Genomic DNA, 55,957 nt, shown 5'->3' with positions numbered 1-55,957 from the left:
ATCACTCATGTAAGCACTTGTTTCGCTTCCGAACCAAGCACTCACACTCATCGACTGTATTTTGTTAAAGATCGTCTCGCTGTGACATCACTGTGTGGCTGTGTGTGCTGCAGCGAGAGGCCGAAATATACGGGCTGGGGCCGCTTAGGTCAAGCACTGGCGCGCACTTAAGACGAGGTAAGTAGCTAAGTCTTTGTTTTTAAAATGATGAAATATCCAACACTTTCACACCTTGTAGAATAGCCATTTGCCCTCATCTGTATTTGTATTACGAAATGATCATTAAAGGACCCAACATGGCCCATGTTTTAATGTATAGCACTGGGGTCTGCCCTTATTGTGTGATGGCTGAGCGTTTATTAAACAAAAAAGGCGTGACTGAGATCGAGAAGGTGCGGATTGATCTATACCCTGAACGCCGCGATGAGATGATGACCCGCACCAATCGCCGTACTGTGCCGCAAATTTATATTGGCGAGCGTCATATTGGTGGCTTTGATGATTTGGCTGCACTGGATCACGCTGGCGAACTCGATGCTTTATTAGCCCCGTAATACAATCAATCCAAGATAGACGGTAGCAATCTGCCCCTAAATCGTGCGATGATTTCGCCTCACGTTTTACCCCAACTATATAAATAGAAGAGAAGGATTTGCCATGAGCGAACAAAACCAAGAGCTTCAGCCAGTTTTTGCTATCCAAAAACTATATGTAAAAGACATTTCGCTTGAATCCCCAAATTCGCCACAAGCCTTTTTAGAGCAGGCTGAGCCTGAGTTTAATATTCAGTTCCGCAATCAAGCTCGCAGCTTCGACAATGGCTTTTTTGAAGTGTCACTGACCGTGACTGCACAAGCAACGGTTGAAGACCGTACGATTTTCTTGGTTGAAGTAACCCAAAACGGTTTATTTAATATCGAGAACGTGCCTGAAGGCGAAATGGATCCACTATTAGGCATTGGCTGCCCAAGCATTTTGTTCCCATACCTTCGCGAAGCGGTATCTGACTTAACAACACGCGCTGGCTTCCCGCCACTGATGTTACAGCCGATTAATTTTGAAGCAATCTACTTGCAACAACGTCAGCAAGCAGAAGAACAGGCGGCAAATGCACAAACCACTCATTAAGCTGAGTGTCATCGCTGCGTTGGTTTTATCGGCCAACGCGGCTTTTGCGCTCGAGTATCGTTCTGTGGCTCGCCACGGCGCTGTGTTATCTGAAGCCCCAAGTAATGAAGCCAAAAAACTTTTTTTAGTCAGCAAAGGCATGCCACTTGAGCTACTTGCTGAGCAAGGAGAGTGGGCAAGGGTGCGGGATAAAACGGGCGGGTTAGCTTGGCTTAAGAAAAGCGAGCTTTCAACTAAGCATACTGTGCAGGTTTTGCGCGAAGCAAATCTCTATAAAACTGCCGATGCTAAATCACCGCTACTTTATCGTGCAGGTAAAGACCTACTCTTGGATTTACAAGACAACACCCGCACTGGCTGGCTAAAAGTTCGGCATCGCGACGGTGTTATTGGCTTTATTCGTATTGAGGAAGTGTGGGGCGTATGAAATTAGCCGTATTGGGTGCAGGCTCTTGGGGGACTGCACTGGCAATCCGTTTTGCCGATCAACACCAAGTAACACTTTGGTCACGCGATGCGAATCAAGTGACTGAAATGCAAGCATCTAGCGCTAATCCTCGTTATTTAGCAGATGCCGTCTTTCCGTGCACCTTATCGGTAACACACGACTTAGCCAGTGCCGTTAAAAACGCCGAGCTGGTACTGATTGTGACGCCAATGTCTGGCCTGCGCAGCTCACTAAAAGCTTTGCACGATATGGGTTGCAAAGCCGCCGTACTCTGGGCCTGCAAGGGCTTAGAAGCTGGCACGATGCTGTTGCCCCATCAAGTTGCAGCGCAAGAAATGTCAGATGATGTGCCGCGCGGCATGTTATCTGGGCCGAGTTTTGCTCAAGAAGTTGCCCAAGGCTTACCTGCAGCCGTCACAATTGCCTCAAATGATGCGCAATTTGCCCGGCTTACCGTCACCGAACTCAATACCTCAGTATTACGCCTCTATGCCAGCGATGATTTAATTGGTGTAGAAATTGGCGCTGCGGTTAAAAATGTTATTGCGATTGCCGCAGGGGTTTGTGATGGGCTAAAGCTTGGGCTCAATGCCCGTGCGGCCTTACTCACCCGTGGTCTCGCTGAAATGGCCCGTTTTGCCAGTGCACTAGGTGGTAAAACCGAGACCATGATGGGCTTAGCTGGAATTGGTGATTTAATGCTGACCGCCACCGGCGATTTATCCCGTAATCGCCGAGTTGGCTTGCTGCTGGCACAAGGTTTAAACCTTGACGATATTCTCAAGAATTTAGGCCACGTTGCAGAAGGCGTACCTACTGCGCGTGAAGTGCTGCGCCAAGCTACAGAGCTAGGTATCGAAATGCCGATTACCGCCGCGGTCTGCAAGATGCTGTTTGAGCATATGCCGGTGCAAGATATCTTGGCCGATTTAATGGGCAGAAGCCCAAAAATGGAATCGGATATTTAACAGCTATTCGGCCATATCCAAAAATATTTAGTCCACGAAAAGCACGAACGGAGTAAATAATCTTTCGTAAGTTTTGTACTTTTCGTGGACCAAACAGCGCATTTTCTAAGGCTAATTTGCACAAGCTCAGTCTGTGATTGCAATCAACGCATGATTTTTAAAGCATCCGCATCAAAGCGCGCCAAAGTGGGTAAGACCAAATAACGATCTGAGTCTGGTACACCAAACCATTTTGCCAGCGGCCATGCCAACTGCTCGACCGATAGATCTGGGATATAACGCCCCTGCCCCACATCGTCAGCACCGCCAATAATAGGCTCAGGCACTCGCCCATAAATTTTACCGCCCGCTACCGCCCCCCCCATCACAAAATGATGGCTGGCCCAGCCATGGTCGGAGCCATCGCCATTGCCGCTTAAAGTCCGGCCAAATTCTGAGCCCGTAAAGGTGGTGACTTGATCTTGCAGGCCCAGCTCAGTCATTGCACCATCAAAGGCCATTAGCGCATCATTCACCATTTTAAGCTGGATAGGATGCTTGGCCAGCAAGCCATCGTGCATATCAAAACCACCCAGCTGCACCATAAACACTTGACGCTTATTTCCTAATTGAGCACGCGTACTAATCAGCTTTGCCACCATTTTCAAGGAATCTGCCAAGCTATTTCCTGCAGGAAAGGTGGCGTTTAATGCAGGTGCAGATTTGAGTGCTGTATCAAGCTGCACCGAGGTATTTAAACCCCGCTGAGTGACTTTGACATATTCGTTTTCTAGATGATTGTTTTTATTAGTGCTCATCAACGCTTTTAATTCATTGATATAGCTAGGGCTAAATAAATAAGTTGAGCCCCACAATAACTGCGGATTACCCGTAACGCCTACAGTAAAGCTACTCGCCTGTTTACCGCTCAAATATAAGCCCACCCCACCTACAGAAATACAACTCAGCGCAGCATTACTATTGCCCGCAAGAAATAGATCCCCGATTCTCCCTCCCCAGCCTGAGCTTGCCCCTTCTGCCATAGATGACATCCAAAAGCTTTGCTGATCATTATGCGAAAATAACTTTGGAGGCAGTGCAACGCTACGGCTTAGATATTGCGCCTTGGTGGTGGGCTGCATCAGCGGCCCCATATTGGCAACGACGGCCAAGCGGCCTTGCCCAAACAAAGAAGCCAAGCCCGTCAACTGCGGGGCGAGTGCCATTTGCCGGCCATCTGCCAACACCCCAGGTAAGGGCAAGAGCTGATCGCGAGGCGTGGCTAATGTCTGGCGAATCGCGGCATAGGCCTGATAATTTTTTAAATCATAAGGAACCATCGTGTTTTGGTGATCATTACCGCCAGCCAAAAACACACAGACCAGCGCCTTATAATCACCAGGTGCTGTTGCCGCAGCCGCCTCACTCATTAAAGATAAATTAAATGCCATAGGTGCGGCAGCACCAGAGGCAGCCAGCATACCTGCGCGACGCAAAAACTCGCGACGAGAGAGTGTGTTATTCATCGGAGTTCCTTACTTTAAAACCAGATATTCTGGGTTGCTTAGCACCATCAACAACGTGGCGACCACACGATTTTGCTTGAATGATTCTACTTTTGCAGGGTTTGCATCCACGATACTGATTTTGCTAATGCTATTAATAATTGCAGCCTTAACCCCATCACTGAGCTGGCCACAGGCAAATAAAAGATTAAACCGCTCCAACAAGGCAGTAGGCTGATCCGCCAGCTTTTTTTCCTCAGTCAAAAACAGCGATAAGCCCGTTTCCTTCTTATCGTTTAAGTTATTACCATTGGCATCGTTATAGGTACGAAAGGTACTACTTTGTGGGTCCATCAATAAATTGTACCAATAATTAACCTGCACCAACGTCGAGGTTTCAGACACGATTTGCATTTCTGGCGCAACTAAGCCCTGCTTCGCCAACTCAGAGCCTGGGGGTGTGTAACCAGGCCGAAAGAAGTTAAACACACTCGCCGCCCCCAAAGGGCCTTGACCCAAACGCCAGCTAGAGTCATTGGTGTTCCCCAAACGCCAAGCTCCATCTGGGCTACGGTAATCCAAGGTGCGAATCAGTTGCACTAAGCGAATCATTGGCTCCCGATGCTTACCCGCAAACTGCCCAAGTAAATCAGGCGCTTGCCTTGCTTCAGGATCAAGCAATATCCCCTTAATCACCGCTTTTAAATCTCCCCGAACAGACTGGCCGTTATTATTAAAAATACTCGCCACGCGGGAAATATAAGCAGGAGAAGGGTTGCTGCTTACAAAACGCTGAATCAACTGCTTCGCAATAAATGGCCCCACATTCGGGTGATTAAATAAAGTATCTAATGCAATTTTAAGCGAGGCAGGGCCAGCCGTTCCCGCTGGAATAACCGTGCCTAAAAAGTTTTTTTCTAGCAAAGAGTGATTGGCTGCCACATGACTCATCGGCTGATGCGAAACTTCAAGATCGGGATTGACCACATTAAATTGCAAAGATGCAGTCCAGCCCGTAAATACCCGCGCTAGATTGCTAACGGTATCCAAGGTATAAGTTTCGATAGGCTGTCCATTACTATCTTTTTTTAGTGAGCCATCCAGATTTAACTCATAAAGGCCAATAGTAAAAAGCTGCATCACCTCACGCGCATAGTTTTCGTCGGGGCGACGGCCTTTATTGTCTTCTTTTAAATTGCCCAGCGTACCCAGCATCCTGCCCATCGCCACACTCAGCGTCACGTCCTCTAGCAACTGCCTAAAATTGCCAAAAGCGCTTTTTTGTAGCAAGTCCATAAAATGTGCCATCACAAGCGACTTAATCGGGCCCGCTACATCGACACCTGGGTAGCTAATCACAAATATTTCTGATAATGCGAGAGTCATGCGCTGCTGCAATACATCTTTACCGCTAAAAAGACTCTGCCAAAGAATATTTGGCAAGACCTGCCAATTTTGAAATGCAGGGAAGTCATTACTTCTAAGCTGCATGCCATAAGCCCAACGAGAAGGCGGAGGAGCTTCGTTGATTTGTAGAGTCAGCCATCCCTCATAACCCAACGATTTCAACCGCTCAAGGTCATCTTGGTTCCCGCCAAACCCCGCCTGCGCCAAAAACCGTGACGCCTCAATATCGCTTAGCGGTTTTAACACCGGAGTAACAGCAGCAATGCTTGACTCCGACTCAGAACCACCACAAGCGGCCAATGCCAAGCTGGCAGCCAGCACAAACCCTAACTCTCCATTGAGCGGTACTTCTGACGCGTCGACTAAATCTGCTTCCATGATACATCTCACTTCATTAAATATAAGACTTTTCTTATATTACCTCGAGATCAAAAGAATGCGAGATAAATATCCTTAAACGGACATCACACCATCACTTAAATGCTGTTAGATAAGGTTCTTCACCTAAAATTAATAAAGAACAGAGCCAAAAACCAAGCCGAGCTTATAAAAGGCAGACACTTTAATGCCAACAACATGTCATTAGCATGCGTCAAGGTTAATTGCACCTCCTGTAAAAAATCATCCTCCAATCCTTATTAGGACGGAATGACCCTTATAAAGCATCCAGCAAGCCCGCCAACAGCCTGCCTATTTTCAGTTACAATCAAACACTCAATACTTACTCACAAATACTTTAGACAGGAGTTTGCAATATGTCGATGTCTGATCGCGATGGGCTTATCTGGTATGACGGTAAATTAGTTGAATGGCGCGACGCGACTACACACGTTTTGACCCATACCCTGCATTACGGCATGGGCGTATTTGAAGGTGTTCGCGCTTACGAAACCCCAAAGGGCACTGCAATTTTCCGCCTACATGATCACACCGAGCGCTTATTCAATTCGGCCAAAATTTTTCAAATGAACATTCCGTTTAGCTTCGAAGAGCTCTTCGAAGCGCAAAAAACGGTGGTGCGCGAGAACAAACTCGCCTCCTGCTACCTACGTCCACTGGCTTTTGTTGGCTCAGAAAAACTCGGCATTGCCGCAACGGGCAATACCATCAATGTGATTGTGGCAGCTTGGCCTTGGGGCGCTTACCTTGGTACGGAAGGCTTAGAAAAAGGCATTCGTGTTAAGGTATCAAGCTTTACTCGCCACCATGTCAATGTATCCATGGTGCGAGCCAAAGCCAGCGGTTACTACGTGAACTCGATTCTGGCACACCAAGAAGCCGCAGCAGATGGTTACGACGAAGCCATGCTGCTCGACACCGAAGGCTATGTATCTGAAGGGGCTGGCGAAAATTTATTTATCGTCAAAAAAGGCAAACTCTATACACCGGATGTCTCTAGCTGTTTGGACGGCATCACCCGCAGCACGGTGATCACGCTGGCCAAAGAAGAAGGCATTGAGGTCATCGAAAAACGCATCACCCGCGATGAAGTTTATACCGCAGATGAAGCTTTCTTTACCGGTACTGCCGCTGAAGTCACTCCGATTCGTGAGCTAGATAATCGCCCAATTGGCATTGGTAGCCGCGGCCCGATTACTGAACGGCTACAAAAACGCTATTTTGATTGTGTAAAAGGCTTAGATCCTTTGCATGAAGACTGGTTGACACTGGTTTAATATTTATTAGGGGGTGGAGCATCCGCCCCCTTGAACTATGGTGATCGTTATCACCGAGCATGAAAGAGAAAACCCATGGAACTCAAAGAAAACACTCAACGCGAAATCGAAGTACTCGCCAGCGATTTACCTCTGCATTGCCCTATGCCGGATATGCTGAGCTGGAACTCCCATCCGCGTGTCTTTTTGCCTGTAGCCAAAAATGGTGAGGCACTTTGCCCATACTGTGGTACGCATTACCGCCTCAAAGCAGGTGAAGTCGTTAAAGGTCACTAAGCCCTTAAAGCGATATGGACGGGGCTCGTGTATTCGACACCCGTCACCCCCTTCCTAAAGCCTGCTAAGCAAGCCGTAGGCTAAAGCTCGGCCTGCTCGTTTTACCTCCAGAGCATATGAAAAAAATCCTGATTATTGCCCCAGCATGGGTAGGTGACGCCATTATGGCGCAGCCACTTTATCGTCGACTACATCAGCGTTATCCTGGCCTTATTTTAGATGTGCTTGCTCCAGCATGGACGCGCCCCTTGCACGCCCGCATGCCCGAAGTCAGCGAATCCTTTGATACGCCCTTTGGCCACGGTGAGCTCAAGCTGGGTGCGCGATGGGCACTCGCGCGGCAAATGAAAACACGCGGTTACGATCAAGTGATTGTGCTGCCAAACTCACTTAAATCGGCACTGGTGCCCTTATTTAGTGGCATCAAAACCCGTACGGGCTGGGTAGGTGAATCACGTTACGGCTTACTTAATGACACCCGCGTACTTGATCCGCTGGCCTTACCCAAGATGGTTGAGCGCTTTGCTGCCTTAGCAGAAGATGTAAACCAGCCCGTGCAGCGCCCCGTACCCTTCCCTCACCTGGTGGTTAACGAGCAAGAACGCCATGCCAGCAGCGCTAAGCTAGGCTTTAATACCCACAAGCCTATGATCGCGCTGTGCCCAGGTGCTGAATACGGCCCCGCTAAACGCTGGCCTGGTAGCCATATGGCCGCACTTGCAAAAACATTGATTGAGCGTGGTTTTCAGATTTGTATCTTTGGCTCAAACAAAGACCGCGAAATTGCCGATGAAATTTTGGCCGGCGCGCCCGAGGTGATTGATTACTGCGGTAAAACATCGCTAGCTGAAGCCATTGATATGATGTCATTTGCCCAAGTAGTGGTCAGTAATGACTCTGGCCTAATGCATGTGGCTGCGGCGCTAGAGCGGCCGTTGGTCGCTATTTATGGCTCCAGCTCACCCGAATTTACCCCGCCTTTATCCAGAAACGCCACAATTGTGACCTTAGATTTAGAATGCAGCCCTTGTTTTGCTAGAGTTTGCCCACTCAAGCATATGAACTGCCTTAATCAACTAGAATCAAGCAGGGTATTAACAGCAGTGGATTCATTACTGCCCTAAGTGTATGTTGATTGAATTGCTCACTGCGCCATTAGGTACATCATGAATAAATATATTAGCAAGACAGGCATTGCACTGGCTCTACTTATATCCTCCAGCGCTTGGGCTGCCGATGCGGGTGTTTCTGTACAGTTTGGACAAGCTGGGTTTTATGGGCGCTTAGATATTGGCAATTATCCGCAACCCCAACTGATCTACCGTGAGCCCAGAATTATCCAGCAAGTCACCGTAGCTCAACCCCCTTTGTATTTAGTGGTTCCACCTGGGCACGCAAAAAACTGGTCCAAACACTGCGGCAGATATAACGCCTGTGCTCGACCCGTCTATTTTGTACAAGAAAGCTGGTACAACAATGAAGTAGTGCCTCGCTATCGTGATGAGTATCGCGGCAGAGATGATGACGACCACAAAGGTCATAAACAGCATGGCCATGGTAAAGGTAATGGTAATGGGCACGGACGCGGGCACGATCGGGACTAAACCATTTCAATAGAGATCATGTCTGCAGCCGCTGCCGGCATGATCTTCATACTCATTATTTTTGCCGTACATCTGTTCGTATCAGCGTTCTCCCCATAAAATAAGCATGCGCAACCTGCGCCAATACTTTGCCCCTGTCCTGCAACGACCATCCAACCGACCTTCAATACGGAATGCCCCATGGAATACAAAGACCTCGCCCCTATCGCCCGTGTCAACGGCACCGTTGCCCTGCCTGGCTCCAAAAGTATTTCCAACCGTACGCTCTTGCTGGCCGCTCTGGCCAAAGGCACCACCACGGTAAAAGGCTTACTGGCTGCAGATGATATCCACTATATGTTGGAGGCACTGAAGGCCTTAGGGATTAAATGGGAGCAGGAAGGCGATAGTCGTGATTTCATCGTGCAGGGCGCAGCAGGCGTGTTTCCGGTTAAAGCGGCTGAATTATTTTTAGGCAATGCTGGCACTGCTTTTCGCCCGCTCACTGCAGCCCTAGCACTTAGCCAAGGCCACTACACCTTGAGCGGCGTGGCCCGCATGCACGAGCGCCCAATTGGCGATTTAGTCAATGCGCTACGTGAGGCCGGTGCCTTGATTGAATGCACCGCTGTAGAAGGCTACCCGCCACTAGCCATTCAACCCGCCAGCTATAACGGCCAAACAATCAAAGTAAAGGGCAATGTATCTAGCCAATTTTTAACAGCGCTCCTGATGGCTCTGCCCCTCACAGGCGAGGCGGTCACCATTAAAGTCATTGGCGAACTAATCTCTAAGCCCTATATCGACATCACCCTTAAACTAATGGCTAAATTTGGCGTACAGGTTGAGCAAAATGGCTGGAGCAGCTTCACGATTGCTGCTGGGCAAAGCTACCAAAGCCCAGGCGAGATTGATGTAGAAGGCGATGCCTCATCCGCATCTTACTTTTTAGCCGCAGGGGCAATCGGTGGCGGTAAGGTGCGCGTCACCGGCATGGGCGCAGATAGCATTCAAGGCGATAAACGCTTTGCCGAAGCACTGGGCTTAATGGGGGCAGAAATCACTTGGGGCAGCAATTATATTGAGGCAGCACCACCGGCCAGCGGTCAATTGATAGGCATCAATGCAGATATGAACCATATCCCCGATGCCGCCATGACCTTAGCCATTACCGCCCTTTTTGCCAAAGGCCCAACCACCTTAAGCAACATTGCCAGCTGGCGCGTCAAAGAAACCGACCGCCTCAGCGCCATGGCCACCGAGCTGCGTAAAGTGGGTGCAACAGTCATTGAGGGAAAGGATTTTATTACCATCACCCCGCCTGACACACTGATCGCCCATGCTGAGATTGATACTTACGACGATCACCGCATGGCCATGTGTTTCTCGCTGGTAGCAGTCACAGGAGTAGCGGTGCGGATTAATGATCCACAATGCACAGCCAAAACTTTCCCAACTTATTTTACCGAGCTAGCCAAGATATCTGCCTAAAAAATACCCCATGCTTTGTGCAATATGCAAAGCATGGGGAACAGTCAATTTTAGCGATACTTTCCCATGATCTGTGCTAATTCATGGCTACTTTGCAAAAGGGCAATCGCCCGATTCACTTCTGCCACACTGACTTGCCCCACTCTAGAAACCGCGCATTGCCCCTTATAGGCCCTTAATACCGTATAAGGATGTAATGGCGTTTTAAATAGCCCTAAGCGCTGCTGGTATTCCAATTCAAATTGATTAATCACCAAATGCTGAATTCGCCCAGCAGCCAATTTAAGTAGATTATTATGCATCGTTGGCGCGTCATCCCGCAAAAAATACTTACCTAAGATTTGATCCAACTCTAAATAGGCATAACCCAACACGGTACCAATTCGAACGTGGGCAAATTCAGCTAAAGAATCTGGCTTATTCGCTGACTGCGCGCTAATCAGTAATTCCGTATTAGGAATAAACCCCACACTCCAGTCGAAAGCACCAGGCATCCAAGCAGGGATATAGTTACAGATTAAATCAGCACTCCCCTTTTCTAAGGCAAGGGCCAAACGCTTACGCGGTAAGATAGTAAAACTAACTTTTCGTCTCATTTTTTGCGCTAGGGCTACACCCAAATCAGCGTACAAACCTGCATTCAGCTTACCTTTTTCCACCTGCATCCAAGGCATCTGATCGCCATCTAACACCAGCACCCTTAGCTGCGCAGCGAAGATGGCCTGTGGTAAACAACATAAGCTGATAAGAATAATAGAGCGTAGCAAGAAAAGAGGCATAGAGGGCATCAGTAAGAATAGGCGCCTATATTATTATTTTAAACATAGGCTAACGTATAAATTATAGCGGTTATCCTTATTTTTTACTGAAAAGGAATGCAAGCATTTAAACCAATAAAAAATCCTAAGTTGACGTAAAAATGGCAGCGATAACGCTGCCATTTTTTATGCATTTAATTACAGCAGTCATTAGCGCTTTTTATGTGTAGCCACTTTACGCTTGGTCGTGTGTTTTGCGCGAGCGGCCTTATGCCCTTTAGTAGGCGGAGTATGCCGCGAAATGCTCACCACCTTGCCCTTAGTTTTTTTTGTTTGATTGGCATTCACCTTTGCCCCCTTCACCTTATGCTTTTTTGCCCCCGATACCGAGCTTCTTTGTTTGGCTGAAGACGTATGCTTCTTAGCGGCTCGATGCGATTTGGCAGAAATTTTAGTGCTATTTGCCTGCCGTTCTACAGATCTAGTCGCAGGCTTACTCACTGCCGTACGCTGAATCACGGGCGCAGCAGAGGGCACATCAAACGGCAAGGGAGCGTCTTCTGCATAAGCAGTTAAGCTAATCAATAGAGCACAAAGCAGGGCAACAACACGCATGGACATCTCGGCAGCAAGTGAATCAACGCTGCAGTATACCGGATTCAAACCCACTATTAACGCCGCCTCAGGCCGAATTTATTGTGTATACGTACCAAAATTATAAGGCTAGCAATACCACTTATCACCCAATCCACCGAATGCGCATGCCTTCAGCTTGCTAGAACACTCTCCCTCAATAATACTCACCTTTTTATTGCGCTGCAGCGATCCCCCTGCAGCGCAGAGAAACAGCAACTATCTGCAAACACAATGAATTCGCCATTATTGGCATAAAATTGTGTCAAATTAAAGCCCAGCATCAAAATCAACTTTTCTCTAAAAAAATACCAAATGAGATGTCGTAGTCATTGACACCACAGGTACAAATGCTAACATCAGCAAACCTTACAACGACAATTGAAGATACCACTTCAATATAAGCCAGACTGGCGTATAGCCAGCAAACCTTATTAAACCTGAACTTGCACTGAGGTTTAGCCTAAGCCTTAGCGATGCAACTCAGATTTTTATGGATGGAGCGAGACCTAATGAAAACCACGCTACAACTCACGGCCCTACTTGCCGCGATGCTGATCAGCGCATCCGTTATGGCGGCAGACTGGAGCGCCAGCAGTACCTACACCGCAGGCAATACCGCTACTTATAAAGGCCAAACGTGGAAAGCCAAGTGGTGGACTCAAGGCAATATGCCAGGTGCCGAGCAATGGGGGACGTGGGAATTAGTAAGCGGCACTACGCCAGTTCCAACTCAAGTACCAACGCCTGCACCAACACCCGTGCCGACCAAAGTACCAACCCCTGCACCAACAGCAGTTCCAACCCAAGTACCAACACCAACGGCAGCTCCAACACCTGCACCAAGTGGTACAGCATGTAAAGCCAACTGGGTATCTAGCAGCAGCTATGCAGGCGGCAGCATCGTCGGCTATCTAGGGCATAATTACACTGCAAAATGGTGGGTTAATGCCGGTGAAGAGCCAGGTAAAAGCACCACTTGGAACGATAGCGGAGTATGCAGTGGATCATCAAGTGGCGGCGCTACCCCCCCTCCCAATACGGGTAACGGCGGCATTCCAACGCTGGCCCAAGCCCAAGCCTACGAGGCAGTACTGACTAATAATGACTTTTTCCGAAAGGTAAAAGCCTCAGTGCGCACCGCCAGCAATGCCATCGTTGATGCAGTTGCAGCAGGCAAAAGCGACAACCCAATCAATGTAAAACGCGTAGAAGCACTGGTTCCTGAGCAAAAATTTAATTACTATTTCTCAGTGCGCCACCCAAGCTACACCTATCAACGCTTCTTACAGGCCGTAGCTAAATTCCCAGGCATATGTGATGACTACAGCGATGGGCGCAATGCAGACCAAATCTGCCGCCGCTCACTTGCCACCATGTTTGCGCACTTTGCCCAAGAAACTGGCGGCCACAGCGTTACCCAATACGGCATAGATGAATGGCGTCAAGCCCTAGTGCATGTACGTGAAATGGGTTGCACCGAAACCGGCACCGGCTGCGGCTACAACACTGAATGTACCGATCCCGTCTTTAACGGCGTATGGACCTGCGGCAAGAATGCTGACGGCAGCTTTAAAAAGTATTATGGCCGCGGCGCAAAGCAGCTTTCATATAACTACAACTATGGCCCGTTCTCGCAAGCCATGTTTAATGGCGATCAAACTAAGCTGCTGAATGAGCCTGATCAAGTGGCTGAAAGCTGGTTGAATATGGCCTCCGCCACCTTCTTCTTTGCCTACCCACAGCCGCCTAAGCCATCCATGCTGCACGTGATTGACGGCACCTGGGTACCAAACGACTTTGATAAATCGCGTGGCTTGGGTAACGACTTCCCTACCACCATCCAAATTATCAATGCCGAATGCCAAGACGCCACCCTAAAACCAGCAGCCAAAAACCGCATCGACTACTACACCGAGTTTGCGCGTGATTTAGGTTGGGATATTAAACAAGAATCGATGAAGTGCACCGGCATGCAGCGCTTCGAAAAAGGCAGCTCCGCCGCCTACGCCATCTATTGGGAAAAAACCTGGAATGCAGGTCAAGAAAACCAATGCCAGCTGGTAGATTACCAAACCCCATACAACGCACTGATCGAAGGCAATTACGTGAAGTGCGTGGAAAAGAACTGGAATGTGAAGCTGAAGTAAACACTATTTATTTGTTTAACAAACTGCTGCAGATTTCAAATTTAAAAGCCCCTGCCTTTTATTAGCAGGGGCTTTTTATGATCAGGTTTATTAAGGGTGAGCCTTGAGTGGGTTCTAATGAGATCCCCCCCTTCGCTCAACTCAAGGCAAGCGGCTAAAGATTTGATTCCGTTTGCATCGCAACCTCTACCCTGAGAAAACGTAGGCCTGTTCAGTTTCCCCCCCTGAGCAGTACATGCCTACAGCCTGAATTTTGCCGCAGCCTGATGCAGCTCGCGGGCAAGCTCGTCAAGGCTGCGCACCTGCTCATGGGCCGCTTGCACAGAGGCATCCGATTCTTCCACCATCTGAGCAATCCGCTCCACATTGCCAGCAATGCTGTTACTCACCTGGCTTTGTTCCTGAGTTGCATTGGCTACATCCCGTATTTTTTCTAAAGTGGCGCGTGTCACGCTATTGATCTCACGTAAGGCCACAGCCGCTTTTTCTACTAGATCAACACCCAATTCGACCTGTCTTTGCACGCCATCCATTGAGCCTGCAGCAATATCCGTATCTTCCTGCACGGCACGAATCGTGCGGGTAATATCTTGTGTTGCACCGCTTGTACGCTCTGCTAATTTGCGCACCTCATCTGCCACCACAGCAAACCCTCTTCCCTGCTCGCCAGCCCGTGCAGCCTCAATGGCAGCATTTAGGGCTAGCAAATTGGTTTGATCAGCAATTTCTTTAATCACCGCGCTCATGCTGTCAATTTCTCGAGAGCGTTCAACCAAACCACGAATCAGCCCCGCGGCAGTGCCAATATCTCCAGAAATGCGGCGAATCTCGTCTGCAGCATGCTGAGCCATTTTTTCTCCCTCAGTGGCCAGCTCTGCAGCCTGCTGAGAATTGACTTCTGTTTCCCTAGCGCTGGATGAAATATGGCTGATACTTACCGTCATTTCCTCAATTGCCGCGGCAGTGGAAGACGTTGCTTCCGACGTCATCTGACTACCTCGGCTAATTTGCTCCGTCTCTTTATTTAATTGCTGAGACGCATGGGCCAAAGTGGATGACGCCTGATTAAAACGCTGGACCATATCGTGTAAGCCCTGCTGCATAGAGCGCATAGAACCCATTAAACTATTATGGCCTGCTTGCGTTTCAATCTGCCGGGTTAAATCACCATTGGCAATACCTTGCGCAATATCCGCCGCCTCTTGGGGCTCCCCACCCAGTTGCCCTAAAATACTGCGCATTGTAGCCACTGCTAGCGTCCCCACCACTGCAAGGATCACCAAGCCTGCCACCAACATCTTTATTGCACTATTCCAAAACAGGCGATCAATATCATCCAGATAAAACCCAGTACCTGGAATCCAGCCCCAAGGCTCAAACTTAATAACACCGCTTAACTTTGGATATATCGTTTTATCCTCGCTTCCTGGCCGCGCAACATAGGTTAAAGCAAATGCTTTACCGTCTTTACTTTCAGCCAAACCGTCACGAATAACCTGAACTGCCGTTCTACCATCCGGCGATTTTGCCCCCGGATCAGGCTTACCCATACGCTTGGGATCAATATGAAATACAAAAGTATCATCCGTCATGCTGCGAATAAAGAAATAAGTACTACCCGCTCTTTGCGCAGCCAAGGCCTCTTTAGCACGGCTTTGCGCCTCTTCACGGCTCAGCTTGCCGCTGGTTTCTAATTCCTGAAAATGCGTCAATTGTGCTTTCGCCAAATCCAGCAGCTGAATAATTTGCGCTCGACGCTCCTGCATCATACTTTGACGCAGCTGGTATAAACTACCAGCGCCCACAATGATAATGCCCAAAAATGCGGCAATGACAATAATCCGTATCCGTGTTCTAAGTTTCATTTTTCGCACATCCTATCGATGAAAATCATACATGCAAAAAAACAGCTTAAGATCAAATAAAAAAACACAATCAATTATAACAATAGCCAAAATAAGATAGCGTGCTTATCTTTTTTACAAGAAATCCGAGAAAACAGACTCCCTTTATAAAAAACCACCTGATTATGTCTTTTCTTCAATAACGTCTATTTAAATGATTTTTTTAGCACCGCTTCCTATTTTTATTTTGTAGGGCGGGAGAAACCCGCAAGTAATACAGAGCTTCTCCTGCCCTACAATATTTATGATCAGCTTAAGAAAAATACATAATCATGGAATATAATTTATACTTCTTTAAAAATATAAATTATATTAATTTTTAAAAAAATTACTCAACCATTAAAAAATATTTAAATAAAAAAACAACTAACCAATACCCATTAAAATAAACAATTAAATTAGTGTCATTAATTACACACAACAACATAGCCTCTAATCAAGCTCAGCTAAACATCGTAATATGCGCAGAACGGGCAACTAATCAACGCTGCTTGGTAAAAAATCACAGATCCACCACCCTATCTAGCAAAAACACAATTGAAAAACCCTCATCTTGTTACGCTGATCAGATATTGTTTTTGAGCAACAGAAAGCAGTAAAAAACCTGCTATATTGCCCCGCCCCCAAGAACCATAACGCAGTACCGCATCACACCGAACACTATTAATCATTTAGGAAATACCATCATGGCCCCGCAAGAAATTTCTCTCGATGTACTTCTAGAAAAGTATGCCAAAGGCACAGAAGCCAGCATTAGCGATGTACAAGAGCGTGTAGCCACTGCTTTGGCCTTAGTAGAGCAGCCTGATCTACAGGCTTACTACGGAGAGAAATTTTTGTGGGCGCAGCAAAATGGCTTTGTTCCGGCTGGGCGGATTAACTCTGCGGCGGGGATGGATTTACGCGCCACGCTAATTAATTGCTTTGTGCAGCCAGTGGGTGATTCGGTGTCTGGCCATAGCGATGGCAAGCCCAGCATTTACACCGCGCTATCAGATGCAGCAGAAACCATGCGCCGAGGCGGTGGGGTAGGCTACGATTTTTCCACCATTCGGCCTAAAGATTCGCTAGTACGTGGCACACGCTCGCGCGCATCCGGCCCCGTTTCGTTTATGCAGGTGTTTAATGCCTCGTGCTCTACGGTGGAATCCGCCGGTGCGCGGCGTGGTGCGCAAATGGGCGTATTGCGTGGCGATCATCCGGATATTCTGGAATTTATCCGCTCTAAAGACCAAGGCGGCTTAAGCAATTTTAATATCTCGATCGGCGTGACCGATGAGTTTATGCAGGCGGTCAGCAACGATAGCGATTTTTGCTTAGTCCACAAAGCCGAGCCAAGCGAAGAGCGTAAAGCCGCTGGCGCTTATCAGCGTGAAGACGGTATTTGGGTACACGAAACCATCCGTGCCCGCGCGCTGTGGGATGAGGTGATGAAATCCACTTACGATCACGCCGAGCCGGGCATCTTATTTTTATCGCGCATGAATAGCGATAACAACCTGTATTACTGCGAAACCATCGAAGCCACCAATCCTTGCGCCGAACAGCCTTTACCCGATTACGGCTGCTGCTGCCTAGGCTCGATCAATCTCACCCGCTTTGTAAAATCACCTTTTGCTAGCGATGTAAGCTTTGATTTTGAAGCATTCCAAGCGGTTGTTAGCGTGGCGATTCGCATGCTGGATAATGTGCTGGAAGCCACCGCATGGCCATTGCCGCAGCAAAAAGCCGAGGCGATGTCTAAGCGGCGCATTGGTCTGGGCTATCTAGGCCTTGGCAGCATGCTAGTGATGATGGGCCTGCGCTACGATTCGGATGCGGGCCGCGCGCTGGCACAGCAAATCTCAGAAGTGATGCGCGATGCAGCGTATTTGGCCTCGGTAGATTTAGCCAAAGAAAAAGGCGCATTTACCCTATTTGATAGCACGCAATATCTTGCGGGAAACTTTGCTAAACGCCTACCTAAGGCGATTCGTGCGGCGATTGCCAAGCATGGTTTGCGTAACTCCCACCTCTTATCGATTGCGCCTACCGGCACCATTACGCTGGCCTTTGCCGATAACGCCTCCAATGGCATCGAGCCTGCTTTTTCATGGGTTTACAACCGTAAAAAACGCATGAACGATGGCACGACACAAACTTATGAAGTAGCCGATCACGCTTGGCGCTTGTACCGCCAGATGGGCCACGATGTATCGAGCGATAGCAAACTGCCCGCCCCCTTTGTCACCGCGCTGAATATGTCGGCCAGCGATCATATGAAGATGCTACAAATAGTACAGCCCTTTGTGGATTCGGCCATCTCCAAAACAGTCAACGTGCCGGCTGACTACCCTTACGCAGACTTCCAAAATCTCTATATGGACGCATGGCGTGCAGGGCTAAAAGGCCTAGCCACGTATCGCCCGAACAGTGTGCTGGGCAGCGTGCTATCGATCGCCAGCGAAGCTCCTGTTGAAGCCATGGCGCCTGATGATGATTTACTGCGTAAGCAATTTGATCGCCGCCCACTTGGCGATCTAGAATCAGTGACTTCTAAAGTGCAGTACATGACTTATGAAGGCAAAAAAATTGTTTACCTTACCGTTAGTTTTATCCATATCACCGGCATGGTGGGTGGCGAATTGGTCACCATCGAACGCCCATTTGAGTTTTTTATGCCTGCAGGACAAAAGAGCGAAGATCAGCAGTGGATTACCGCCAGCATGCGGTTGTTATCCATGGCGGCGCGCTCCGGTGGCTCCATCGCCAAGGCTTTAGCCGATTTGCGTGAAGTGGTCTGGGATAAAGGCCCAGTACGCTGCGGCATGATTACTAAAGATGACGGCAGCCAAGCACCACTATTTCATGATTCTGAAGTAGCGGCCATTGGTTACTCATTACAGCGCACCCTGATGAAACGCGGCTTTGTAGATGCTGCAGGTAACCAAGTACCAACCCAGATACTGGCCGAGCGCTTTAAGCAAAAGCATCAGGATTACGCCATCGATGATTTGGCCAACAGCGCCGACAGCAGCCCAATCAGCTATATCGCCACGGGCAAAAAATGCCCGGAATGCGGCGCTTATGCCTTACAAAAGGTCGATGGCTGCAGCCGCTGTGTATCTTGCGGCTATGTTGGAGCCTGCGGTTAATTCTTTTTTGTAAGCATAAAACAGCCCGCTATTTTCCAAAAGATTGGAAATAGCGGTTTTTTTTGCTTATCTTTTAGAGCTACTTTAAAAAACACGAGCAGCAGGCCTGCTGCCTATTTTAGGATCAGTGAGCGAGTTAATCAGCGGATTCAAGCGATGCCAGCCATTTGTATTCTCAAGCTTAGTAGCAAAATTGCAGAACATGGGTGCGTGTATTTTTCGCTCAAAAATATTTCACAAAACTTTCAACTAAATAAATTTAATTAAATAGTTACTCAATATACCTCCCTTGTAGCTTACAAAAAATCACAACATTTCAAACTTTAAAGCACAAAAAATCATAAAAAAAGCCTTAGATATATGTCATGAACTTGTCATGTAAACGCGTTAACTTACGCGCAACAGCTACCAGCTCATGCTCAATCAGGCATTTGGCAAGGCTATTTATATGAGCGAAAATTCTAAGGAGTTATAAATTGTTAGATGATATGCAAGCTTCCCGCCGTCAAGCCTTAAAACTACTTTCCAGCATTCCACTACTGCCATTGGGCTCTGTATCTGCTGCATCCATGTTGCTAACCGCCTGTGGTGGGGATAGTGATACACCTGCAGTAACCGCTCCGGCCACGGTTAGCTTTGATTCCGCCAGCTTTAGCAGCATGGCAGCGCCTGGCATTGCAGATCCGTTTGCAATGGGCACGACCAGTGTGGGCTCCACACTAAATGTAAAGCTCAGCGATGGCAGCACACAAAGCTTTAAATTAGCTTACAACCCTTTCTTTATCACCGGTGATTACGTTCCTGATGGTAAAGGTGGTTACAACCTTTCCGGTGGTTATGTTGATATCAACAACAAACCAATTCTAGATACATCCCTGCCAGGGCTTGAAAGACAGTTTTTCTCTGATTGTGCCGACGGCACTTCCTTGATCAACCTAGATAAAGCAACGGTTGCCGGTATCAAAGGCAAGGCAGTGTTTGCGGTTGTTCAGTTTGAATACACCTCAAATAATCAGGCAGGCAAGAGCATGTATGGCCAGCTGCCTTCCCCTATCGCCGTGCTGACATTAGATCAAGATCAAGCCACAGGTAAGCTGACACTGGTTAAATACCACAATGTAGATACCTCGGCGGCACATATGCTATGGATCACCTGTGGTGCCAGCATGTCCCCTTGGAACACACACCTTTCTAGCGAAGAGTACGAGCCAGATGCTTTTACTGCCGCCACAGATGCGCAATTTAAAGCCTTCAGCAAAAATGTATTCGGCGATGAAACCAAAGCCAATCCTTACCACTACGGCCACCTGCCAGAAGTCACAGTAAACCCCGATGGCACGGGCTCAATCAAAAAACATTACTGCATGGGCCGTATCTCGCACGAGCTGATTCAAGTCATGCCAGATAACCGCACCGCTTTAATGGGTGACGATGCCACCAATAGTGGCCTATTTATTTTTGTGGCCGATAAAGAAAAAGATTTGTCTGCTGGCTCGCTTTACGTGGCTAAAGTAGGCGCAGGCTTCTCGCTCGATACCAAAGCAGAAGGCGCAGCACTGACTTGGATTAAGCTCGGCTCGGCCACCAGCGCTGAAATCGAAAAGATGGCAGATACACTAAAGCCAATCGACATCATGACCGTGGCGACTAAAGACCCAGCGGATGCGAGCTTTACTAAGATCAATGCCGGCGGCAGCGTGCAGTGGATCAAGATTAAGCCAGGCATGGAAAAAGCAGCGGCCTTCTTAGAAACACACCGCTACGCAAGCTATGTTGGCGCAAGTATGGCTTTCACTAAAATGGAAGGCACGACAGTTAACGCCAAAGACAAGATCGCCTACTCTGCGCTGCAAAACATTCAGGGCTCAATGATTAAGGGCAATTCTGCTTGGAACGAAGCCTACAATGTAAGCTTAGATCAAGCATTGAAAGCCGGTGGCGTGATGGCACACACCTTAACTGGCGGCCAAAAAGACACTGCTGGCGCAGCCATTAACAGCGAATGGGTGCCCGTAAAAACCAAGGCACTGATCTTGGGTGAAGACATTAAAGCCGATGCCTTAGGCAACACTGCTAATCCAGACAAGATTGCCAACCCAGACAATCTGAAGTTTTCTGAAAAACTGCGCACACTGTTTATTGGTGAAGACAGTGGCCAACACGTGAATAACTTTGTGTGGGCTTACAATGTTGACACTAAAGTGCTCTCACGCCTGATGTCTATGCCTGCAGGTGCAGAGGCCACAGGTCTGGTGGTTGCAGATGATGTGAATGGCTGGACTTACATCATGAGCAACTTCCAACACCCAGGCGAATGGATTAGCTCAATGGATAAAGCGGCAATTGCAGCCGTTAACCCAATTGTTAACAGCAATTACAAAAACAAATTTGCTTGCGCGGTAGGTTACCTGACGGCTGAAGCCACGAGTATCAAGTTATCAAAAGTATAAAACTTAAAAACCTCGCTTCTAACGGGTCTTAATAAAAAAGCAGCAAGCTAAGGGTGTTAAACCCCAAGGCTTGCTGCTTTTTTTCTTTAAAAATCACAGTAAAGCAAACACCGCGCTCATCGCCAAGAGTAATGCATTCAGCGCTTGAGTGGCCTTATCCGTTAGCTCATCCAGTAAGTTGGCCTGCTGGCTAAAATAATCTGACTCCCACTCGGCAGCAATAGCCAGCGATAGATTTAAATAAGGCGATTGATGACGCAGCTTCTGCTGCTTGGCCGCCAATGCAGCCAATCTTTCTAGGCTAAGGGCGATCTCTGGGTAGTTATCTTTCACCGCCCTGATCACAAATACCGTACCGGCAGCGCCTTCACATTTTTCAGCTTTAAGTAACAGCGCCATGCCCACTAGCCGCTGTGCTTTTTCTACGATAGCGGCCAAGCGCAGCATAAAATTTTCTTCATGGTAGCGGTAAATCTCAGGGCGATCGGCGGGGCTTAGCGCTCGGATAAAGTGGCTAGCGATGGCCAAATTGCTTAGATCAAGCTCTAACTCAGCCAGCTTTTCAAACACCTTGGCCGCATAGCTTTGTTGGGCACTGGCATGGAAGCGCTCGCCCTGCTCTGCAACGGCTTTCAACATCGATTGATAGCGGGCAAAGTAAGTAGCAAGGCCGTGCAAGGCGGGATGTTCAATCAGCATGGTCGTTTCACATTCATTTATTTAAGCGCAGGGATTATCCTTGATAAAGCATCACTGCGCTTATAGAGCTGCTGCCGAATATTTTTTAGCCAAGCACAAGCCGCCCATCCCGCTAAAAATAATGACTTCCCTGCCCAAGTAAATGCTGTAGCAAAGGTGAGAATAAATGCCCAGTAATCACCAGCCAAACAAGCACTACCACCAAAGAAACAATCAGTTCAAATTTTTCAGAAAACATGGGGCACCTCTTATCTAGGCTAAAACTTGTGCTTGCCAAGGCTATCCTTGCGCAATACAAGCTGCCTGACTGCTCGCTCAATGAGTTAAAAATTATGCCAATTATTGAGTATTTCAAGCCATATAAATTTATTAACTCGCATTTATTTAGCTATTTTATGCTTGCCCCACGGCAAAATCCTTAATCAAAATCAATATTTTACGAAAGCTTTTGTAAAGTAAAACCCATGGAAAGCGCAATCTTAATGAGCCTGCTCCTGCCTTAACCAGCCAATTTCCCTCGCCGTTTTTTCACCAATAATTGTACGGCTCAAATTATCAGGGATGGTGGCCAAAGCCTCACTAACAGGAACGCGCCCGCCCATCAGCTCAGCAAAAGCTTGTGGATAGAGTGGTGATCGATCCGGCTCGGCAAAGCCATCAGGGTGGATTGGCATATTGCTACTCAAATCATATTTATCCGTGGCATTTAGGGTATGTAACAGCTCATGCCCCACAATCACAAGATTTTGCTTAGCGTAACGCTTATCCCCAAATAGATTAATCCGCCCAATACGGCCTTTATTTAGCGCCGTGGAGTGGCTGAGCTGTGGATGGGTGGCCGGATCGTAATAGAGTAAATACAGGCGAATATCCGGTGGCACGCTCACCTTTTGGCTGTTATTCCAAGCAAAATATCTAAACTTTAGGCTCCAAATAATGATGCTAAAGATATTGCCATCCGCAGGTGGCGCAGGTGGAATCACTTTTACCTCCGCCCCTAGCTGCAACTCAATCGGCCGGTGTATCCCTAGGCGATATTGTTCAGCCTCTTTAGAGTAGTACTGCGCCAGCGGCTCAAAATCATCTTTACTTAAGCTGCTTAGATAAGCGCTCACCTCAGGGCTGTTGTTTACATTCACTGGGTACACAGCCACATACAAGCCCTGCTTCCATTCTGTTGCGCCCTTATCCAGCCAAGTCATCTGGGCTGCTTTAGCCAAAATCAGCAACAAAATAGTAATTCGAATTTTCTTCCACATAGCAGCCTTTAATTTAGGGTGGGCATGTTGCCCATGCGCATGGCAACACATCCTCACAGCGCAGGCAAGATACACCACTTGTGCCTGTGCTAGCTTGTTGCATCATTATTTTTCAGCCAAGCTATTCGCGCCATTTATGCTTTAATAGGCCCCTAGCAAAAATCGACTCCATCATGGAACACTTCTTCAAAACACTACTCCTCTTTGCCGCCACTGCGCTCTGCGAAATCGTCGGCTGCTATCTTCCCTATTTGTGGTTACGCAAAGTGGGATCTGTGCTTCTACTACTACCCGCCGCAATCAGCCTTGCGCTATTTGTTTGGCTACTCACCTTACACCCCGCAGCGACCGGCCGAGTCTATGCCGCCTATGGTGGCGTTTATGTGAGTGTTGCGCTGCTTTGGCTATGGCAAGTTGATGGCATTAAGCCAGATCGTTGGGATATAACAGGCTGCATCATGATGCTGATCGGCATGGCGGTGATTTTGCTGGCACCAAGGGCTGGGAGTTAAAACCAGCAGAGCCACCATAAATAGGGTGGCTTACGGCAAAAAATCTGCAAGAAAACGCTCTAAATCTGCTGACCGTTTAAATTGCAGTAGTTTTATATGCTTATATTTCGGATCTGCAATAAATTGATTAAATTGTGATTTTCTTATTGCATAGCTATTCCAAGCCCATAAAATGATTGAATCTTTACTCAAAAAATTTTTAACCATTGTTTCTGTATTGCCATTCCAAAGCACTTCTTTATTTATGGCCCTAGCAATAGAGCGTTTAATCACCCGCCACATGACTACGGCGCGTGAGTAATCCAAAAAAATAACGGTATCGGCATTGCCCCAAGTTAAATCTTTAACCTGATGATAACCGCCATGTATCACCCAACTAGGGCTAGATTTTATAGCGTGATTAACCTCGCTTCTAAACTTATCCGGCTCTGATGGCGTCCAGTTTGCTTGCCAATATAAGGAATCTAAATCAATGTCTATGATTTTTAATTGCTTAGCCAGTTTTCTAGCCAAAGTGCTTTTACCCGAGCCACTACAGCCAATCACCATGATTTTTGAACCAATAGCTAAATCTCTTTGCATGCCCATCAGCCCTGTAATGAATCTACCTGATTAGCGGCTTAGCTCCGCTTATTGAAGCGTCATCCCACGGATGGCGGGAATCCAGTCACTCTGTACTCAAAATAGCTGGATCCCCGATAAAAACACTCGGGGATGACGGTTTTCACGTATTTAAAATTTGAAATGATTTTTGCTGAGCTATCCCGCTAATCAGGTGAATCTATGCATAAAAAATGGCCGTACCCCTCAATCAGGGTAACGGCCATATTGCTTAAAATGCGGCATTACATCGCCCGCACAAGGTCGCAATCATTATTTTTCTACGAACGCACGCTCAATCACGTAATCGCCGGGCTGGCCAATACGTTTAGAAACTTGGAAGCCACGCGCATCAAGCAAAGCGCAGGTGTCTTTCAACATGGCTGGGCTGCCGCAAAGCATCGCGCGGTCGGTTTCTGGGTTCAGCGGTGGCAAGCCAATATCACGCTCTAACTTACCCGATTCAAACAAATCAGTTAAACGGCCTTGGTTGCGAAATGGCTCACGCGTGACCGTTGGGTAGTAAATCAGCTTTTCACGAACCGCTTCACCAAAGAACTCATTATGCGGCAGCTCTTTTTCAATAAAGTCCGCATAAGCCAGCTCGCTTACGGTACGTACGCCGTGCACCAGAATGATTTTTTCGTACTGCTCGTAAGCATCTGGGTCTTGAATCAAGCTCATAAACGGTGCCAAACCCGTACCTGTTGAAAGATAGTACAGATTTTTAGCCGGTTTTAAATCGCTTAAGACCAGCGTGCCGGTTGGCTTACGGCTAACCAAGAGCGGATCGCCTTCTTTCAAATGCTGCAGACGCGAAGTCAACGGGCCGTCTGGTACTTTAATACTGAAAAACTCGAGTTCTTCAGAGTAATTTGGGCTGGCAATCGAATAAGCACGCATCAGCGGCTTGCCGTTGACTTCCAAACCAATCATCACAAACTGGCCATTTTCAAAACGCAACGAATCATCACGCGTGGTGGTAAAGCTGAACAGCGTATCGTTCCAGTGGCGAACCGATAACACGTGTTCGGTAGCAAAAGCGCTCATATTTTTCTCTTTAATCTTAAATAAGTTCAGTCATAGCTGAAAACCCAAATCTTAAAACACGTAAGACACAGAGAAAACGGAAGATCACGGAGAAAACCTTTCAACACATTGTTTTTCTCCGCCCCCCCCCCCGTGTTTTCCTTAACTCCGTGGTTCAGGGTTTGGGTTTTAATAGTTAATCATTACCCAGCCGCTAGCGCAGCAGTCAGCGCGGGTACGGCTTCAAATAGATCAGCGACTAAACCAAAATCTGCCACTTGGAAAATCGCCGCGTCTGGGTCTAGGTTGATGGCAACAATCACCTTGCTGTCTTTCATCCCTGCCAAGTGCTGGGCAGCACCGGATACGCCAGCAGCAATATACAGCTCAGGCGCAACCACGGTGCCCGTCTGGCCCACTTGCAAATCGTTTGGCGCGTAGCCTGCATCCACCGCAGCGCGGGTAGCGCCAATGGCAGCATTTAACTGAGCAGCCAAGGGATTTAAAATTGCATCAAAGCGGGTTTCCAGCGGGCGGCCACCTGTGATCACCACGCGGGCTGAAGCCAGCTCAGGCCTATCACTAACGGTATGCGTGGCAGAAACAAAGCGCGCTTGGCTGTGTGCTGCTGGCGCTGCGTGATTCACGATGCTGACCGGCGCACCATTGCCCGCTGCCTCAAAGCTAGTGGCACGCACAGTCAAGACTTGCAATGCATCGGTGCTTTCTACGGTGGTTAATACACTACCCGCGTAAGTTGGTCGAATATAAGTAGCAGGAGCCGCAATACTGATGACATCAGCAACCATCGCCACATCCAGCAAAGCCGCTACGCGGGGTAAGGCATTTTTGGCTGCGGCAGAATTAGCCGCCAAAATCACTTGATACTTAGGCGCTAGCGTAAGGAGCAAGGCGGCAACATCTTCGGCCAGCGGATGCAGTAAAGATTCTGCATCCACCAAAATCACTTCACTCACACCGGCAATAGCGGCAGCGTCTTGCGCGACCGCTGCTACGCCATGGCCCAGCACCACTAGGTGAATCGGCGCATTCCACGCTGCCGCTGCGGTAATCGCTTGGCGCGTGGCTTTTTTAATTTGCTTGCCGTCGTGTTCAGCTAAAACTAATACGCTCATTTAGATGGCTCCCACTTCACGCAATTTGCTGACCAGCTCAGCCACGCTCGCTACTTTAATACCGGCTTTACGTTCTGCTGGCTCGGCAGCTTTTAATAATTTCAAGCGCGGGCTGGCGTTAACACCCAAGTCCGTTGCAGCGATGGTCTCAATTGGCTTTTTCTTGGCCATCATTAAGTTTGGTAATTTTACAAAGCGCGGCTCATTCAAGCGTAAATCGGCAGTAATCACCGCGGGCAGCTTCAGTGCTACGGTTTCGGTACCGCCATCCACTTCACGCACCACCAGCGCTTCGCCATCAACAATCGTGATGCTAGAGGCAAACGCGCCTTGGCCTGCATTCATCAGTGCGGCCAGCATTTGGCCGGTTTGGCCTGCGTCATCATCAATCGCTTGCTTGCCTAAAATCACTAGGCTTGGCTGCTCTTTATCCACCACGGCTTTCAGTAATTTCGCTACACCCAGCGGCTGCAGCTCAAGATCGCTCTCCAGCAAAATCACGCGGTCTACGCCCATAGCAAGGGCGTGGCGCAACACATCTTGGCAGGCTGCGCTACCAATGGTTACACCCACAATCTCGGTCACTACACCACGCTCTTTTAGGCGCAATGCTTCTTCTACGGCAATTTCGTCGAAGGGATTGATGCTCATCTTCACGCCAGCAATATCCACATCCGAGCCATCAGCCTTGATGCGTGGCCTGATGTTGTAATCCACTACGCGTTTGATCGCGACAAGAACCTTCATAAAATCCCTCCTTAGTAGCGACGTATTTTAGGACAATGTACAATATCTGGTAAATACTATTCTTTGATAAAGATATTCTATTTAGCAGATATGCAAGCCGTAAAGGCCTGTATTATAAACAAACAAAAAACCTTAGGACACAGAGAACACAGAGAATTACCCCGAGAACATCAAGAAAACTACTTTTAAACGAGCCCATACAAAATGTGGGCACAAATGCGTGCCCACCCTAAATTGAGAGTGCTTTTCTCGGTGTCCTCGTTTGCTCTGCGTTCTCTGTGCCTACAGAACTTTTTGCCTTACCTTTTAACGCTGCCAAACTAAAAACACCATGAACTACACCCTCAGACAACTCGAAGTATTTACCGCCGTAGCCCGCAGTGAAAACGTTTCACGGGCGGCAGAAGCTTTGGGAATGAGCCAATCGGCAACCAGCACCTCGCTGACCGAATTTGAGCGGCAGTTTAAGCTGAAGTTGTTTGATCGGGTAGGCAAAAAGCTACAGTTGAACGAGTTGGGGCATATTATTTTGCCCCGCGCCATTGAGCTACTCGATCGCGCCTCCGAAGTAGAAGCCCTCTTAGAGGGTAAAACTGGCCTCGGCCCCATGCGCATTGGCGCCACGCTAACCATAGGCAATTACCTTGCCACGCTGTTAATCGGCGAATTTATGCAAAACCATCCTGGTTGCCGTATTGATCTGGACGTACATAACACCGCCAATATTGTGAGCAAGGTTGCGCAATTTCAGCTGGATTTTGGCTTGATCGAAGGTGATTGCTCGCACCCTGATTTAATTGCCGCCCCTTGGGTAGGAGATGAGCTGGTGATTTTTGCCGCGCCCGACCATCCGCTCAGCCATAAGGCAGTAGTAACTTTAGATGATTTAATCGCCACGCCATGGATCGCTCGCGAAACCGGATCAGGCACGCGGCAAACCTTTGAGCATGGCATGCGGCATGTGTTATCCCAGCTCGATATTCGCCTAGCGCTTGAGCATACCGAGGCGATTAAACGTGCGGTGGAATCCGGCATGGGCATTGCCTGTATCTCTCGCTTGGCGCTTAAAGAAGCGTTTCGCCGTGGCAGCTTGGTAGAAATCCCCGTGGCTGGCTTAGATTTTAAACGACAATTCCATTTTATCTGGCACCGGCAAAAATTTATCACCCCCGGCATGGCGCTGTTTATCGAGCGCTGCAAGGCTGTGGCGGATGGGGTAACAAGCAGCGATCAGATTGTGTTATCCCCAAGCCGCTAGCAACCTATCGGGCTGAGGCGCTATAAAACAAAAAATTGCATAAACGAGGGCAGAGCTTGCCGAATTTGCCAACTAATTATCATTGCTAGGGCTTGCCAGCAGGCCGAAATCCAAGGTTTCTGAAAGTAGAATCTGCTCCAAAACGGCCAAAGGCACCGGCGGGCTAAAATAATAGCCCTGAATTTGATCACACTGATAACGCAGCAAAAATGCCAGCTGAGCCTCTGTCTCTACCCCTTCGGCAACCACCTCTAGCTTTAAACTGTGGGCCATGCGGATAATAGCCAGCGCAATGGCGGCGTCATCTGGGTTACTGGTTACTTCACGAATAAAGGCTATATCTATTTTCAGCTTATCCACCGGAAAACGGCGTAAATAAGCCAAGCTAGAATAACCCGTACCAAAATCATCAATAGAAATTTGCACGCCACGCTGTTTTAAGCTCTGCAAAGTAGCAATAGTGCGTTCGGTATTGACCATCAGCGAGCCTTCAGTCAGCTCCAGCTCAAGTAAACTAGGCGGGATATCGTGCTCAAGCAGCGCACGAATCACATCCCCTTCCAAGTCCCCTTCCACAAACTGACGGCCAGCTACATTAACGGATATTTGCAAGGGGCCAATGGAAGAGTTTATCCAGCTGGCAATTTGCTTACACGCCGTAGCCACCACCCAGCTCCCCACATTCACAATAAGGCCGGTGTCTTCTAACACCGGAACAAACATCTGTGGCGACACCAGCCCGTAACCCGGCCGCTGCCAGCGCAGCAAGGCTTCCAGCCCAACAATTCGGCCGCTTTTCAGTAGCACCTTAGGCTGGTAATACAGGACAAACTCCTCATTTTCTATGGCCTTATGTAAAGCCATTTCCAAATCATGCCGTGCCAACACCTCAGCATTCATTTGGGCGGTAAAAAAACGGTAGGTATCCCGCCCCGCCTGCTTGGCCCTATACATAGCCGTATCAGCGTACTTAATTAAAACTTCATGCGCGGTGGCATCATCAGGATAAACCGTGATGCCTATGCTGGCGGTGATTGTGACTTGTTGGCCCTGAATATCGAAAGGCTCACGCAATACTTCACGTATTTTTCCAGCTACAAAGGTGGCGTACGGCCGCCCGTCTTCCATCACCAGAATCAGCGCAAACTCGTCACCACCAAGCCGCCCAACCGTATCCCTAATCCGTACGCAGCGGAGCAGACGATGGCCAAACTGGCTGAGCAGCTCATCACCAGCGGTGTGGCCTATGGTGTCGTTTACTTTTTTAAAGAGATCCAAATCGACAAACAGCACCGCCACCAGCCAGTTGCTATCGTCAGACTGGATCAGCGTGTTTTTAAGCGCTTCATAAAATAAAGTGCGATTAGGCAAGCCGGTCAGCACATCGTAATGAGCCAGCTGATGCAAGCGCTGCGCCGATTCTTTACGCTCGGTGATATCCCGCGCCACGCCAACAATAATCCAATCTGAGCCGGATCGCTGAGCCTGCTGATGAACCTCCACCTGCAAATAACTGCCGTTTTTACACCGTATCGTGGTATCAGCCAGCTCATTCACATTCTGCCCAGCAATAATGCCATCATAAATACTTTCAAGATCAGCAATGGATCGTTCACTCACCCGTGCTGGCCCAGCATCAAACAACTCTTGGCGGGTATAACCCAACATGCTGCAGGCGGTGGCATTCACTTCAACAAAGCACATTAAATTACGGCTTATCAAAAAAATAGCATCCGCAGTGGCATCCATTGCCGAGCGAAAACGCTGTAAATCAGCCGTACGCGCCAGCACTTCCTGCTCCAATACTTGGCTGTGATTTTGTAGAAAATCAGCAAACGCCTTTAAGCGCAGCAAATTACGCACTCTGAGCCATAATTCAGCGCGATCAACGGGCTTAGTCAGAAACTCTTCAGCCCCCGCGTTCAGCCCTGCAAGGCGAGCACTGCGATCATTCAGCGCCGTCACCATAATGATCGGAATCCGTGAGGTCAGAGGGCTGGCCTTTAGAATCACCGCCACCTCAAAGCCATCCATGCCGGGCATCATAATATCCAGCAAAATTAAATCTGGCGCATGCTCAGCCACTGCGGCCAGTGCTTCTTCACCGCTGGCGGCGCACTGCGTTAAATAACCTTCGGGCTGCAACAATGCTTCAAGCAGTTTACGATTCTGGCTTTCGTCATCGACGATCAGGATCGTAGCCGCAGAATTAGTCATGATCACGTGCCTGGCTGAGGGTATGCCCTCTGGCGAGTAGCGTATTCATCACTTCGTATAGTTCCTGATGGCGTAAAGGCTTGGCAATATAAGCATCACAACCGGCAATCTGGCTTCGCTCTTCATCAGATTTCATCGCCAGCGCAGTCAGCGCAATCACCGGAATAGCCGCCGTACTAGGGTTTTTTTTAAGTAAAGCCGTGGCGGCTAGGCCATCCATATCGGGCAGCTGAATATCCATTAAAATAAGATCAGGATGTTCAGTACGCGCCAGCATTAATCCCGACTCAGCATCCACCGCACACAGCACGGTATGGTCTGCGTTTCGCAGCAATAAGGCAGTCAGCTTCATATTCGCCGCATTGTCTTCAATGACTAAGACTCTGGCCATCGGGCATCCTCTCTAATGGGGCTGCAGTGCGCGTTTAACCCGAGCAATAAAGCCTGCTCGATCAAATCCTGCCTTTTGAACAATCTGCACCAGTCGCTCCGGCCCATTGTTTAATGCCGCCCGGTCCAGCTGAGTAATCCGCTTGGAAGTCACAATTAAAACCGGAATATCCGCGGTAATAGGGTCAAGCTGTAGCGCATCAGCCACTTCAAAACCGCTCATCCCAGGCATGACCAGATCAAGCAAGATCAAGTCAGGATGCAGCTGTTGTGCCAGCCTCACTCCTTCATTGCCGCTTAATGCCCGCACAACCACATAGGCCGGCTCAGGCAAAAGCCGCGCCAGCGCATCAATTGCTTTTGCATCGTCATCAATCACCAGCACCGTCCAAGGGGATGAGCTCAGATGCAGCGTCGCCAGCGCAAATTTTAATTCCACATGGCTAACCGGCTTTTGCAGCACCGCAGTGGCCCCCCCTACCAGTGCCATTCTGCTGTCGGCAAGCTTAGAAATAATCATCACAGGCACACGTGCAAGGCTGGCATTTTCGCGCAGGCGTAACAAAAAATCCCAGCCCCCTCCCGCGCTGGGTAAATCCCAATCGAGAGTAATCAGCTGAATATTTTGCTGCAGGGTTAAGGACAGAGCCTCCTCGGCGGTGCTGGCATGCAACACGCTAAAGCCTTCTGCCTCAAGCAACAGGGCGATGAGGGCCGCGACCCGCTCATTACTTTCCAGTACTAGAGCGATACGTTTTTCAGGATCAAAGACAGGAGGGCTGCCTACGGCAGAGAATGCAGCGGGCAGCTCCCGCAGCGGCAACCAAGCCGTAAAACAAGCTCCCTCACCCTCGGCACTGGCAACGGCAACCGTGCCGCCATGCAGCTCCGCCAGCTGTTTAACCATGGCCAGCCCCAGCCCCGTTCCTTCAAACTTGCGTGCTAGGCGGCTGTCTATCTGGCTAAAGGCTTGAAACAACTTCGCCATATTGGCTTTAGAAATACCCATGCCGTTATCAGTGACACAAATTTCAATAAACTCCTTGTATTCACTGTCACTCAGCTGAAAACCATGCACCGGCCAGTTGCCAGCGATATGCCCTACACTGCTGCGCAAAACACGGCGGGCCCGTAAAGTAACGCAGCCCCCGCTGGCGGTAAACTTGACCGAATTTGAAAGCAGGTTATACACAATCTGCTTGGTTTTACGCTGATCCAGCTGAGTAAATCCCAGGTCTTCACTGGCCTCCAGCCCTAGGCGAATACGCTGAACCGCCGCTTTTTCCTTAACGATTGACAGGCTGCCTGACAATAAGCTGTGTAAATCAACCGCCTCTAGATCCAGCGTCATCATGCCCGCTTCAACCTTAGATAAATCCAGAATGTCATTAATCAGCAAGAGCAGGTGCTGGCCGCTGGTGAAAATATCGCCGATGTATTCATGCTGAATGTCGCTAGTCGGGCCCATAAAGCCATCTTTTAATGCTTCAGAAAAGCCAATAATGGCGTTAAGCGGCGTGCGCAGCTCGTGCGACATGGTGGCGAGGAATTCTGACTTCATCCGGCTGGCATGTTCCAGCTCAATGTTTTTTTCTTGTAAGGTAAGCTCAAAGCGCTTGCGCTCAGTTACATCCCGCGCTGCGGCAAAGACGCCTTGCACCTTGCGATCCCGGTCATGAAAGGTGGCTGCATTGTAGGACACCACCGTTTCTACGCCGTTTTGCGCTCTGACGGTCAGCTCGTAATCGCTGACCTTGTTTTCTGTAAGCACACGTTTAATGGCGGCATCGGCCCGCACTGGGTCGGTAAAAAAGTTTTTGCAGGGCGCGCCGATCAGCTCATCACGGGTTCGCCCCGTGAGTGCGATCATTTGCTGGTTTACATCGGAAATAATGCCCTGCGGATCGGTGGTCATCAGCGCATCGATATTGGATTCAATTAAAGAGCGGGTATAAAATTGCTGATCCCGCAAGCGCTGATCGAGCACAGTACGGGCTTCTTCAACTTGCTTGCGGGCGGCATTGTCGGTGCCTATCAATAAATAGCCAATGATGGCATCTTGCGCATCGCGTAGCGCCGTGACGGACACCACGGCCGGAAAGCGGCTGCCATCCTTACGAAAGTAAGTCAGCTCATAAATATCTTCTATTCCCCGCGTTGCTTTAAACACCAGCGCCTCAAAGCCGGGCGTGATTGGCGTATCCAGCTCCAGACTGAGCGCTGCAGCGCGGGCAATTAATTCTTGCGGGTCAGAAATATCTGCGGGGGTAATTTTGTTCATGACTTCGGCTGCGGTATAGCCCAGCATGCGCTCGGCCCCCACATTAAAAATCTGAATCACGCCCTTGGCGTCGGTGGCAATGCTGGAGAAATTGGCGCTGTTAAAAATCGCTCTTTGTAGTGCGCCCGCTTTAAGCAGTGCTTCTTCTGCCAGTTTACGAGCCGTGTTGTCGGTGCTAATCAGTAAATAGCCGATGATGGCATCTTCGGCATCACGCAGTGCGGTGACGGAAACAACCGCGGGAAAACGACTGCCATCCTTGCGGATTTTAGTTAGCTCATAAATATCCTCAATGCCGCGTGCCGCCTTAAATACCAGCGCTTCAAACCCCGGGGTAATGGGCGTACCTAGCTCAATACTCAGTGCCTCAGCACGGGCGACCAGTTCCTGTGGGTCAGAGAAATCTGCAGGGGTGATTTTGTTCATGACCTCTACGGCGGTATAGCCCAGCATGCGCTCGGCACCGACGTTAAAAATCTGAATCACTCCCTTGGCATCGGTGGCAATACTGGAGAAATTAGCGCTGTTAAAAATAGCGGTTTGCAAGGCTCCGGCTTTAAGTAGCGCAGCTTCAATCCGCTTACGCTCGGTAATATCCCGGGCCGCAGCAAACACACCGAGCACATTACCGCGCACATCTTTATAAACGGAAGCGTTATAAAGCACGTCGGTAAGACGGCCATCACTGTGCCGGATCGTCAGCGGGTAATCTGTTACAAAACCTTGGGCAAAAACCCGCTGGTAGCCTTCACGCGCTTTGGCAGGCTCAGTAAAGTAGTCAGAAAAATCAGTACCGATCAGCTTCTCACGCGCCACGCCGGTGGCCTTAATCGAGGCCTCATTAATATCCGTTATTTTGCCTTCGGCACTGATGGTCACCAGCGGATCAAGACTGGCCTCAAGCAAACTGCGGGCATACTGCGAAGCCTGTTTACGCGCCGTATTATCGGTGCCAATCAGTAAATAGCCGATGATGGCGTCTTGCTCATCCCGCAGTGCAGTCACTGAAACCACGGCGGGAAAACGGCTGCCATCTTTGCGGATATAGGTAAGCTCGTAAATATCCTCAATACCGCGTGAGGCCTTGAATACCAATGCTTCAAAGCCGGGGGTAATGGGGGTATCGAGCTCCAAGCTTAAGGCTGCTGCCCGCATAATCACTTCTTGCGGGTCTGAAATATCGGCAGGGGTAATCAGATTAATTACGTCGCGTGCGGCATAGCCCAACATACGCTCGGCACCCACATTAAAAATCTGAATCACCCCTTTTTCATCGGTGGCAATACTAGAGAAGTAAGCGCTATTGAAGATAGCGTCTTGTAAGGCCCCCGTTTTCAGCAGGGTTCTTTGGCGGTGAAATTCTGTCACACCCTCGGCACTACCTGATCTGTCACCTTCGCCCTGCCCGATTATCGACATAGACTCTTTCCAAAAAAATACAATAAATGCAAATTTCAAGCAAGCAAACCAACAAAAATATAAGGAAATAAATAACAAAAAAGACAATCCAGCCGAGAATGAAGACAGATAGTGTTAAGAAATATTATCAGAGCATCCCCAAAGCGCCATCCATATCTGGATGGCCGGAAACTTAGTCCCTCTGTTTAAACAGCAGGCGGCAAGTAAAAAATGGCCACTGAATAGTGGCCATTTTCTGAAGGACAAGTTGGCATATGGAGCTTGGATAAAGCTCATACGTTTTATAAGAAGGCTAACCGGTGAAAAAAAATAGAGCTAGACCCCTTGCTAAGCCTTGAGCTAAAAAAAGCTGCAATCATCAAGGCGCCTCAAGCAGCAGCACCTTTAGCGCCGCCTCTATTTTCTGTGCCTGTGCATCCCCACTATGGGTTTCACCAGCAAAGCGATAGCGAATCATGCCGCGCTTATCAACCAGATAAAAGCTTGGCCAGTAATGATTGTCGAGGGTTTTCCAGTAAGCAAAATCATTATCTATCATCACCGGATGCTTAAAGCCATATTCAGCCACCTTGGCCGCCACCGCCGCCGGATCACGCTCCCGATCAAACTCGGGCGAGTGAATGCCGATCATTTTAAGTGCAGGAATCTTGGCGGATAAGTCATTGAGCCAAGGAAAAGAGCGATAGCAATTCCAGCATTCAAACGTCCAAATATCCAGCAGCACCACGCTGCCACGCAAATCCGCTACCCGCAGCGGTTTTGAATTGCCCCATGCAGCGGCGTCATGACGGGTGAACTCTGGTAAGGCTGGATTTGCATGGGCACGCAAAGAAAACACCATGATCAGCAAGCATAAGTAGCGCATACCTATTCCCCTAAATTAAATAAAGTGTCCTTAATCTTGGTCGCAGTCATGCCCAAAACATGACGCATTTCATTTATCAGTCATACTGATCGGCTAATATTTACAGCTTTAAACTAATATGGAGTCCTTCATGAACCGTATTCTTAGCAGCCTGCTACTGGCTTTACTTATTCCCTGTACTCCAGCTTGGGCAGAAGAGGCCAAGCCTTTTGTATCGTCTACAGACGTCGATTTAACTCACTACCTGCCAGCGCCCCCTGCCAATGATTCCGCCCAAACCAAACTAGAAATCGCTGAAGTTTTAGCCTTCCAAGCCAAACGCACGCCTGAAACGGCGGCCGCCGCCGCTGCCGATGCAGCAGAAAACATCTGGCGTTTTAACGAAGTGATGGGGCCAAAATTTAAGGCTGAAAAGCTGCCTAAATTTGCAGCTTTTTTTGAGCGCGTAGTAGAAACAGAAGGTGCAGTAGTGGATAGCGCTAAGAATTACTGGAAGCGCCCACGCCCACATATGCTCAATAGCGAAATTCAGCCGGTGGTAAAACGCTCCAGCTCAGGCTCTTGGCCATCGGGCCACGCCACCGTGGGCTATTTAATGGCCACGGTATTAGCTGAAATGGTGCCAGAAAAACGCAGTGCCCTCTTTACCCGCGCCGCCGAATACGCAGAAAACCGCATCGTAGCAGGCATTCACTACCGCTCAGACATCCAAATGGGCCGTGTTGCCGCCGCCTTGATCGCACAAAAAATACTGAGCCGTGATGATTTTAATGCTGAATTTGCACCGGCCAAGGCAGAACTGCGCTCGGTGCTAGGGCTTTAATAGTTGGCAGATCTGTAGGGGTGCTGCTTGCTGCCCCCTAACTTTTATCGTGGTTTTATACGCAAAAAAGCACAGAGGTATTCTCTGTGCTTTTTATCTATTTAAACCGGCCAGCAATGCTTACTGCTGCGCGTCAATATCCGCTAAGGATTCTGCGCCCTTAATCGTAATCACATAACCCACAGCGCCTTCAATTGGGCTGATGTGCGATTTTTTCAGCAAAAATGTACGCACATTGGCGTCCAGCAAGGCCACTGGGTCTTTGGCGATTTTACGCAAGCCATCAATACAGTGCTTCATAAATAAGGTTTGCGTGCCTCTTTCTGAAATCACCATCAAGCCATTACGATTGTATTCCACGTATTTCAAGCCAGAAAACAACTTGGCATGCTTGAGCACGCGCGGGCTCAGTCTTTTGCTTTTTAAGCCACGGCTTACTTCCAATAACGCTTCAAATTCGTCGTCAGTTAATCCAGCATTCATATTTCTGTGTCCTCGTTAAGGGGGTAATGGTACGCGGCTCTGCTGCTGACGTGAAGAAAACCAGCGTCTTATGCCAATTTGCGCTGCATCATCAAGGCATGGCCTAGCTTTGGGTCTAGCTCATAATTCACAAAACCAAATGCTTTATATAAGGAATAAGCTGGCGTATTGCCTTCTAATACTTCCAAGGTAATTTTGCAGCAGCCCAAGGCAAGGGCAATTTCTTCCACCTTAGCCAGCAAACGTTTAGACAGCCCTTGCCCCCGATAGGCGGAGTGCACGGCAAAATCGTGGATATTCAATAACGGCTGACAGGCAAAAGTTGAAAAGCCTTCAATACACAGCGCCAAGCCTGCAGGAGTAGCACCATCCATCGCCAGCACAACATGCACATTGCTACGTTTGCTTAGCTCAGCAATCAGATTATCTTGCGCAAAGGTAGATAAAGCATGATTACCGCCCATAGGATCAAGGGCATACTCATTCAATAAATAGACCAGCGCCTCTGCGTGCTGGGGGAAAGATAAATCAGCTTGAATAATATCCATAGAATCTCTCGCATATAGTCTAGGCAGTTTGCCACTTAGTTTGATGCTAAGCAAAGCGCCTAGGGCTTCGCCTTATGCGATAATGCGCGACGAAAAGCCATACAAAAACCGCAACAAGGAATACCCATGCAAGTAATCACCCGCGATGTGATGGAATATGATGTTTTGATTGTTGGCGCTGGCCCTGCGGGCCTTTCTGCCGCGATTCGTATCAAGCAACTCGCAGCCTTAGCCAATCAAGAAATCAGCGTCTGTGTTTTAGAAAAAGGCGCAGAAGTAGGTGCGCATATTCTCAGCGGCGCGGTGATTGATCCGATTGCACTGGATGAGCTAATCCCAGATTGGAAAACACTTGGTGCGCCGCTTAAAACGCTGGTAACAGAAGACCGCTTTATGTTGCTGGACGAAGATCAAGCGTTCCGCATTCCCAATAAAATGCTACCGCCGCTGATGGATAATCACGGCGCGTACATCGTTAGCCTAGGTAATGTCTGCCGCTGGCTGAGCGAGCAGGCCGAAGGCCTTGGGGTTGAAATCTACCCAGGCTTTACCGCTGCTGATGTCCTCTATGACGACAACGGCGCGGTAAAAGGCGTGATGAGCGGCGATATGGGACTGGATAAAGCCGGTAAGCAAAAAAGCGATTTTGCACCTGGCATGGAGCTGCACGCCAAATACACGCTGATTGGCGAAGGCGTACGCGGCTCGCTGACTAAAATGTTAGAAAAAACGTTTGATCTGCGTAGCGAAGCCGATACCCAAAAATACGGCATTGGCTTTAAAGAGCTATGGCAAGTTGCGCCAGGTAAGCATCAAGCTGGCCTTGTTAGCCATTCACAAGGCTGGCCGCTGGACAACAGTACCGGCGGTGGCTCATTTATTTATCACCTAGAAGACAATCTGGTGGCTGTGGGCTTTGTAGTACATCTGAACTACAGCAATCCGCATCTCAGCCCCTTTGATGAATTCCAGCGCTTTAAAACTCATCCAAGTATTCGCGGCCTATTTGAAGGCGGCAAACGCTTAAGCTACGGCGCACGCGCTATTTCTGAAGGTGGCCTGCAGTCTATCCCAGAGCTTACCTTCCCCGGTGGCGCGCTGATTGGCTGTGCAGCAGGCTTTTTAAATGTGCCACGCATTAAGGGCACGCATAACGCCATGAAGAGCGGCATGCTGGCCGCCGAGGCCGTAGTGGAAGCACTAGCGGCAGGCCGCAGCAACGACGCACTGATTGCTTATCCGGCTGCGATTAAAGCCTCTTGGGTTTGGCAGGATTTAGACAAGGTCAGAAATATCAAGCCTGCGCTGTCTAAATTCGGCAATATTTTTGGCTCAATGTATGGCGGTTTTGAGATGTGGCTGGCCAGCTTTGGCGTGCGCCTGCCGTGGACTTTTTCGCATTCCAAGCCCGACCATGCCTGCCTAAAACCCGCCAATGAATGCACGCCAATTAAATATCCTAAGCCAGATGGCAAGGTTAGCTTTGATAAGCTGTCGTCGGTGTATATATCCAACGTTAATCACGAAGAAAACCAGCCCTGTCATTTGCATCTGGCCGATATTAACGTCGCAATTAATATCAACATTGCCATATTCGACTCCCCAGAAAGCCGCTACTGCCCTGCTGGCGTGTACGAAGTCATCCAAACCGAAAACGGCCCACGCCCACAGATCAATGCGCAAAACTGCATTCACTGCAAAACCTGTGATATTAAAGACCCAACACAAAATATTACTTGGACTACACCAGAGGGCGGTGGCGGGCCAAATTATCCGAATATGTAATAGATGTTACGCACAACGATTATTAGTCCACGAAAAGCACGAAATACACTAAAAAACCGATCAAACGGAAATGATTTTCCTTTGTTTTATTATCACGACGTATAAATTTTTATTTATCTAACTATTTGATATTAAATAAAAATTATTAGTGATGTGGCATCTGTTCGTGCTTTTAGTCGACTGCGTTTTTTTGATCTTGCTACGTAACATCCATATGTAATAACGGTCTATCTTGCCCACCCGAAGGGGGATATGTTGCCCTCAAATAAGGAATAAACATGATCATCCAAAAAGAAATCGTTGATCTTGCTACCCCCACCGGCCTAATGCGCACCTATGTGCACCGGCCCGAGGGCGATAAAGCCTATCCGGTTATTTTGCTTTATTCAGAGATTTTTCAGCAGACTGGCCCAATTGAACGCGCTGCACGACTGATGGCTGGGCATGGCTACGCGGTGCTAGTACCAGAAATTTTTCATGAGCTAAACCCCATCGGTACGGTGCTTGCGTACGATCAAGCCGGCAGCGATAAGGGCAATAGCGATAAAATGGGTAAATCTGTAGAAGGCTACGACAGCGATAATCAAGCCATGATTACTTGGCTGAGCGATCAGCCTTGGTGCAATGGGCAAATCGGTGCAATGGGCTTTTGCATCGGTGGCCACCTGGCTTTCCGTGCGGCCTTACAGCCACAAATTAAAGCCACGGCCTGCTTTTACCCTACCGATCTGCACACCAACGTTATTCCAAACCAAGCCGGCCAACACAGCATGGACAGACTCACCGATATTTCTGGCGAGCTGTTGATGTTCTGGGGCAGGCAAGATCCCCACATCCCCGCCACAGGCCGCGCACTGGTTTATCAAAAGCTATCCGCAGCAGAAATTAACTTTAGCTGGCACGAAGTCAATGGTCAGCATGCCTTTATGCGTGATGAAGGCCTTCGCTACGATGCGCAATTAGCCATGCTTGGCTATCAGTGCGCACTCGGTTTATTTGGCCGTGTTCTAGCCTAATAAACACCCCAGTAGCAGAACCTTGCCATTTCTGCCTAAAGACTTAGGACTTTAGGCAGATATGCGCCATCAAGCAAAAACCACCATCGGGCCAATATAAAGCAAGCCTGCCATTGCTGCACAGTGCATTCAGCGCTATACCCAGAGCGATGCACTTAAACAGAAGACGCCGATGATGACAAAGACTCCCCACTCAGGACGTGCCTTGTTGCTACTCTGCAGCCTGCTGGCTTTGCTAAGCATAGAGGCAACAGCCACAGAGCTGAAGTTTTGCACCGAAAGTGAGGATTCCTATCCATGGATACTCAAAAACCGTAAGGGGCTCAGCATTATTCTGCTGGAGATGGTAGAGAAAAGAATCAGTCAAAAAATACTAATCGATGCCATTCCATGGAAGCGTTGTCTACAAGAATTAAAAGCCGGCCACTACGATGGCGCAGTCAATGCCAGCTTTAAAACAGACCGCGCAGAATTTGCCGTCTACCCCATGACCGTAGATAAAGTCGACATCAGCAAAAGAATGCTGATCGACAGCTATAGCCTATATCGCCTTAAAGGCAGCAAAGTAGAATGGGACGGCAAAGTATTTAAACCAGACGATGCCATTGTTGGTGCACAAACTGGCTTTTCTGTGGTTGACCAATTAAAAAGTCTAAATCTAAAAGTAGATGACAGCAGTGGCAGCACTGAAATCAATCTAAAAAAACTCTTGTTAGGCCGAGTCACCGCAGTCGCCCTACCAACACTGCAGGGCGATAATCTGCTCAATAAAGATACAGAATTACAAAAAAAAATAGAAAAAATAGCATTGCCGCTGATTGAAAAACCCTATTACTTAATTTTCTCCAAGCCATTTTTTGCACAAGAAGGCACATTGGTGAAAAAAATATGGGATTCCATCGAATTAACAAGGGAGTCTGCCGAATATAAAAAACAAATGGATCTGTTTAAATAAAACCAGCCTTTATAAGGCATTTAAATATTTTTTAAACCGATAAGCCCCTGTGGCAAAAAGCAGCAGAGCCGCAAATACAGCAGCACAAAGCTGCACCAGCCGCCCCTGAGCCGTCCAAGTAAAGATTAGCCCCGCTGCCGTGCACAGTAGTAAAGCGCCGCCCCCCCATTGCAGCAGCTTGCTTAATAAAGCTTGGTCAATCTTGCGGCAAAGCAGCAAGCCGGTGCTTAATACTCCCCCCATCACCGCAGCAGCAATCCCCCATATCCCAAAAAACCCTGGTAAACCAAGTAGCAGCACCGCTTGTATTGCACTGCCGCTCAGCTCACAGATTAAAGGGGTACGCGTATTGGCAGCGGCATAGTAATAACGAGCCAGCAAAGCATTCCATGCACCAAAAATAATCGATACCGCAAATAAAGCCAGTAAAGCTGGGAGCGGGCCAGAAGCTAAGCCAGCAGGTAAAAGTAAATCCACTAAAGCGGGTGCCGCAGCAATTAATCCTACAGCGGCAGGCAGTGTGAGCAGGGTGCACAGTAGCAGCCCCGTATCTAGCATCTGCCGCCGCGCAGACGCTCCCTCGCCGCTCATTTTCCCCAGCAGTACTTGATTTAAGCTCATCAGGGCAATCAGCGGGATATTGACTAATTTACGCGCTAGGTTCAGCAGAGTGACCGATCCTTCCCCCAGCAAAGAAGCCACTAGTCTTTCCAGCAGGCTCAGCCCTTGGCTGGCGGCGCTGCTGCTCAGTAACGGCCACAGCTGCTGCCACAGGGCGGCATGATCACCAGGTAGAGAGCGATACCATGGCCGCCAGCCCGTGCGCCAGGCCGAAGGCAATAAAAGCAGCGCCATCAAAAGGCTACCCAGAATAAAACACTGAGCCAGCACCACGGGGTCGGCCGTTTTTTTCGCCAGCCAAAGATACAGCACCACAGGTAAATTAAATAAGAAAGACCCCAATCCCGGCAGCACAAAGCGCCCGTCAGCCTGAGCGGGTATGGTTAAAATGGCCTGCAGCATCAAGCCGGGAATCACCCATGCAAGCCAGCGCAGCGCATCGCTAGCCAGTGAGGCGTCAGCCACAGACAATCCTGGCCCAGTCATTCTGACCAGATAAGGTGCAGCAAGGGTAATCAGCAGCGCCAGAAGCAGCCCCAGCAATAAAAACTGCTGGATTTGCCCAGCCAGCCAGCGGTTGCGTGCAGGATGGGCCTGCAAAAGAGGCAGCGCCGCCGCCGACAGCAAGCCCCCAGCTAGCATAGTGCGTAATGCCTCAGGCAAAAAAAGCGCAATCAGGTAAGCATCGGTGCGCCCGCCTGCCCCCCAATCCGCCACCAGCAGCCATTCACGGCCAAACCCCAGAACCAGCCCAGCTAGGGTAGCCAGCGTTAGTAAAAAAGTGCTGCTCAGCATGATTAGCTCAGCTCAAACAATGGGCTCAAAATAAACCTTTAATAAAGCAGGGTAAACAGGCCTTTTCCGCCCACTTTGTAATTTAAATTATGCGGACGCTCGCCCATCACTTTGGCCCCTGAGCCGCCAACAATTTTATATGGGGCAATTTCTTTACTGACCAGTGTATTAGCAGTGACCACAGCACCACGCCCTATGCGCGAGCCGTGGCCAATCAATGCTCCTGTGGCAATCCATGCATAATCATCAATATAAATCGGCGCTGAAACAGACCAGAACTCCGGCGCAGTTAAATCATGGCTGCCTGCAATAATTTTGGCATAGGAGGCCACCGCCACATGATCACCAATAATCAACCCTGCACGAGCATCAATCTGGCAGTGCCAGGCAATGCAGCTATCATCTCCCATCACTAGATTTTCGATACCCAGAATTTCGGTCGTGCGCCATACTGCCGAGCCCTTGCCAATTTTCGCCCCGCCAAGGCGCAGCCAAGCCAACCTTACGTAATGACTGGGAATTTTATTAATCAGAATGTTGTAACACTGCTCCCAGACCCGCAGCCAGCGGTCTTTAAACGTGGGCCAGTTAATACCGTAGCGGGGTACTAGCGTTGTAGGAATCTCACGGCTAAGCAGTGCATAAAAACGCCTAGCCAGAGGTGGGTCAATCCGTGTTTCGATATTAACCGAGCAGATGGATACGCGCGGGTTGGCTTCATCGCCCTCTTCAAACAACACCTCATTCGCCAGCATCCATTCATAGCTTTGTGCCAGCTCTGCCGAATCTACCGCCAGTTTTTGTGCATACTGATCCAGATGACTGCGCAGAGCCGTGGAATGATAAATACGGTGTTTCATAGCGCGATCTTCCTATTAGGCTCATGGTTCTGATTTAAGCGACGTGCAGATTGCAGATTAATGGCCATCATCAGCCAGAATAAGGCAATCAGCACCATGGTAAAGCTATAGTAGTGATCAAACAGCCCAGTCAGCAGTGCCGCCAGCACCCCCGCACCCGAGCCTACCCAAATACTTCGTTCAGCGTTCAGCTTTGAGAGTCTGTCCACCGGCCTGCACTCGCGCCACCACGCCAGCGTTACGGCAATAAACAGCAACATGCCAGGCAGCCCCAGTTTGTAAATATAGTTTAGCCACAAATTAGAAATCCCCAATAAGCCCGTAGCGGGCGGCGGCGGGTCGATTTTGAAGCCAATACCCAGCGGATAGCGGGCCATTGCATCAGGAAAGCGCCGGTATTCATCCATGCGAATCTCAGTACTGGCATTGGTCGATGAAAAAGTCGTCGCCAGCCGTTCCTGTAAAGGTGGGTAAAACAATACCAGCGCAGCCCCCAGCGCTAGCGCCAGCCCTATCACTCGCCCAGCATAAGGCGCGCGGATAGAGGTAAGCCAAAATAGAACCAGTGCCAAACTCACGATGGCACCGCGTGAGCTACTAAACAGCAGCCCTGCCGCCCCAAGTATTGCCACACTAAAGCCCAGCAAACGCCGCCAACCGCTTTGTAAAAGCGCATAGAAAAATGCCAGCGGCAGAAACAGCGCCAGCACGCCTCCGGTTAGATTAGGGTGCACCCAAGGTGATGCCATGCGGGAGAAATTAGCCGAGAAAATATCTTTCACCGCCTCAGGATGGGCGTATTTCAATTTTTCTAGAATCACAATAAAGCTATTGGCGTTGTGATCTTTTAAAAACATCCCTACCGATAACAACAGCATCGTCAGCGAGCCAAGCAGCAAAGTAACAATCAGTTGATCGCGCTGCTGCGGGCTTTTCACCAAAATAGGAAACAAAAACAGTGGTGATAAATTAATCAGCCAGCGCAGCCAATTCACAAGGCCGTTGCCTTCTGCGTTAATCATTAGCTGGCCGAAGATAAAAGGCAGCGCGCTGTACAGCATCAACAAACGTAAACGCGATTCAGTTTTACCAGGCAGCCAAGATAGCTGGCCCTGTATCATCTGCAAAAAAACCCCCAGCCATACAAGGCCAAGCAAGGCCTCTGATATAGTTACCCGCACCCCCATATTGACCGTGGTATAGGGAATAAAAGTTGCCACAAAAGCGAACATGAGTAACCCGCTAAAAGGCTGGCGAACAATTACTAAAGCCACCACTGCTGCTAGCATACTCAGCAGCATGGCTGGCACGGAAACAAAAGTCAGAATAGCAGCAAACAGCAAGGCGCAAAGTAAGGCCAGCCCGCGCGAAAACACACTCATCGCGGCATACTCAGCACACCTTGCAGCAATGCCTGCACACGCTTTGTATAAGCAGGCATGGCAAACTGATCTGCCCATGCCTGACGGGCTGCCCAGCGCATGGGCTGAGGACGTGCTGCCAGCTCCAACATCAGCTGCTGCAAACCAGCGCTATCCTGCGGAGAAAAACGAGGGCTCTCTGCTGGGCAAATCTCATCCAGAGCCGAACCATGGGCAACGGCAACCGCTGCGCCCTGAGCCAGCGCTTCAAGCACCGGCAGCCCAAACCCTTCCGCTAGTGATGGCTGCCACAGACAGCTAGTTTGTGCATACAGCGACAATAATTCAGCATCGCTGAGGCCTGATACAAAAAACATACCATCAGCATCTCGCAGCTCAGGTGGTAAATCGCTTGCACTGCCCACCATTACTAGAGCAGGCACGCTAGCATCCTGCTGCCGAGCTTGCTGCCAGCATTGCACAAACCATGGAATATTCTTACGCGGCTCTCTTGTCCCAACCACCAACCAGAATACCGCAGGTAGCGCAGGAAAAGCACACAGGGGCTCCGGTGCGGCAAGGGCAGGCACCGCATTAGGCAGCACTGAGATTTTATCTGCTGCCGCAGGAAACAAGCGTCGAGCCTGATCCGCTGTAAATACTGAAGGTGTCCAGATTGCATCTGCCAGCGCTACCGAGCTGCTGATCCCTACACGATCAATCTGCCGGTAGACCAGCGCCTTGATGCGGTTGCTGTGATGATTTGCCATCGTCAGCTGAAAAACATCGTGCAGCAGCAAAACATAGCGGGTATTTGCCGGAGCTCGCCACACCGGCAAGCCGGTATTGGCCGTAGCGATATAAATATCAAGCTCTGCTGCGGCAATGGCTGCAGGTAAAAAACGCAGCTCAAAATTTACCCGCTCCCGTGGCCGGTGCAGGCCATGCACAGGGCTGGCCGTGGCCGGACAATGCGCCAACAGACGATGGGCGTGCTCCAGCGGCGCCGCGGTAAAACGGTATAACTGCGCGTTTTCTCCAGCCAAAATAGCCTGCTCAAGTGCCAGCACTTGCCGCGCAATACCTGAATAAGGCGCAGCAGTTACCGGACGATAATCAATTCCTATCCGCATATTTTATTTTCTGATAGAGAGTTTCAAGCTGGCTGGCACTGATCTGCCAGTCATTGTTTTGACACACATAATATCGCCCTGCTTCTGCTATTGCCCTAGCAGATTCCCCCTGACGTAGTAACTGCAGCAGGGCTTGCGCTAGCTCAGCCGCCGTTGCTCCGCCTAGATAGTCGCGGCCATCCTGCAGCGCTAAACCGGATACGCCCTGAGGCGTACTTACCAGAGGCAAGCCCGCCGCCAGCGCTTCCAGCACCTTTAGCTTAGAGCCACCACCTTCTCGCAGCGCCGCCAGAAACACTGCAGATTGTTGCTGCTCAAGCGTTAAGTCAGCAACAAAACCCTGCCATTCAATGCGTGAATCTGGCCAGCGTTCACGCCAGCTGGTGGGCATAGCATAGCCACAAATAGCAAAACGCACCTCGGGCATTTGTTGCCAGACCAGAGGCAAAATCTCATCAAGGCTCCAAGCCACCGCATCTAGATTAGGTGGGTATTCAAAATTGCCCACAAACAAAACCCGCTGGCTATCTAAATCGGGATGAACACAGGCAAATGCAGCGGTATCAACCCCATTAATCACCACATCTACTTCACGTTGGCAGTGTTCAGCGAGATTTTTTGCATCCCCTGCGGTCACTGCGGCCACTTTATATGGCAGGCCTAATGCTTTTTTCTCCCAACGGCGATAACGCCACTGATCAAAGTAAATATAGGGCCGCAACCAAAATGGCAGCTGCTGGTAAGTTGCAGCGCCTATAGACGATTCAACATTGTGTTCAGTCAGTAAAAAAGACTGCTTCTTTTGCTGCAGCTGCTGGAAAAAAGGCTGCAAACCATAGCTGTGCTCTATCTGCACCACATCCCAATCTTCTGTCAGCAAATCAGCAAACACGCGCTCCAGCGCAGGAGCAAAACCATTCACACTCACCAGCAGAGGATAAGGTGAAAATACGGCAGCCAGCAGGGTTAGTGGATGCCTGATTGGCCTGCGCGGTAATACAATCAGCCTGTCTACAATCGCCTCAAGATGGGCTTTTGCACTGGCAGACAGTGGCGTTTTACTTTGCACCAGTAAAGTAATGCGGTGCCCTTTATTCGCTAATGTGCGCAGCAAATGATACTGGCGTAACTTACCGCCACTGCTGGTAGGCCAAGGTAGATAAGGCAAAGTCCAGAGAATTTTTAAGGATGGTGTTGTCGATGCCAAAAGCGCGGCGCGGGGCTGTGATTGTTCGTGCACCATTAGCGCCATTCCAGTATTTGCAGCTGATGTGTCACCGCCAGACTGCCTGACTTTAAGGCCGTTTTAGCACCACTAAGCGGCTGATACAGCGTCGCACCTTCAACCCCCGCCACGTCAATCACACCCGCCTCATCCGCCCAAAACATCCATAACTTACTACCATCAGGTTTTTTCCAGGCAATGCTGTATAGACCATTTACCGAGCCCTTATAGCTTGGCGCCTCCCCAGGAGACAAACTAGGGCCAGTAATTTTTAAAAACTGTGCCAACGCCTTATAAGCAGGCTTAGGTTTGCCCTGTAAATCCAGCAGACCATAGCTGCGATCACGCACGCCCGCACGGCTATCTAAATCAGACAGCGCAAACAAAAACACCCGATCAAAATCGGAAACACTCATCAGCACTAGCCTGCGTAACAGATAATCTGCCTGTCCAGCTTCACCGATCAGGCTTTGTTCTTCCTTAGGCCCCGCATAGCTAGACCAACCCCACTCTGTCGCCCAGATTCCTGGCACTTTCATGGCACGTAAACGCTGGTTAATTTCTTTAGAACGCAAAATAAAATCGCGCTCTTTAACATCGTCGCCCTCCGGCTCTTGGCTATAGGGGTGATAAGCAACAATCGCCCCCAGCCCAAGTGCCCCTTTTTTGCCCAGCTCTTCCAGCATCAGGCCTCGTTTAATCGGCATCTGGCTGTAATAGGCCATCCCAGCCATCACAACCGGCTTGCTTGGTGCAATCTGCTTGAGTACACGCACTGAAGACTGCAGCATCCTTCCATAATCAGCTGCATTTTCAGCTGGTCGCCAAAAGGCGGGTAAATTAGGTTCATTCCATACCTGCCAGGCATCCACCGAAGGGTAGCGCTTGGCCAACATGCCCATGCGCTTAGCAAAAACCTCATTATCTTTGGGGGGATACTGATCTTTATTGCCTGCCAATAGCGGAGCACTACTCGCAAAAGGTGCCGAGCCAACCAGATAAAAAACTGACTTTAACTGCTTATCTTTCAGGGCATCGACCACAGTATCTATGGGCTTAAAAAGATAGTCATTCTCTTTGGCCTCATGTCTGTCCCAGTGCAAATCTACCCGAGTCCACTCCAGCCCAAGATCCCGCAACCTGTCCATCTGCAAGGCAGCTTGCTGCGGGGTAAACCATAAAAAGTGCGCATTAACCCCTAAAAAATCCCGCCAAACCACAGGCCTAGGGGCGACAAGTTTTACTTCTGCCGCAGGCACCGAGTAGGCCAAAAAAAACAATAAGCAAGCAACACAGCCATTTTTAATGCGCATTTATTTTCCTTAAACTAGGCTGCTAAATAAGGCCTGAAACTGCTTGGCAGTTTCAGGCCATGCCCTCACCTTCCCTAGTTTTTGTGCATTCATACTTCTTTCAGATAAAAGATCCGGCTGATCCAGTAGGCATTGCAGCTCAGCCGCCAATGCCGCCGTATCGCCTTGAGCATAAACCGCACCATTTCCAAATGAAACCTCTTCAGAAAAAGATCGAGCATCTGAAGCAACCACGCTGCGACCACAGGCAGCTGCCCATGACAACACACCGCTGGTACCACGCATTTGCCCCAAATAAGCTAGTTTTTTAGATTCTTGGTACGGCAAAATCAGCACGTGATGAGACTGAATCAGCTCCACAATTTTTTCCTGCGGCACATCTGTCTGCCAGCGGACAAGACCATCCGGCAAGCCGGATGAGGTGATCTTATTTTTTAACTCATCCAGATAAGATGGGCCATTGGCAAAAGTCATTTCGGGTGCCGTCCCCCCTGCCAGCGTTAAAGATACAGCGGCGTAAGGGCGCTGTATCAGTAGCAGTGCCAGTGCATCAATGAGATCCTCAATCCCTTTTCCACGATAGATAAAACCAAAATACAAAATCTGCAAAGGCCCAGACGGAGGAAGAGCAGGCAGAGGCTGTGCAGCTATGGCCTGATTACCATGAGCAATCTTGCGCACCTTGCCATCCGGCAAGCGCATACGCTCAGTCAGACAACGTGCCCCGATTGCGGTTAAGGTAATCAAAGCCTGCAGCTTTGCAGCAAGGCGGCGCTCTCTCGCTAAAGTGAATGGATCACATAGTAAAACCAACAGTTGATAAACGCGGCGAGGAAGCAGCCTGCTCAGCAACAAAGGCCAGCCAGCCGGACGCCAGATCAGGCGTTCAGGATCATGCACTGTGGCACTTAAGGGTAAATCAGGATAATGCTCAGACAGCCACTCAAGCGCCATAAACTCACCGCTGCGCCCACCTCCAAGCTCGGCATGAACCAGATCAAACTTCTGCCAGTCTATACCCTGCATTTGTTGATCTATGCCACTGGCACGGGCAGCAAGCCGCTGATTTTTAAACGGGGTAATCAGTACTAGACCTTCCTGACTTAGAGCCTGTTGCAAGGCAAAAGCATAATCTGCGATGCCATTTTGTTCTGGTGGTAATGGTGCAATTAGCGCAATTCGCATAAATAACCTTATTAAGCGCTCAGCTATTGTTACAGCTTATAGAGCTATGAATACCTGAGCTCCCAGAGCTTTATCGGGAAATACGGCTAAGTAAACCCGAAGATATTTCAAAGCGCCGCCGATTAATAATCACACCATCCACTTTTTTAAACGCTGTATTTAAAATAGATAAGGTATTCTCAACCATAGGCACCGTTGACTGACGCGCCTCTATTACCATTAATATCAAATCTGCCTGCTTTAAACGAATAAATGCATCTGGATTCACTAATAGAGCAGAGGCATCAATTAAAACTACCTCTCCAGCAGTGGCCGATTCATCATCTGCAATGCGGCTTTTAATTCCACGCTCTAATAAAATACGCTGAAAATGCGTCATAATAAAACTAACACCCTCGCCTTTACGCGATGAGGTAATGCCAATATTTAGACCCTGCTGCTTTAAAATATCCAGTGGTAACTGACTATAAAGACGATAAATACTCGCCTCAAAAGACGGCACAACTTTATTACCCTCATGCTCCATAATGGTCGTCCATAAAGGCACATCAAAATGCGACTGCACTTTACCACCGTCATGAATACGCTGATCAAGTAAATAGCAAAGATAAATAACAAAGAAGCCGACGGCAATACCTGCTGGCAACGCCATAAATAGCATTAATAAGCTTTTAGGAAATACGCGCGACGGTGTAAAAGTAGCCTGCTCAATTACTGCAATATTACTAATACGATTATTGTCTAGTTCACGGTCAATTCTAGATTTCTCAAGGCTGTTTACATAAAGTAAGTAGTTTTTTTCTGCCACCGCTAAATCACGCTCTAATCTGGAAAGATCAGGGTCAACGGATAAAATACGCTGCCGCTCTTGCTTTAGCTTAAGTAGCTCTTGATCATACGCGGCAATCTGCGCCTTTAATTCAATTTGCCTAGTATCACGCTCAAGAGCAGAGCGTTTCAACATCGTTACCAGCTCATTGGGGACTAGGTTTTCTGAGCGCTGCAAATTGTCTTTTTCTTCTGTAATCTGCTCTTTCAGCATGCGAATGCTGTTATTTAACTCCAACACGGGAGGCGCCTGATCCTGATAGTTTTTTAACTTATCAATCCGCTCCAGAACCAGCCCACTTAACTTAAGCTTCATATCCTGCTGCACAGGATTCAGGCCCACTTCACGCTCTTTACTAACCTCCTGCGGCAGACCTGCAGCTCGGCGGCTGGCGCTGATAATGCCTTTTTCCAGTCCCTGCTGTTCTGCACTGCCTTCTCCACGCTGAGCAGACACTTTATTAATTCTATCTGTCAGGCTTTCAAGCCTCTCTTTGCTGCTCATTCCATCAATAAGCTTTAACTTTTCAGTGATTTGTAATTTTGTTTCCGCTACCTGCTTTGCTAAACGTTGGCTTTCAACATCATAAAATTCATACAGACTGTTATTTGCAAGCTTCTGAGCACGCTCCTCTTGGTAAATAGCAACCCACTTATTAACCACACGCTGAGCAATTAACGGGTTATCCCAAGTAAAACTAATTTCCATTACTGAGGAACCGGCCTCATGACTCACTGAAAATTGTTTTTCTAATTTGCTGGCAAGACGTTCAACAGGCGTTTGTGTTTCTGCTAGGCCTATAAAAACCACAATAAAACGCACACCTTCAATAACCTCACTCACACCCTGCTTAATATAATATTTAACTAGCTTCCAGCCATTTTTCTCAGTATTCTCGTTCATTTCACTCATATAAAACTCGGCCACTTTGCGAATAATCGGTCGGCCAGTGAGCATTTTTTCTTCATCAACAATAGGATCACGCTGCGTACTTGGCGCAACTAAAGTCTGCCGATCACTATACTCAATCGGTACCGTGCTCATAGCACGACCTGGTTTTACCAAAAGACGGGATTCAGATACATAACGGGATGGCAGAAAAAAGGCGGCCAGTACAATTAATACTGTTGTGGCGATCATCGCCCACATAAATTCTTTTTTAAATATATAAAAAAGCCGCAAAATATCGCGAAAAGACCTGATATCTATCATGGGATGGACACCGAGGTGGAGCTCTGGCTTTTATTTAAATCATAACTAAAGCCAATACCAATGCCTTTTGAAAAAGGCAACAATTGATTAAAATACATATCTACGCTCTCTACTGCATTTCCTAGCAAGGATTTGGGTACAAAAACAATATCGCCACGCTGTAATATAACACCACGCCGGTTATTATCAGCCAATAAAAACTGGCTGAAATCAGTAAAGTAAACCTGATATAAACCTTCTTCGTTCATCCTTAATAAAGCAATATGATGACTATCTGCAGAAGGCAATACGCCACCTGCACCGATAATCGCCTGCTCAATACTCGCTGCAGCGGTTAACTCATAGGCAGAGGGATTACGTACCGCTCCACCAACAAATACACGATTACCAGGCGCAATTGCGATATTGGTAGTCACTTTGGGGTAGCGATAAATAGCTGACAGCTTCTTGCTGATTTCTTCAGCAATATCTTCGGGGGTGCGGTGAGTGGCCTGAATCAGCCCCGCATAGGGATATGAGAATGTGCCATCAGGCCGTACAAAGAACAATGACATTTCATCTTTTTCAGCGGGCGTCTGTGCATCCCTCACTATCCTCAGAGTATCGCCATTCATCACTCTGGTTACCGGAGGAGGCAGTTTGCTTATGTTATTTAATTCAATCTGCTTCTGATCTAATACGCTTTGTTCAGGTAACAGCAGGCTACTTGGGGTGGAGCAGGCACTCAGCAGTAATACACAAATACAAAACCTTTTTTTCATACACTTTTATTTCCAGTAACCTGCAAACATGCCAATATGGCGCTTTAAGGAAGTCGGCAAATATTTTTCTAAATGCCCAGTACGATACCCTGCAAGTTTAAATAGCACTCTGACCATCACTTCAGCAGCCCGCCACTTCTGCCCAGACTTTGCAAGCGTCGCCAGTTCAGACAAAACAAAGCGTTTTCCTTCGCCGCTTGCCTTGCCAAAGTGCTCTGCAATCCATGATTCCTTGCCATAAAAAACACCAATATCAAAATAACGTCTGAACTCCTGCAACACCGTATAGTGATGCGAGTGATAAACCTCAGCGCTGGCTTCATAGCGAATCAGCCAGTTATTTAATAACATTTTTCCTGCCACATAGGCGTCTTCAGTACCAATAATATTTTGAGGAAAGCCACCTACAGACTCCAGAGCCACTGCACGGTAAGCCGCAAATGAATCCGAGCTGAAACAGGTTTTAATCCCTAATTCAGAAGCATCACCCAAGTACTTGGTACGGCTCTGCGCCGGATAATTAAAACAGCGTGCATGGCTTTCTAGAACACCCGCTCCCTGCCTTGGCAGCTGACGCCCATATGCCACCGCGATTGCATCATTTGCCAGTATAGCGTTCCGTAGGTTTTGTAATGCATAACGGTTAGCCGGAATTGCATCCTGCGTCATATAAATAATTACATCCGCGTTAACCTGCTGCCTTGCCCACTCCCGCGTGCCGCCATGATTAAACTGACTGGCTGCAATTGTTACCACTTTAGCTCCTGCCGCACGAAAGCGCTGAACTGTGTCATCACTGGACTGACTATCAACAACCAGCCACTCATCAGGCTGTAGTGTTTGCTCAGCTAAAGCAGCTAATAAACGGTCTAAATATGGTCCCGCATTTCGTACAGGCAGGATCAGCGCAGTGCGTGTCATTTAACTTAGCTCCATGATGGAAACGATGCAATCAGGCAATATCTGTGCGTTGTTCAATTACCGAAAAAAAATGATAATAAATAAAAATTATTTATATAAATATCGGTTTAATTATCAGCAATATCAGCGATTAAATTAGCACTACTTCAACTCAGTCAAAATCGCAGTGCAACACAGTTCTTCAGCAAATATACACAAAAAAACAATCACACCGACCACAGTGATTCACCTTATATAAAAACATAAAAACCATAAAAAACAACATGTTAATTAACTGGCAAAACCAGTATCAATTAATTATAAATACCATTTTTTTATTTAAGTAAAATTGAAAAACACACTTAATTAAATAGGATGAAAGCTAAAAACAAGACATGTGAAAATAAAATGTCATATTTAAAAGAAAAAAGCCGTTAGTCCACAGAAATCATAAAAAATCCATATGGAAGGCCCACACAAGTAGCGCCAAAGTAGCGAATATAAAATAATCTCTAATACCACTTGTAAAAATATACCAATCAAAAAAAGGGCAAAAAAAAGCGGATCAGTGGCAACTGACCCGCATAAAAAAATAAAAGAACCCCCTAAAAAGATGTAAAGAGTGTGATCTTGTTCAACAAAAAAGCCGTTCGTCCCGCGTGAGTGGGCTCTGGCTGTTGGACTTCATATATTGCAATGCAAAATACACCCCCTCCTAAGTAGCAGAAGCACAGGCACTAAAATACACATCATGCACGTCTAAGGCTTGCTTGTGCCGTGAGCTACCACTACCCGCTTTTATAATCAGCCACTCAAGAGCACTGTTGCTAAGCCCCTACCTGGCCCCCAATCTAGCCGGTTAAATAATGACTAAATGACTAGGAGCTTAAATTGCTTTACTAGCGTGGACATGAAAACACCCCAAAAAGATGGATGGGAATCCAAATTTGGGGCGCAGTTCAGTATTGGCTTAAACCAGTACTGGATGTCAAAAACGACTTAGTCCACCGAACACATAGAAATTACAAACCTATAGCGTATCTTTTCGTGTTTTCAGTGCTTTTCGTAAAGAACCTCTATGCCTAGCATTACTTATGGACGGCGCCTCGGTATTTTCTGAATCAACAAACCCAACAAAATCAATAACAGGCCCAGCATGGTAGAAGGCAAAATGGCCTCGCCTAATACCGACCAAATCAAAAATAAGGATACAAAGGGTGCTAAGAAAATAAGATTCGCTATTTTTGCCGTGCTATTTGTTAGCTTCATCGCCATTAACCACAGTACAAATGTAAAGCCCATCTCAAATGCGCCAATATATGCCGCCCCCACCAAGCCCTGCCAAGCAATAGCCCCTAACTCGCCCGTGAATGCGCACCATAATAATGACAGCGGCAAAGAAACCGCAAAATTAAGCGCTAAACCCAATACAGGCTCGCGCTGATCTTTGGTGTTAAATATCCAATAGGCGGCCCATAATAAGGTAGAAACTAAAGCCAGCAGCACTCCACCCACATTTGAAAAACTCAGCTGTAATACATCGCCTCGCGTACCAATAATGAGTACGCCAAAATAACAAAATAAGGCAGCAAAAATATCGCTTGTTTTTAAAACCTGCTTTAAAAATGGCACAGCCAATAATGCCATAGTTAATGCCCAAGTATAATTAATTGCCTGCGCTTCCTGTGCAGGTAATAATGAATAGGCTTTAAATAGTACTAAATAATAAATAAAAGGATTAATTGCCCCAAACAGTAGCGAAACACGCCAATTTTTTTGCAATGCAGGCCAAAATTCTTTCAAGCGACCTTGATACATTAGAATAGATAAAAGAGATATTAACGATGCGCTGCTTGCATAAAGCACTAATTGCGCGGGGCTTAAATAAGCTAAGCTAATCTTAAATGCCGTTGCCACAGTAGACCATGCCAGTACGGCAAGCAGGCCAAAAAAAGATGCTTTTTGCTGTTGCGTCAAGGCCTATTACTCCCATTTTAGAGTGCAAAGCTTAACAAGCATAAAGTGTCTTGACCATCAGGAAATACAGCTGGGCAAGCAGAAAGTTCATGCCATTGAAATACACTCTTCGATAAAATCATTACTTCTCTAGCGGTAATCCCCCCGTTTTTAAGCTCACTTAAAAGTAGAGGCTAGGCATGTAATGCCAGTTTTTGTTTCGGGGTGATGCCGCCCAATCCCATATGCGGACGTTCGTTATTGTAAGTCCAAAGCCATTGCGTTGCGGTTTCT

48 protein-coding genes are annotated in these 55,957 nt (G+C 48.4%); 18 read left to right on the top strand and 30 right to left on the bottom strand.

Features of this window, described 5'->3' with window-relative positions:
• The first annotated feature begins 296 nt into the window (after positions 1–296).
• From grxC to Q0R17_RS07230, 4 genes are all read left to right on the top strand, one after another.
• Positions 297–554, top strand: a complete 258-nt coding sequence (gene grxC / locus Q0R17_RS07245) for a glutaredoxin 3 (RefSeq protein ID WP_293933439.1) — start codon at positions 297–299, stop codon at positions 552–554.
• Between the two features lie 103 nt (positions 555–657).
• The gene (gene secB, locus Q0R17_RS07240) at positions 658–1,128 is read left to right on the top strand and encodes a protein-export chaperone SecB (protein WP_293933437.1); all 471 of its coding nucleotides are present in this window, start codon (positions 658–660) and stop codon (positions 1,126–1,128) included.
• Complete coding sequence (locus tag Q0R17_RS07235; RefSeq protein ID WP_293933435.1) at positions 1,109–1,555, top strand: SH3 domain-containing protein; 447 nt, start codon at positions 1,109–1,111, stop codon at positions 1,553–1,555. Before secB ends, Q0R17_RS07235 begins: the two co-directional genes overlap by 20 nt.
• A complete protein-coding gene (locus tag Q0R17_RS07230) occupies positions 1,552–2,544 on the top strand; it encodes an NAD(P)H-dependent glycerol-3-phosphate dehydrogenase (RefSeq protein ID WP_293933432.1) in 993 nt (330 codons plus the stop codon). The genes Q0R17_RS07235 and Q0R17_RS07230 overlap by 4 nt, the downstream gene beginning before the upstream one ends.
• A gap of 143 nt (positions 2,545–2,687) precedes the next feature.
• On the opposite strand, the gene Q0R17_RS07225 is transcribed toward Q0R17_RS07230, so the two are convergent.
• Both Q0R17_RS07225 and Q0R17_RS07220 read right to left on the bottom strand, forming a co-directional pair.
• Positions 2,688–4,049 (bottom strand): DUF1501 domain-containing protein, encoded by a 1,362-nt coding sequence (locus Q0R17_RS07225; RefSeq protein ID WP_293933428.1) that lies wholly within the window; start codon positions 4,047–4,049, stop codon positions 2,688–2,690.
• A 9-nt stretch (positions 4,050–4,058) separates the two neighbouring features.
• Positions 4,059–5,813, bottom strand: a complete 1,755-nt coding sequence (locus Q0R17_RS07220) for a DUF1800 family protein (RefSeq protein ID WP_293933426.1) — start codon at positions 5,811–5,813, stop codon at positions 4,059–4,061.
• A 377-nt stretch (positions 5,814–6,190) separates the two neighbouring features.
• On the opposite strand from Q0R17_RS07220, the gene Q0R17_RS07215 reads away from it, so the two are divergent.
• From Q0R17_RS07215 to aroA, 5 genes are all read left to right on the top strand, one after another.
• The gene (locus Q0R17_RS07215) at positions 6,191–7,111 is read left to right on the top strand and encodes a branched-chain amino acid transaminase (protein WP_293933424.1); all 921 of its coding nucleotides are present in this window, start codon (positions 6,191–6,193) and stop codon (positions 7,109–7,111) included.
• 75 nt (positions 7,112–7,186) lie between these two features.
• A complete protein-coding gene (locus tag Q0R17_RS07210) occupies positions 7,187–7,387 on the top strand; it encodes a zinc-finger domain-containing protein (RefSeq protein ID WP_130107400.1) in 201 nt (66 codons plus the stop codon).
• Between the two features lie 116 nt (positions 7,388–7,503).
• On the top strand, positions 7,504–8,511 hold the full coding sequence (gene waaF, locus Q0R17_RS07205; protein ID WP_293933422.1) for a lipopolysaccharide heptosyltransferase II: 1,008 nt from the start codon (positions 7,504–7,506) through the stop codon (positions 8,509–8,511).
• 42 nt (positions 8,512–8,553) lie between these two features.
• Positions 8,554–8,991 carry a hypothetical protein gene (locus tag Q0R17_RS07200; protein WP_293933419.1) on the top strand — a complete coding sequence of 146 codons (438 nt, stop codon included), beginning with the start codon at positions 8,554–8,556 and terminating at the stop codon, positions 8,989–8,991.
• A 180-nt stretch (positions 8,992–9,171) separates the two neighbouring features.
• Positions 9,172–10,461 carry a 3-phosphoshikimate 1-carboxyvinyltransferase gene (aroA, locus tag Q0R17_RS07195; RefSeq protein WP_293933416.1) on the top strand — a complete coding sequence of 430 codons (1,290 nt, stop codon included), beginning with the start codon at positions 9,172–9,174 and terminating at the stop codon, positions 10,459–10,461.
• Positions 10,462–10,511: 50 nt separating this feature from the next.
• Here aroA and Q0R17_RS07190 read toward each other — a convergent pair whose 3' ends face one another.
• On the bottom strand, positions 10,512–11,240 hold the full coding sequence (locus Q0R17_RS07190) for an ABC transporter substrate-binding protein (protein WP_293933413.1): 729 nt from the start codon (positions 11,238–11,240) through the stop codon (positions 10,512–10,514).
• A gap of 189 nt (positions 11,241–11,429) precedes the next feature.
• Complete coding sequence (locus Q0R17_RS07185; RefSeq protein WP_293933410.1) at positions 11,430–11,840, bottom strand: hypothetical protein; 411 nt, start codon at positions 11,838–11,840, stop codon at positions 11,430–11,432.
• A 524-nt stretch (positions 11,841–12,364) separates the two neighbouring features.
• Between Q0R17_RS07185 and Q0R17_RS07180 the strand changes: the two genes are divergently transcribed.
• A complete protein-coding gene (locus Q0R17_RS07180; RefSeq protein WP_293933408.1) occupies positions 12,365–14,002 on the top strand; it encodes a glycoside hydrolase family 19 protein in 1,638 nt (545 codons plus the stop codon).
• Between the two features lie 239 nt (positions 14,003–14,241).
• Here the strand turns inward: Q0R17_RS07180 and Q0R17_RS07175 are convergent, their stop codons facing one another.
• Complete coding sequence (locus tag Q0R17_RS07175; RefSeq protein WP_293933407.1) at positions 14,242–15,867, bottom strand: methyl-accepting chemotaxis protein; 1,626 nt, start codon at positions 15,865–15,867, stop codon at positions 14,242–14,244.
• 725 nt (positions 15,868–16,592) lie between these two features.
• On the opposite strand from Q0R17_RS07175, the gene Q0R17_RS07170 reads away from it, so the two are divergent.
• Entirely contained in the window at positions 16,593–19,040 is a 2,448-nt protein-coding gene (locus tag Q0R17_RS07170) for an adenosylcobalamin-dependent ribonucleoside-diphosphate reductase (protein ID WP_293933405.1), read from the top strand.
• Positions 19,041–19,516: 476 nt separating this feature from the next.
• The gene (locus Q0R17_RS07165) at positions 19,517–21,490 is read left to right on the top strand and encodes a PhoX family phosphatase (protein ID WP_293933403.1); all 1,974 of its coding nucleotides are present in this window, start codon (positions 19,517–19,519) and stop codon (positions 21,488–21,490) included.
• A gap of 93 nt (positions 21,491–21,583) precedes the next feature.
• On the opposite strand, the gene Q0R17_RS07160 is transcribed toward Q0R17_RS07165, so the two are convergent.
• From Q0R17_RS07160 to Q0R17_RS07150, 3 genes are all read right to left on the bottom strand, one after another.
• Complete coding sequence (locus Q0R17_RS07160; RefSeq protein WP_293933401.1) at positions 21,584–22,189, bottom strand: hypothetical protein; 606 nt, start codon at positions 22,187–22,189, stop codon at positions 21,584–21,586.
• Positions 22,190–22,301: 112 nt separating this feature from the next.
• Positions 22,302–22,427: a hypothetical protein gene (locus Q0R17_RS07155; RefSeq protein WP_293933398.1), complete on the bottom strand. Its 126-nt coding sequence runs from the start codon at positions 22,425–22,427 to the stop codon at positions 22,302–22,304.
• Positions 22,428–22,668: 241 nt separating this feature from the next.
• Entirely contained in the window at positions 22,669–23,448 is a 780-nt protein-coding gene (locus tag Q0R17_RS07150) for a hypothetical protein (RefSeq protein ID WP_293933395.1), read from the bottom strand.
• Positions 23,449–23,621: 173 nt separating this feature from the next.
• Between Q0R17_RS07150 and Q0R17_RS07145 the strand changes: the two genes are divergently transcribed.
• Positions 23,622–23,960, top strand: coding sequence for a YnfA family protein (locus Q0R17_RS07145; RefSeq protein WP_293933393.1), 339 nt, complete (start codon positions 23,622–23,624; stop codon positions 23,958–23,960).
• Positions 23,961–23,990: 30 nt separating this feature from the next.
• Here Q0R17_RS07145 and Q0R17_RS07140 read toward each other — a convergent pair whose 3' ends face one another.
• The 4 genes from Q0R17_RS07140 to Q0R17_RS07125 form a co-directional block, all read right to left on the bottom strand.
• Positions 23,991–24,542, bottom strand: a complete 552-nt coding sequence (locus tag Q0R17_RS07140) for a hypothetical protein (RefSeq protein WP_293933391.1) — start codon at positions 24,540–24,542, stop codon at positions 23,991–23,993.
• 291 nt (positions 24,543–24,833) lie between these two features.
• Positions 24,834–25,610: a ferredoxin--NADP reductase gene (locus Q0R17_RS07135; protein ID WP_293933390.1), complete on the bottom strand. Its 777-nt coding sequence runs from the start codon at positions 25,608–25,610 to the stop codon at positions 24,834–24,836.
• Between the two features lie 182 nt (positions 25,611–25,792).
• Positions 25,793–26,725, bottom strand: coding sequence for an electron transfer flavoprotein subunit alpha/FixB family protein (locus tag Q0R17_RS07130; protein WP_293933389.1), 933 nt, complete (start codon positions 26,723–26,725; stop codon positions 25,793–25,795).
• On the bottom strand, positions 26,726–27,472 hold the full coding sequence (locus Q0R17_RS07125; RefSeq protein WP_293933388.1) for an electron transfer flavoprotein subunit beta/FixA family protein: 747 nt from the start codon (positions 27,470–27,472) through the stop codon (positions 26,726–26,728). It lies immediately after the preceding gene.
• A 331-nt stretch (positions 27,473–27,803) separates the two neighbouring features.
• Here Q0R17_RS07125 and Q0R17_RS07120 point away from each other — a divergent pair, with 331 nt between their 5' ends.
• The gene (locus Q0R17_RS07120; RefSeq protein WP_293933387.1) at positions 27,804–28,730 is read left to right on the top strand and encodes a LysR family transcriptional regulator; all 927 of its coding nucleotides are present in this window, start codon (positions 27,804–27,806) and stop codon (positions 28,728–28,730) included.
• 72 nt (positions 28,731–28,802) lie between these two features.
• Here Q0R17_RS07120 and Q0R17_RS07115 read toward each other — a convergent pair whose 3' ends face one another.
• From Q0R17_RS07115 to Q0R17_RS07100, 4 genes are all read right to left on the bottom strand, one after another.
• The gene (locus tag Q0R17_RS07115; protein ID WP_293933385.1) at positions 28,803–30,947 is read right to left on the bottom strand and encodes an EAL domain-containing protein; all 2,145 of its coding nucleotides are present in this window, start codon (positions 30,945–30,947) and stop codon (positions 28,803–28,805) included.
• Positions 30,940–31,338, bottom strand: coding sequence for a response regulator (locus tag Q0R17_RS07110; RefSeq protein ID WP_293933384.1), 399 nt, complete (start codon positions 31,336–31,338; stop codon positions 30,940–30,942). The genes Q0R17_RS07115 and Q0R17_RS07110 overlap by 8 nt, the downstream gene beginning before the upstream one ends.
• Positions 31,339–31,350: 12 nt before the next feature.
• Positions 31,351–35,037, bottom strand: a complete 3,687-nt coding sequence (locus Q0R17_RS07105; RefSeq protein WP_293933383.1) for a PAS domain S-box protein — start codon at positions 35,035–35,037, stop codon at positions 31,351–31,353.
• Between the two features lie 358 nt (positions 35,038–35,395).
• Positions 35,396–35,902, bottom strand: a complete 507-nt coding sequence (locus tag Q0R17_RS07100) for a redoxin family protein (protein WP_293933382.1) — start codon at positions 35,900–35,902, stop codon at positions 35,396–35,398.
• Positions 35,903–36,032: 130 nt separating this feature from the next.
• On the opposite strand from Q0R17_RS07100, the gene Q0R17_RS07095 reads away from it, so the two are divergent.
• On the top strand, positions 36,033–36,725 hold the full coding sequence (locus Q0R17_RS07095; RefSeq protein WP_293933380.1) for a phosphatase PAP2 family protein: 693 nt from the start codon (positions 36,033–36,035) through the stop codon (positions 36,723–36,725).
• Positions 36,726–36,845: 120 nt separating this feature from the next.
• Here Q0R17_RS07095 and Q0R17_RS07090 read toward each other — a convergent pair whose 3' ends face one another.
• Positions 36,846–37,208, bottom strand: a complete 363-nt coding sequence (locus Q0R17_RS07090) for a hypothetical protein (RefSeq protein ID WP_293933378.1) — start codon at positions 37,206–37,208, stop codon at positions 36,846–36,848.
• Positions 37,209–37,276: 68 nt separating this feature from the next.
• Positions 37,277–37,756 carry a GNAT family N-acetyltransferase gene (locus tag Q0R17_RS07085; protein ID WP_293933376.1) on the bottom strand — a complete coding sequence of 160 codons (480 nt, stop codon included), beginning with the start codon at positions 37,754–37,756 and terminating at the stop codon, positions 37,277–37,279.
• A 126-nt stretch (positions 37,757–37,882) separates the two neighbouring features.
• On the opposite strand from Q0R17_RS07085, the gene Q0R17_RS07080 reads away from it, so the two are divergent.
• The 3 genes from Q0R17_RS07080 to Q0R17_RS07070 all read left to right on the top strand — a co-directional run bounded on the left by Q0R17_RS07080 (position 37,883) and on the right by Q0R17_RS07070 (position 41,512).
• Positions 37,883–39,541, top strand: coding sequence for an electron transfer flavoprotein-ubiquinone oxidoreductase (locus tag Q0R17_RS07080; RefSeq protein ID WP_293933375.1), 1,659 nt, complete (start codon positions 37,883–37,885; stop codon positions 39,539–39,541).
• Between the two features lie 278 nt (positions 39,542–39,819).
• Positions 39,820–40,557 carry a dienelactone hydrolase family protein gene (locus Q0R17_RS07075; protein WP_293933373.1) on the top strand — a complete coding sequence of 246 codons (738 nt, stop codon included), beginning with the start codon at positions 39,820–39,822 and terminating at the stop codon, positions 40,555–40,557.
• Between the two features lie 172 nt (positions 40,558–40,729).
• A complete protein-coding gene (locus tag Q0R17_RS07070; protein WP_293933371.1) occupies positions 40,730–41,512 on the top strand; it encodes an ABC transporter substrate-binding protein in 783 nt (260 codons plus the stop codon).
• A gap of 9 nt (positions 41,513–41,521) precedes the next feature.
• On the opposite strand, the gene Q0R17_RS07065 is transcribed toward Q0R17_RS07070, so the two are convergent.
• The 12 genes from Q0R17_RS07065 to Q0R17_RS07010 form a co-directional block, all read right to left on the bottom strand.
• On the bottom strand, positions 41,522–42,928 hold the full coding sequence (locus tag Q0R17_RS07065) for a lipid II flippase MurJ (RefSeq protein WP_293933369.1): 1,407 nt from the start codon (positions 42,926–42,928) through the stop codon (positions 41,522–41,524).
• 38 nt (positions 42,929–42,966) lie between these two features.
• The gene (locus Q0R17_RS07060; protein ID WP_293933368.1) at positions 42,967–43,788 is read right to left on the bottom strand and encodes an acyltransferase; all 822 of its coding nucleotides are present in this window, start codon (positions 43,786–43,788) and stop codon (positions 42,967–42,969) included.
• A complete protein-coding gene (locus Q0R17_RS07055) occupies positions 43,785–45,170 on the bottom strand; it encodes an O-antigen ligase (RefSeq protein WP_293933367.1) in 1,386 nt (461 codons plus the stop codon). Before Q0R17_RS07055 ends, Q0R17_RS07060 begins: the two co-directional genes overlap by 4 nt.
• Positions 45,167–46,282, bottom strand: coding sequence for a glycosyltransferase family 1 protein (locus tag Q0R17_RS07050; protein ID WP_293933366.1), 1,116 nt, complete (start codon positions 46,280–46,282; stop codon positions 45,167–45,169). The genes Q0R17_RS07055 and Q0R17_RS07050 overlap by 4 nt, the downstream gene beginning before the upstream one ends.
• Positions 46,266–47,525, bottom strand: coding sequence for a glycosyltransferase family 4 protein (locus tag Q0R17_RS07045; RefSeq protein ID WP_293933364.1), 1,260 nt, complete (start codon positions 47,523–47,525; stop codon positions 46,266–46,268). The genes Q0R17_RS07050 and Q0R17_RS07045 overlap by 17 nt, the downstream gene beginning before the upstream one ends.
• Complete coding sequence (locus Q0R17_RS07040) at positions 47,525–48,820, bottom strand: cellulase family glycosylhydrolase (protein WP_293933362.1); 1,296 nt, start codon at positions 48,818–48,820, stop codon at positions 47,525–47,527. Before Q0R17_RS07040 ends, Q0R17_RS07045 begins: the two co-directional genes overlap by 1 nt.
• Positions 48,821–48,829: 9 nt before the next feature.
• Positions 48,830–50,005: a glycosyltransferase gene (locus Q0R17_RS07035; protein WP_293933360.1), complete on the bottom strand. Its 1,176-nt coding sequence runs from the start codon at positions 50,003–50,005 to the stop codon at positions 48,830–48,832.
• A 70-nt stretch (positions 50,006–50,075) separates the two neighbouring features.
• The gene (locus tag Q0R17_RS07030; protein ID WP_293933359.1) at positions 50,076–52,046 is read right to left on the bottom strand and encodes an exopolysaccharide transport family protein; all 1,971 of its coding nucleotides are present in this window, start codon (positions 52,044–52,046) and stop codon (positions 50,076–50,078) included.
• Entirely contained in the window at positions 52,043–52,807 is a 765-nt protein-coding gene (locus Q0R17_RS07025; RefSeq protein WP_293933358.1) for a polysaccharide biosynthesis/export family protein, read from the bottom strand. The genes Q0R17_RS07030 and Q0R17_RS07025 overlap by 4 nt, the downstream gene beginning before the upstream one ends.
• 6 nt (positions 52,808–52,813) lie before the next feature.
• The gene (locus Q0R17_RS07020) at positions 52,814–53,728 is read right to left on the bottom strand and encodes a glycosyltransferase family 2 protein (protein WP_293933357.1); all 915 of its coding nucleotides are present in this window, start codon (positions 53,726–53,728) and stop codon (positions 52,814–52,816) included.
• Between the two features lie 1,071 nt (positions 53,729–54,799).
• Entirely contained in the window at positions 54,800–55,684 is an 885-nt protein-coding gene (locus Q0R17_RS07015) for a DMT family transporter (RefSeq protein ID WP_293933356.1), read from the bottom strand.
• A gap of 173 nt (positions 55,685–55,857) precedes the next feature.
• The coding region (locus Q0R17_RS07010) for an integrase core domain-containing protein (protein WP_293933196.1) at positions 55,858–55,957 on the bottom strand (100 nt) is incomplete at its 5' end.

The organism is Iodobacter sp. (assembly GCF_025352645.1).
Classification (GTDB): domain Bacteria; phylum Pseudomonadota; class Gammaproteobacteria; order Burkholderiales; family Chitinibacteraceae; genus Iodobacter.
Note: the sequence above shows the minus strand (reverse complement) of the source record. Positions and strands in the feature narration are given on the sequence as shown.

Excerpts from the sequence above, each read along its gene's own strand:
- Q0R17_RS07170 (WP_293933405.1), top strand. The coding sequence starts at position 16,593 with ATGGCCCCGCAAGAAATTTCTCTCGATGTACTTCTAGAAAAGTATGCC.
- Q0R17_RS07040 (WP_293933362.1), bottom strand. The coding sequence starts at position 48,820 with ATGCGCATTAAAAATGGCTGTGTTGCTTGCTTATTGTTTTTTTTGGCC.
- Q0R17_RS07185 (WP_293933410.1), bottom strand. The coding sequence starts at position 11,840 with ATGTCCATGCGTGTTGTTGCCCTGCTTTGTGCTCTATTGATTAGCTTA.
- Q0R17_RS07120 (WP_293933387.1), top strand. The coding sequence starts at position 27,804 with ATGAACTACACCCTCAGACAACTCGAAGTATTTACCGCCGTAGCCCGC.
- Q0R17_RS07025 (WP_293933358.1), bottom strand. The coding sequence starts at position 52,807 with ATGAAAAAAAGGTTTTGTATTTGTGTATTACTGCTGAGTGCCTGCTCC.
- Q0R17_RS07180 (WP_293933408.1), top strand. The coding sequence starts at position 12,365 with ATGAAAACCACGCTACAACTCACGGCCCTACTTGCCGCGATGCTGATC.
- Q0R17_RS07030 (WP_293933359.1), bottom strand. The coding sequence starts at position 52,046 with ATGATAGATATCAGGTCTTTTCGCGATATTTTGCGGCTTTTTTATATA.
- Q0R17_RS07150 (WP_293933395.1), bottom strand. The coding sequence starts at position 23,448 with ATGTGGAAGAAAATTCGAATTACTATTTTGTTGCTGATTTTGGCTAAA.
- Q0R17_RS07225 (WP_293933428.1), bottom strand. The coding sequence starts at position 4,049 with ATGAATAACACACTCTCTCGTCGCGAGTTTTTGCGTCGCGCAGGTATG.
- Q0R17_RS07060 (WP_293933368.1), bottom strand. The coding sequence starts at position 43,788 with ATGAAACACCGTATTTATCATTCCACGGCTCTGCGCAGTCATCTGGAT.
- grxC (WP_293933439.1), top strand. The coding sequence starts at position 297 with ATGGCCCATGTTTTAATGTATAGCACTGGGGTCTGCCCTTATTGTGTG.
- Q0R17_RS07220 (WP_293933426.1), bottom strand. The coding sequence starts at position 5,813 with ATGGAAGCAGATTTAGTCGACGCGTCAGAAGTACCGCTCAATGGAGAG.
- waaF (WP_293933422.1), top strand. The coding sequence starts at position 7,504 with ATGAAAAAAATCCTGATTATTGCCCCAGCATGGGTAGGTGACGCCATT.
- Q0R17_RS07145 (WP_293933393.1), top strand. The coding sequence starts at position 23,622 with ATGGAACACTTCTTCAAAACACTACTCCTCTTTGCCGCCACTGCGCTC.
- Q0R17_RS07035 (WP_293933360.1), bottom strand. The coding sequence starts at position 50,005 with ATGCGAATTGCGCTAATTGCACCATTACCACCAGAACAAAATGGCATC.
- Q0R17_RS07160 (WP_293933401.1), bottom strand. The coding sequence starts at position 22,189 with ATGCTGATTGAACATCCCGCCTTGCACGGCCTTGCTACTTACTTTGCC.
- Q0R17_RS07050 (WP_293933366.1), bottom strand. The coding sequence starts at position 46,282 with ATGCGGATAGGAATTGATTATCGTCCGGTAACTGCTGCGCCTTATTCA.
- Q0R17_RS07055 (WP_293933367.1), bottom strand. The coding sequence starts at position 45,170 with ATGAGTGTGTTTTCGCGCGGGCTGGCCTTACTTTGCGCCTTGCTGTTT.
- secB (WP_293933437.1), top strand. The coding sequence starts at position 658 with ATGAGCGAACAAAACCAAGAGCTTCAGCCAGTTTTTGCTATCCAAAAA.
- Q0R17_RS07135 (WP_293933390.1), bottom strand. The coding sequence starts at position 25,610 with ATGAGCGCTTTTGCTACCGAACACGTGTTATCGGTTCGCCACTGGAAC.
- Q0R17_RS07075 (WP_293933373.1), top strand. The coding sequence starts at position 39,820 with ATGATCATCCAAAAAGAAATCGTTGATCTTGCTACCCCCACCGGCCTA.
- Q0R17_RS07155 (WP_293933398.1), bottom strand. The coding sequence starts at position 22,427 with ATGTTTTCTGAAAAATTTGAACTGATTGTTTCTTTGGTGGTAGTGCTT.
- Q0R17_RS07230 (WP_293933432.1), top strand. The coding sequence starts at position 1,552 with ATGAAATTAGCCGTATTGGGTGCAGGCTCTTGGGGGACTGCACTGGCA.
- Q0R17_RS07080 (WP_293933375.1), top strand. The coding sequence starts at position 37,883 with ATGCAAGTAATCACCCGCGATGTGATGGAATATGATGTTTTGATTGTT.
- Q0R17_RS07105 (WP_293933383.1), bottom strand. The coding sequence starts at position 35,037 with ATGTCGATAATCGGGCAGGGCGAAGGTGACAGATCAGGTAGTGCCGAG.
- Q0R17_RS07090 (WP_293933378.1), bottom strand. The coding sequence starts at position 37,208 with ATGAATGCTGGATTAACTGACGACGAATTTGAAGCGTTATTGGAAGTA.
- Q0R17_RS07085 (WP_293933376.1), bottom strand. The coding sequence starts at position 37,756 with ATGGATATTATTCAAGCTGATTTATCTTTCCCCCAGCACGCAGAGGCG.
- Q0R17_RS07020 (WP_293933357.1), bottom strand. The coding sequence starts at position 53,728 with ATGACACGCACTGCGCTGATCCTGCCTGTACGAAATGCGGGACCATAT.
- Q0R17_RS07200 (WP_293933419.1), top strand. The coding sequence starts at position 8,554 with ATGAATAAATATATTAGCAAGACAGGCATTGCACTGGCTCTACTTATA.
- Q0R17_RS07215 (WP_293933424.1), top strand. The coding sequence starts at position 6,191 with ATGTCGATGTCTGATCGCGATGGGCTTATCTGGTATGACGGTAAATTA.
- Q0R17_RS07190 (WP_293933413.1), bottom strand. The coding sequence starts at position 11,240 with ATGCCTCTTTTCTTGCTACGCTCTATTATTCTTATCAGCTTATGTTGT.
- Q0R17_RS07065 (WP_293933369.1), bottom strand. The coding sequence starts at position 42,928 with ATGCTGAGCAGCACTTTTTTACTAACGCTGGCTACCCTAGCTGGGCTG.
- Q0R17_RS07130 (WP_293933389.1), bottom strand. The coding sequence starts at position 26,725 with ATGAGCGTATTAGTTTTAGCTGAACACGACGGCAAGCAAATTAAAAAA.
- aroA (WP_293933416.1), top strand. The coding sequence starts at position 9,172 with ATGGAATACAAAGACCTCGCCCCTATCGCCCGTGTCAACGGCACCGTT.
- Q0R17_RS07210 (WP_130107400.1), top strand. The coding sequence starts at position 7,187 with ATGGAACTCAAAGAAAACACTCAACGCGAAATCGAAGTACTCGCCAGC.
- Q0R17_RS07125 (WP_293933388.1), bottom strand. The coding sequence starts at position 27,472 with ATGAAGGTTCTTGTCGCGATCAAACGCGTAGTGGATTACAACATCAGG.
- Q0R17_RS07235 (WP_293933435.1), top strand. The coding sequence starts at position 1,109 with ATGCACAAACCACTCATTAAGCTGAGTGTCATCGCTGCGTTGGTTTTA.
- Q0R17_RS07175 (WP_293933407.1), bottom strand. The coding sequence starts at position 15,867 with ATGAAACTTAGAACACGGATACGGATTATTGTCATTGCCGCATTTTTG.
- Q0R17_RS07110 (WP_293933384.1), bottom strand. The coding sequence starts at position 31,338 with ATGGCCAGAGTCTTAGTCATTGAAGACAATGCGGCGAATATGAAGCTG.
- Q0R17_RS07095 (WP_293933380.1), top strand. The coding sequence starts at position 36,033 with ATGAACCGTATTCTTAGCAGCCTGCTACTGGCTTTACTTATTCCCTGT.
- Q0R17_RS07115 (WP_293933385.1), bottom strand. The coding sequence starts at position 30,947 with ATGACTAATTCTGCGGCTACGATCCTGATCGTCGATGACGAAAGCCAG.
- Q0R17_RS07140 (WP_293933391.1), bottom strand. The coding sequence starts at position 24,542 with ATGCAAAGAGATTTAGCTATTGGTTCAAAAATCATGGTGATTGGCTGT.
- Q0R17_RS07045 (WP_293933364.1), bottom strand. The coding sequence starts at position 47,525 with ATGGTGCACGAACAATCACAGCCCCGCGCCGCGCTTTTGGCATCGACA.
- Q0R17_RS07070 (WP_293933371.1), top strand. The coding sequence starts at position 40,730 with ATGATGACAAAGACTCCCCACTCAGGACGTGCCTTGTTGCTACTCTGC.
- Q0R17_RS07100 (WP_293933382.1), bottom strand. The coding sequence starts at position 35,902 with ATGCGCTACTTATGCTTGCTGATCATGGTGTTTTCTTTGCGTGCCCAT.